Source organism: Bacillus sp. FSL H8-0545, assembly GCF_038006105.1.
GTDB classification, from domain to species: Bacteria; Bacillota; Bacilli; order Bacillales; family Bacillaceae_G; genus Bacillus_A; species Bacillus_A cereus_U.
Genome location: NZ_JBBOUO010000001.1, coordinates 1,394,558 through 1,452,228 on the forward strand (window position 1 = coordinate 1,394,558; position 57,671 = coordinate 1,452,228).

The window sequence follows — 57,671 nt, forward strand, 5'->3', positions numbered from 1 at the left end:
ATGCCAGAAGGAGACCGTGATTTTACTGGTGTACTTCGGCGAATTGAACAAATTGTTTTAAACAGTAAAGTTCCTGTCATTGTAAAAGAAGTGGGATTTGGAATGAGTAAGGAAACAGTACAACAGTTAGCGAGTATAGGTATAACAGCAATTGATATTGGCGGACAAGGTGGTACGAATTTTGCTGCTGTTGAAAATGAAAGAAGACAGCGAATGCTTTCTTATTTTAATAACTGGGGCATACAAACAGCTACCTCGATTATTGAAGCAACCTCTATAAATAATAACCTCTCTTTTATTGCATCTGGGGGTATACAAACAGCAATTGACGTGGCGAAGGCAATCGCATTAGGGGCGAATACAACTGCGTTTGCTGGATACTTTTTACGTATTTTAATGCAAGATGGTGTTGAGAAGTTAGTGGATGAAATCGATCTTTTACATACAGATTTAAAATTTATTATGACAGCTCTTGGCGTGAAGACGATAGAAGAGTTGCAATCTGTACCTCTTGTTGTAAAAGGCGAAACATATCATTGGTTAGCGCAGCGAGGGATTGACACTGCACATTATAGTAGGCGATAAAAAATCAACCGTCCGGTTGATTTTTTTCAGAGTGTTGAGAAACCCTTTAGGGTTTCCAACACTCTGATATCTTTTGAATTTTATTAAATGAAAACAATAATAAATGATAGAAACTAAGAAAATAGCCCTTCACCTGACCCAAAAGGGTCAGGTGAAGGGCTATTTTTTTCATGTTGACACAGAACGGAAAAAGAGGTTAAGACACAGTCTATAAAAAATCAATGGTCCGGGCGGGAAGTTAGCAATCTATATAATTCTATAAATGGAAAAAAGAGAGAATTTATATTATAATAAAGGTATATAGGAATATTGTACGAAAAAGCTATGATTGAAAAAGGGGTTATAAAAATGAAGAAATGTAGAAAATGTGCTGCTGAATTATTGGAGGATTCTTACTTTTGCCATGTTTGTGGAGAGAAATATGGCAAAAGTAAGAAAGTATTCCTCTCTATATAGCTGGTTAGCGATAAAACAAGATAAGAGATTGTTATTTAAGAATCAAAATAAACAAGAAAAAATTTACGATAATTTAGGGGATGAGGATGTTAATAAAAAAGGAGATAATGTATCTTCAAATAGTAAAAATACGATAGGACGCATTACATATAATAGTGAAGATGTTAATATCCATGCACGAAATATAAGAGAAGATACAGAGATTTCTGCATATAATAAAAAGATTGAAATTTCATTAACTTCAAATGTAAGAGAAGGGGGTCTAGTTCGACAACAGTACAATCAACAATTAAAACGGCGAATATTGCAATCGCAGTCGGGAATAAATTGTATAGGAATCCAATGGTGAATGCAGGAAGTGGAATAGAAGCACTAATTTTGCCAAGGGAATTAGGAGAAGACAAAAATCCATCGGAAGATTCGTATGTGAATTACTATTTTAATATACCAAATGAAGTGGGTTTAAGTAATGCTGAAGTAGTATTACTTTCTGATCAAGGAAATACCATTGTGAGTAGGGAAATTAAAGAGGAAAAAGAAGATATTGTAGGCGTGAAAAAAGAGGTTGAGCGAAAGTTAAATGAAATAGGAGAGACGGATTATGTACGTGTTGAGGTAAAGAGTAAAAATCCTTCTCTTCATACGTATTATGTTATTACATATTCTAAAAAACCAACAGGTATAGTTACGATTGATGCCTCATCAAGTGATAGGGCTTATAATGCGAAAACAAAAGAATTATATGACGAGTAGAAATAAAATAATTGTGTAAAAAGACGGTTTCGTACATTATCGAAACCGTCTTTTTGTATTGCCCGTAAAAGCCCGATTGCTGTGGGCTAATAATCAGTGTGGATGGATACCCCCGCTGAAGTTTCACTTTATTTAATGCTGATTCTGTTTTCGAGCTTGCTCCGGTGTATCAAGACTTGTTGCACCGGGATATTGAAGTGATTGGTCGCGATCAGATTCAACGCGGCGTGATTCTCTTAGTTTTCGTTCTTGGCGATCTTTACCCATTGTGAGTTACACCTCCTTATTAAAAGTTTTGCTGTTATGAGAAAAACTATGCACAAAGAAAAGGGGGATTAACTTTCATAAAAAGTTCCCATAATGGAAAACATAGGAGGTGAAGTGATGGATGGGAGTACTTTTTATTTTGTTGCTTGGATAGGGTGGATTGTCGTGACCTTTTTTATGAAAAAAGAATCTATTCGTTGGAAGATAAGTGCTTGTATATTAATTTTTATTATTTGTTCTCCGTTAAATGTGACGATTGCGTCTTTCACGATATCGGTAAATGCCCTTTTGCTTTGTATTATTTCTTTTGTAGGCATCACGTTATATTCTATTTGGAAAAAATTATATACCTTACTTTCGGCACTTATTATTGCAATGTTATATACAAGCTTTCATTTGTTAGAAGTATATGATCCAATTTGGATTGTGGTTGATAGGTTGTTGCTGTTAAGTGGTGCACTTGTGTATGCATCGGTTTTATTGCACGGGGATCGCATATTACGATTATGCTCCTTATATATAGGGATGTTACAAGGTGAATTGTTGGTGACGCTTATTTTTCGTAAATTACATTTTCCTTATGAATATGGCAGTTTAGCTTTTTTAGATGTTGCTGCTGTTTCCACTTTATTTATGGCGATTTTACTTTGGATTACGAAAGCATCAGTATATATGGAACAATTTAAGAGGAAAACACGTAAAAGAAAGGCGAGGGTAATGCATGACTGAATATACACCAGCTATTTTATGTGGCGTAATTGCAGGTACAATAACTAGGGTGTTAATGCTTCGTACCGATACGAGGCAATATCCGACGAGGCTCCACGGAAAAATTATTCATATCGCGATGGGATTAATTGCGGCTGCCCTAGGAGCAATTGCGATTCCGTCTGTTTTGAAAAAAGATTTCTCTGCAATTACATTTCTTACGTTAGCAGCGACGCAATTTCGTGATGTGCGCAATATGGAAAGAAATACGCTTCAACAATTAGATGGATATGAGCTCGTACCACGTGGTAATACATACATTGAAGGAATTGCATTAGTATTTGAAAGTCGTAACTACTTGGCGATGTTAACGTCGTTTGTAACAACGTTTGCGTATATAGGATTCCATTCATGGATTGCCGGGGTAATTACTGGTACAGTAAGTTTTTTCATTGCGAAAAAATTAATGTCAGGTAAAAGACTTCATGACCTTGTAGAAATAGAACACGTTCCACTTCGTTTTGAAGGAGCGGGACTTTATATTGATAATATTTACATTATGAATATTGGATTGCCAGCAAGGCAAGAAGAAATTATGAAGTATGGAATGGGATTTATTTTAAAACCGAAATCGATAGATGCGATGGTTACAATCTCAAACTTAGGACAACGTCAAGCTATTTTACATGATGTTTCGGTTGCTTTAGGAATATATAGAGATTCTGGAACGCCGGCACTTGTACCGTTAGCGAAGCGTGATTTAGAGGATGGGAGAGTTGGGATTTTTGTTCTGCCGCAAGATCAAGATGCAGAAAAAGCGATAGGGGTAATCGGAAATGTACCAACATTAGAGAGTGCTGTTCATATGTCATCAGAAGCTCCGAAAGGAAGGGGAGATAAGAGATGATGTTAGAAAGTGTTATTCTCGCAGTCATTACAACAACGCCAGAGAAATTTGCAGGTGGTGCCCCTTTATTTATTTGCGAGTCGACAGAGGAACTGGAATTTGTTGCAAATAATTTAGAGGCTATTTTAGATGGGATTGCACATCGCTTACAAGATAATGTATATATTATTGTGAAACATTAGTAACGTGTGGTATAATGTGAGGTGTTTTGATACGTTGAGAAATATTCTGGAATGCAAATCCCTTCTTGCACAAAGAAGGGTTTTTTACATAATAAACAGAAGCAAGTTGAAAGGATGAAAGTATATGCCGAAACCAGTAATAGCAATAGTAGGCCGCCCGAACGTAGGAAAATCTACTATTTTCAATAGAATTGTTGGAGAAAGAGTTTCAATCGTAGAAGATATACCAGGTATAACGCGAGACCGTATTTATAGTGCGGGAGAATGGTTAAATCATGAGTTTAACATTATTGATACAGGTGGAATTGATATTGGAGACGAGCCGTTCTTGACACAAATTCGTCAACAGGCGGAAGTAGCGATTGATGAAGCAGATGTTATCATTTTTATGACGAATGGTCGCGATGGTGTAACTGCAGCAGATGAAGAAGTTGCTAAAATTTTATACCGTTCTAAAAAACCAATTGTACTTGCGGTAAATAAGGTTGATAATCCAGACATGCGTAGTGATATTTATGATTTTTATGCATTAGGATTTGGCGAGCCATTCCCGATTTCAGGTACACACGGTTTAGGACTTGGTGATTTGTTAGATGAAGCTGCAAATCATTTTCCAAAGATTGAAGAAGAAGCGTATGACGATGAAACAATCCGTTTCTCTTTAATTGGACGTCCAAACGTAGGGAAATCATCACTTGTAAATGCACTTCTTGGTCAAGAACGTGTAATTGTAAGTAATATAGCGGGAACGACACGTGATGCTGTCGATACACCATATAGTAAAGATGATCAAGACTATGTAATCATCGATACAGCTGGTATGCGTAAAAAAGGGAAAGTATACGAAAGTACAGAAAAGTATAGTGTACTTCGTGCACTTAGAGCGATTGAACGTTCTGACGTTGTTTTAGTCGTTTTAGACGGAGAAGAAGGAATTATTGAGCAAGATAAAAAAATCGCTGGATATGCTCATGATTCAGGACGAGCTGTTATTATCGTTGTAAACAAATGGGATGCAGTGAAAAAAGATGAAAAAACAATGAAAGCATTTGAAGAAAACATCCGTGCTCATTTCCAATTTTTAGAGTATGCACCGATTGTATTCTTATCTGCGAAAACGAAAAAGCGTACACAAACGTTATTACCGGTTATCAATGAGGTAAATGAAAGCCATAGCATCCGTGTACAAACGAATGTATTAAATGATGTAATTATGGATGCGGTAGCGATGAATCCAACGCCGACACATAATGGTAGCCGTCTGAAAATCTTCTATGCGACACAGGTTGCGGTAAAACCACCAACATTTGTTATATTTGTAAACGATACAGAATTAATGCACTTTTCATATGAGCGCTTCTTAAAGAATCGTTTACGTGAAGCGTTCGGTTTTGTAGGAACGCCGATTCACATTATCGCTAGAGCAAGAGACTAATGGAGAGGATGTGATTTTATGACAAAAATCACAGTAATAGGAGCAGGTAGCTGGGGAACAGCGTTAGCGATGGTATTAGCTGACAATGGGCATGATGTACGTATTTGGGGAAACCGTCCTGAACTCATGAATGAAATTAATACGAAGCGTGAGAACAGTAGATATCTTCCAGGGATTACATTGCCAAGCACAATCGTAGCCTACTCTTCTTTAGAAGAAGCATTAGTAGATGTAAATACAGTACTGCTAGTAGTACCGACGAAAGCGTACCGAGACGTATTGCAAGAGATGAAAGAAATTGTTACAGAGCCAATTACTTGGATTCATGCAAGTAAAGGAATAGAACCAGGTACGTCAAAACGTATTTCGGAAGTGATTGAGGAAGAAATTCCAGAGAGCTTGATTAAGGATGTTGTTGTACTATCTGGGCCGAGTCATGCTGAAGAAGTAGGTTTGCGCCAAGCGACGACTGTTACGTCTGCAGCAAAACGTATGGAAGCGGCTGAGGAAGTACAGGATCTGTTTATGAATAGCTATTTCCGTGTATATACAAACCCAGATATCGTTGGAGTTGAACTAGGTGGTGCTTTAAAAAATATTATTGCACTAGCTGCGGGAATAACTGACGGACTTGGATTAGGTGATAATGCGAAAGCCGCATTAATGACACGTGGTTTAACGGAAATTGCTCGTTTAGGAAGAAAGATGGGCGGAAATCCACTGACATTTGCTGGTCTAACTGGTATGGGGGACTTAATTGTAACTTGTACAAGTGTGCATAGTCGAAATTGGCGTGCGGGAAATATGCTTGGAAAAGGACATTCTTTAGAAGAAGTATTAGAAAGTATGGGTATGGTTGTTGAAGGTGTACGAACAACGAAAGCTGCTCATGAATTGGCAGAGAAAATGGAAGTTGAGATGCCGATTACAGCCGCTTTATATGACGTGTTGTTCAATGGGAAAAATGTAAAAGATACAGTAGGCTCATTGATGGGGCGTGTTCGAAAACATGAAGTTGAAGCGATACCTGATTTATTATAAAAAAAGCGGTAGAAGTACATTTTGTGCTTCTACCGTTTTTTTGTTTTCTGGGTCTTTTCACCAATTTTTCATTTGTGCATAGGATGAAGAGTAACTTGAGGAGAGGGTGAAAAGAATGGATAACAACATTTTTAGTAACATTGAAAAGGAAGCGAAAGTGAATAAAGAAGATATTTTTAAATTAGCATCATCTGTTCAAAATGCGAACTTACGTGATGAGAAAGTGCTTCGCCAATTGATTCATCAAGTTGCTTTAATGGCAGGACGTGAAGTGCCGAAAGAGCAAGAGGATCAAATTGTAAAAGCGATTATTAACAATAATATGCCGGCGGATTTTGGTTCGTTAAGTAAAATGTTTAAAAAATAAATTATGAGAAACAAAGAGTTTAGAGAATGCATATGATAGTTATGAAAGAATGGGAATAGAGCTGTTAAGGGCATATTTGGTCAACCGAAGCGCATCATTTCGTGCTTCGGTTTTATTATTTTAAATAAAAATCATCAATTCACGAAAAAATGATGATTTTTATTTGTTTAAAGATTTTAATTTGTTAAAATAGTATAAAAATAGATTGAAAGTAAAGGGGTGTATATATGTCGGAAGGGCTTATGAAAATGTGGTTTGCTTTAGGGGCAATTGGATTTATGTTTCTTGCAGTAAGTTTTATTTTATTAAGTAGGCATAAAATGAAGAATAAATTTTTGAAAGGGATTACAGCTTTAGTAGCGTACACCCTCATGATTGTATCGGGAATTGTTATTTTCCTTGTTGTATTTAGTGGCCCTATTGAGCAATAAAGGATGTGTAGTCGGTAAATGTTACAAAAGGAACAGTCCATACTAGCATGAAAAGGTGATTGTCAGTGAAAAAAATCCATATTATTTTAATATTTTGTTGCATGAGCATTTTAACAGGGTGTATGTATCCAAGAGAAAATATGAAACAAAGTGCTATTCCTTATGAAGACCAGTTGCAAGTTGTACAAAAAGCCATTAATACATATAAGGAGCAAACGGATGGTTTATTACCAATTAAGACGCGTGATATGAGTACGCCGATTTATCAGAAGTATCCAATTGATTTTCAAAAAATTGCTCCAAGGTACATACAAGAGGCGCCAGGGAATGCGTATGAAAGTGGTGGAGTATATCAATATGTATTAATAGATGTTGAAAAAAATCCGACAGTAAAGTTAATTGATGTGAGAATGGCGGAACAAATTCAAGAAGTGGCATTGAAGCTAAGGATGTATCGGGATGAACATCAATATCCACCTTTTAAAAAAGTGATTACAGATGGTGTTTATGAATTAGACTTCAAAAAACTAGGATATAAAGATGTACCACAAGTGACAAGTCCGTACTCAGGAAAAGGTCTCCCTCTTGTAATCAATGAAAAAGGAGAATTGTTTGTTGATTATAGAATCGACTTATATGAAGTGTTGAAAAAAAATGAAGGGCAATTTAAAGAAGGCGAAGATATCCGGAGTATACTATCGAAGGATTCCCCGTTTGTTCCTGCATATTCTTTGCCGTACACAGTAAAAAATGGAGAACCAATTTTTTTAAAATCATAAGTCATGAACCTTTCTTTTAGTGAATAAGTTCTAGAAGAAAGGTTTTTTATGTTATACAACTTGCGATGCAAACAAAAGGTATTTTTAAATAGTCATATGAAATTGGACAAAATTATATGATATATTGTCCGAACTTCTAGAATACCATTATATTATATCAGATATTATAGGCAACGTTAGAGAAGGTATTAGTTGACTATAAACGTGGAATTATTCCCAAAAATATTGAGGGAGGGAATCACTTGGAAAAGGTAGATATTTTTAAAGATATTGCGGAACGCACAGGCGGTGATATTTATTTTGGAGTTGTAGGAGCTGTTCGAACAGGGAAATCAACATTTATTAAAAAATTTATGGAACTTGTTGTTATTCCCAATATTGAAAATGAGTCAGACCGTCAAAGAGCGCAGGATGAACTGCCTCAAAGTGCTGCTGGTCGTACAATAATGACGACGGAACCGAAGTTTGTTCCAAACCAAGCGGTTTCTATCGAAGTAGATGAAGGTCTTGAAGTGAATATTCGATTAGTAGATTGTGTTGGATATACGGTTCCAGGAGCAAAAGGCTATGAAGATGAGAATGGTCCGCGCATGATTAATACTCCTTGGTATGAAGAGCCTATTCCATTCCATGAAGCTGCAGAAATCGGAACACGTAAAGTAATTCAAGAGCATTCAACAATAGGTGTCGTTATTACAACAGATGGAACAATTGGTGAAATTCCAAGAAGAGATTATATAGAGGCAGAAGAACGCGTTGTAAATGAGTTAAAAGAAGTAGGAAAGCCTTTCATTATGATTATCAATACTGTACAGCCATATCATCCAGATACGGAGCAGTTACGTCAAAGTTTATCAGAAGAATATGATATCCCAGTAATTGCGATGAGTGTAGAGAGTTTAAGAGAAACAGATGTGTATAACGTACTTCGAGAAGCGTTATTCGAGTTCCCGGTTTTAGAAGTGAATGTAAACCTTCCGAGCTGGGTAATGGTGCTAAATGAAGGACATTGGTTACGCCAAAGTTATCAGGAAGCGGTTCAAGAGACTGTAAAGGATATAAAACGTCTTCGTGATGTGGACCGTGTCGTTTGGCAGTTTAGTCAATATGAATTTATTGATCGAGCAAGTCTAGCTGGCATTGATATGGGGCAAGGTGTGGCAGAGATTGATTTATATGCGCCAGATGAATTGTATGATCAAATTTTAAAAGAAGTAGTAGGAGTAGAGATTCGAGGGAAAGATCATTTATTGAAGCTTATGCTCGATTTATCTCATGCGAAAACAGAGTATGACCAAGTGGCGGATGCCCTGCGGATGGTAAAACAAACCGGATATGGAGTAGCAGCGCCTGCATTAGCTGATATGAGCTTAGATGAACCGGAAATTATTCGTCACGGTTCAAGGTTCGGTGTTAAATTAAAAGCGGTTGCGCCGTCTATTCATATGATTAAAGTGGATGTAGAATCAACATTTGAACCGATTATCGGTACTGAAAAACAAAGTGAAGAACTAGTTCGTTACTTGATGCAAGATTTTGAAGATGACCCGCTATCAATTTGGAATTCTGATATATTTGGGCGCTCTCTTAGCTCTATTGTTAGAGAAGGAATTCAAGCGAAGTTATCACTAATGCCAGAAAACGCTCGTTATAAGTTAAAAGAAACGCTAGAAAGAATTATTAATGAAGGATCTGGCGGATTAATTGCGATTATATTATAAGAAAAAAATCCCTCTAATTGCAGAGGGATTTTTTTCTTTTTGAGTTCGTAATAGAAAAATAAACAGCCATTATCTAATATTTTGTTGTAAATTGTCAAGTTTCATCAGAAATTCACATTTTAAGAGTAACAATTTCCTTAAAAATATTGAATTATAAAGGAGAATCGTATAATATAGGCGTTGATAATGATTTATCTACATCTTTGTAGTATAGAATTTGCAAAAATTGCCTACAAATGAAAGTAAGACTCATTTTATGATCATTATACAGTCTTATCTTTGGGAGGAGGTGAATGGCATGAACAAGACAGATTTAATCAATGCTGTTGCAGAAGCAAGTTCCCTTTCTAAAAAGGACGCAACAAAAGCAGTGGACGCTGTTTTTGATTCTATCTTAGAAGCTTTAAAACAAGGTGATAAAGTACAACTAATCGGATTCGGTAACTTCGAAGTTCGTGAGCGTGCGGCTCGTAAAGGTCGTAACCCACAAACAGGTGAGGAGATTGAAATCGCTGCAAGTAAAGTACCTGCATTCAAACCTGGTAAAGCGTTAAAAGATGCGGTTAAATAATCCTTACATATTAACAGGGAAGAAGAGTTTCCTTTTTGGAAACTCTTCTTTTTGCTTTTAAAAACATAAATATGCTAGAATGTGTTCGTATCACTTTTAGGTTTTTCGGGAGGGCTAGCGGATGGCAAAAGTTAATTTAGAACAAATTGAACATGCAGTACGTCTTATTTTAGAGGCAATCGGAGATGACCCAAATCGCGAGGGAGTACTTGATACACCGAAACGTGTTGCGAAAATGTACGCAGAAGTATTCTCAGGGATGCATGAGGATCCGAAAGAGCATTTACACAAAGTATTCGGAGAAGACCACGAAGAGCTTGTATTAGTAAAAGATATACCATTCTATTCGATGTGTGAGCATCATCTTGTTCCGTTTTATGGAGTTGCTCACGTTGCATATATTCCGCAAGGTGGAAAAGTAACAGGGCTAAGTAAATTAGCCCGTACTGTAGACACAATTGCGCGTCGTCCGCAACTACAGGAACGAATTACATCAACAGTAGCTAACTCTATTATGGAAGTACTAGAGCCGCATGGTGTAATGGTAGTAGTAGAAGCAGAGCATATGTGTATGACGATGCGTGGTGTGAAAAAGCCTGGTGCGAAAACAATAACGACTGCGGTGCGCGGCGTGTTAGAAAATGATGCAGCAGCACGTAGTGAAATTTTATCGTTTATTAAGACGAAGTAAAGAAAAGCGGGAAACTGCTTTTCTTTTTTTTATATACAAAAAAATGATATAGTTTTAGTGTTAAAGAGCAAGAATATAAAGGGTGAAAATTACTTCTGCCTTTTGTGGAAATGAATGTTTGTAGTTGTTAGAGACGAAGATAACTCGTATGAATGAAAGGTGAGGCTTTATTCGGGGGCAGTTTGGCAGAAGTAGCCAAGTTTTGATTATAGAAAATAGAATGTATGTGTTATAATAAATTTTATGAATTAGAAAACAAGGGTGATTTTTTGTGTGTGACATCTACGGAGGGTATGCGGGTATTAAAGAGAAATTGATGGAGAAATTACGCCATCCTTATTTTATAAACTATATTGAAGAACCATTTATTGATGAAGAAAAAATAGCGCTGTTATACGGTGCATTAAAAAGTGCAAATATACATAAAGAACAAATTGATCATTATGTAGTAACGATTATGCTTGTACAAATTGCTCTTGATACACATGAAAAAGTATCAAATAAAGCAAACGAAGAGACGAGTGGATTCCATAAGCGTCGTCAATTGACAGTTCTTGCAGGGGATTATTATAGTGGTCTATACTATTACTTATTGTCAATGAATTGTGATATTATCTTAATTCGTGCACTTGCTGAAGGAATTAAGGAGATTAATGAACATAAAATTATGCTATATCAAAAAGCACATGTGGCGATTCAAGACATAATGGAAAGTGTAGTAATAATTGAATCTGCGCTTTTGCAAAAAACATGTGATCATTTTCATTTATCTAATTGGAAACCATATATAACTTATGTGTTAGGAAAAAATCGTCTTCAAAAAGAGTGTCAATTGTATGCGGATAAACAAAATTCACCTGTTTTTCAAGCGGTCCAAAAAATCTCATTGGATGACGATAAAAATCTAGAAACAGTTATTAATGAATGGCTTATGGAAATGAGAAAGCAGGAAGAAAATTTTTTAGAGAATCATACAGAAGTTAATGAGATAATTTCTATGTTAAGAGATAAATCAAGGACATAAGCAACTTTACATTGGAAGAAGGTACGAGCATGCAACAATCAAAAGAAGAAAGAGTACATGACGTATTTGAGAAAATTTCTGATAAATACGATGTGATGAATTCTGTAATTAGTTTTCAAAGGCATAAGGCATGGCGTAAAGAAACGATGCGAATTATGGATGTGAAACCTGGGAGTAAGGCACTTGATGTATGCTGCGGGACGGCAGATTGGACAATTGCACTAGCGGGAGCTGTAGGGGAAGATGGGAAGGTTTACGGTTTAGACTTTAGCGAAAATATGCTAGCTGTCGGTAAACAAAAGGTAGAAGCTTTAGAATTAAAGCAAGTAGAACTTATGCATGGAAATGCAATGGAACTTCCTTATGAAGATAATACATTTGATTATGTAACGATTGGTTTTGGGTTACGTAACGTTCCGGATTACATGCAAGTATTAAAAGAAATGACGCGTGTAGTAAAGCCTGGTGGAAAAGTAATTTGCCTGGAAACATCCCAACCAACGATGATAGGTTTTCGTCAAGGATATGTCTTATACTTTAAATATATCATGCCGTTATTTGGAAAGATGTTTGCGAAAAGTTATAAAGAATATTCATGGCTTCAGGAATCTGCTAGTACATTCCCAGGGATGAAAGAGTTAGCAAATATGTTTGAAGAAGCTGGGCTTAAGAATGTGCAAGTGAAACCATTTACTTTTGGTGTAGCAGCTATGCATTTAGGTATTAAACCAGAATCAAAATAGAAAAAAGAAAAAAGACGTTTTAGGTTAAGGTGAACAATATGAAGTTACAACTTATGTACTCTTTTTTACGATCGGATATTAATGTTATAGAAAAAGAATTGAAGAAGACAGTTGCTTCTGAGCAGCCGTTAGTAGAAGAAGCGGCATTACAGCTTATTGAAGCAGGTGGGAAGCGGATTCGCCCTGTTTTTGTTTTGCTTGCAGGGAAATTTGGGGATTATAAGTTAGATGCAATTAAGCATGTTGCGGTTGCATTAGAACTTATTCATATGGCTTCGCTTGTTCACGATGATGTCATTGATGCTGCGTTTTTACGACGCGGTAGCGCAACAGTGAATGCGAAATGGGGAGATCGTATTGCAATGTATACAGGAGACTACTTGTTTGCGAAGTCTCTTGAATGTATAACAAATATAGAAATTCCAGATGCACATCAAGCGTTGTCTCATACAATTTTAGAAGTTTGTAAAGGTGAAATCGAACAAATTAAAGATAAGTATAACTATGATCAAAATTTAAGAACGTATTTAAGAAGGATAAAACGAAAAACAGCATTGTTAATCGCCGCGAGTTGTCAGTTGGGAGCGATTGCTGCTGGTGCTAATCGTGATACTGTAAATCGTCTATTTTGGTATGGATATTTTGTTGGTATGTCTTATCAAATTATTGATGATATTTTAGATTTCGTATCGACAGAAGAGAAGCTTGGAAAGCCTGCTGGTGGTGATTTATTACAAGGTAACATTACATTACCTGTTTTGTATGCCATGGAAGATCCAGTTCTTCGTCAGAAAATTACATCTGTGCATGAAAATACAACAGCAAGTGAAATGAAAGAAATTATTGATGATATTAAAGCGAGCGAAGCTATTGATAAAGCATTTTCGTTTAGTGAACGTTATTTACATAAAGCATTAGAAATAATAAAACCACTCCCTCGTGGACAGGCGAAGTACGCGTTGCAAAATGTTGCAAAGTATATTGGAAAACGAAAATTTTAGTGATTTTTCTAAAAAATAAAATAATCTCTCTATTTCAAAACTATTGCACAATTGTGATAAGGGTGTTACTATGTGTGTGGGGATATACAATTACATACATAATTCAGAAGTGGAGAGATTTTTTATGGAAAAAACATTTCTAATGGTAAAACCAGACGGTGTACAACGTGCATTCATTGGGGAAATCGTAGCTCGTTTTGAGAAAAAGGGCTTTCAATTAGTTGGTGCAAAATTAATGCAAGTTACTCCGGAAATTGCTGAACAACACTACGGTGAGCATAAAGAAAGACCTTTCTTTGGTGAATTAGTAGACTTTATTACATCTGGCCCTGTATTCGCAATGGTATGGCAAGGTGAAAATGTAGTAGATACAGCACGCAATATGATGGGTAAAACACGCCCACATGAAGCTGATATGGGAACAATTCGCGGAGATTTCGGTGTAACTGTTGCGAAAAACATTATCCACGGTTCGGATTCTTTAGAAAGTGCAGAGCGCGAGATTGCTATTTTCTTTAAGGAAGAAGAATTAGTAGACTACTCAAAATTAATGAATCAATGGATTTACTAATTATTTTGAAATAATTTGTAAACGCTTTAATAACTGTGATAATAGTAAAAAGTGCAAGAAGAATAGGGGTATTCTTCTTGCACTTTTTTTTATTTCGATCAGTTACGAAGTTAGGACTGTTATGATATATTGGTATGTAAAGTAAAAGGTCTATTATTATGAAAATAATAGAATAATTACAAGTAGGGAAAGCAAATACTCGATTTACTATATAATTTCTTTGTATTTTAAAGAGTGATGGAAGATAATATAGTTACTTTATGTAGCGGGATAAATACATATGCGAAAAGAGGAATAACGTATGCGATATATTACAGCTGGTGAATCCCACGGTCCGCAACTTACGACAATTTTAGAAGGTGTTCCGGCAGGATTATCTTTAGTAGCGAATGATATAAATGAAGAATTAGCTAGAAGACAAAAAGGATATGGACGCGGTAGACGCATGCAAATTGAGAAAGACCAAGTGCAAATTGTAAGTGGTGTTAGGCATGGGAAGACGATGGGGTCCCCGATTGCACTTGTTGTTGAAAATCGTGATTTTACACATTGGACAAAGGTTATGGGTGCAAAGCCGTTAACTGAGCAGGAAGAGAAAGAAATGAAAAGGCAAGTTACGAAACCTAGACCTGGACACGCAGATTTAAATGGTGCGATTAAATATGGTCATAGAGATATGAGGAATGTATTAGAGCGTTCTTCCGCACGTGAAACGACAGTTCGTGTTGCAGCTGGTGCAGTTGCAAAAAAAATATTAGCGGAATTAGGTGTACAAGTAGCGGGACATGTTGTCGAGATTGGTGGTGTACAGGCAGAAAATATCACATATAACTCTATTGAGGAATTACAAAGTACTACAGAAGTATCTCCTGTACGTTGTTTAGATGAAAAGGCCGGTAAAAAGATGATGCAAGCAATTGATGATGCGAAGGCAAATGGTGATTCTATCGGTGGTATTGTTGAAGTAGTTGTAGAAGGAATGCCAATCGGAGTAGGTAGCTATGTACATTATGATAGAAAATTAGATGCAAAATTAGCAGCGGCAATTATGAGTATTAACGCTTTTAAAGGTGTTGAAATTGGAATTGGTTTTGAAGCAGCACATAGACCCGGAAGTGAAGTACATGATGAAATCCTTTGGGATGAAGTGCAAGGATACAGAAGAAAAACGAACAATGCAGGTGGATTAGAAGGTGGCATGACAACTGGTATGCCGGTTGTTGTGCGCGGTGTTATGAAACCGATACCGACATTGTATAAACCGCTTCAAAGTATTGATATTGATACGAAAGAACCTTTTACAGCGAGTATTGAACGTTCAGATAGTTGTGCAGTACCGGCAGCTAGCGTTGTGGCTGAAGCTGTTGTCGCTTGGGAGCTCGCGACAGCTTTAATTGAACAATTTGGATTGGATCGTATCGATCTTATACGTGAAAATATTGAGAAACATAATGAATATGCGAGGGGATTTTAATGGAGAACATACATATTCAAACGAAATCAAAAGAATATGATGTACATGTTGGAAGGGAGGCGTTGTTACATTTAACAACGCTTATTCAAAAAATGAATCCTGCTGTATCTAACATAATGATTATTTCTGATGAAGCTGTTGCATCACTGCATTTACAGACAGTTGTTGATGCATTGCAAGTAGAGCAAAAAGTATTTTCGTTTGTTGTACCGAGTGGCGAAAAAGAGAAGTCTTTTGAAAATTTCTATGAGGCTCACACTTCGGCTCTTGAAAATAAATTAGATAGAAATTCTTTAATCATCGCACTTGGAGGCGGAATGATTGGAGATTTGGCTGGATTTGTTGCCGCGTCGTTTATGCGTGGTATTCGCTTTGTTCAAGTTCCAACGACTTTATTAGCTCATGATAGCGCAGTAGGCGGGAAAGTAGCAATTAACCATCCACTAGGAAAAAATATGATTGGAGCGTTTCATCAGCCAGAAGCTGTTGTATATCATACGCCATTTTTACATTCACTTCCTGAAAAAGAGTGGCGATCAGGTTATGCAGAAGTGATAAAGCATGCTCTTATTGGTGATGTAGAGCTATATCATTGGTTAAAAGAAGAAGTGCAAACGTTAACGGATCTTCGTGATGAAAAGTTAATTCATATATTAACGAAGGCGATTCCTGTGAAAGCGAATATTGTGTCGCAAGACGAAACAGAAAAAGGTGTACGTGCCCATTTAAATTTTGGGCATACGTTAGGACATGCTCTTGAAAAAGAGTTAGGATATGGAAATATTACTCACGGTGATGGAGTAGCGGTTGGTATGCTATTTGCCATGTTTTTAAGTGAGCAAGTGTACAAAATTGATCTTTCTTATGAAGAAATGAAGCAGTGGTTCTTGAAATACGGTTATCCAAAAATGCCAAGTGACTTGAATGTAGAACGTCTCGTTCAGTTGATGAAACAAGATAAAAAAGCAAATGCTGGAACAATTCATATGGTGCTTATGCAGGAATATGGGGGAGTGAATGTCGTATCTATTTCAGATGAGACTGTTCATATTGCGTTAGAAGCATTTCAAAAGGATATGGTCTAAAAAAGTTGGTAGAACAGGTATGAAATGCATATTTAAAGGTATTCTCGTAATGGTGACGGTTATGATGAAAGATGACAGTAAGGAATTATAAATCATATCAATGACTGGGGGAATAAAAGTGAGAGTAAAAGAGCAATTGTTAACTTTGAGAGCATATGTACCTGGGAAAAATATTGAAGAAGTAAAAAGAGAATATGGATTGTCAAAAATTGTGAAGTTAGCATCGAATGAAAATCCGTTTGGCTGCTCTGCGCGTGTGACAGAAGCATTAACTTCGTTAGCCAATCAATATGCACTCTACCCGGACGGGGCGGCTTTTGAGCTTCGTGAGAAAGTAGCAGAGCATTTAAGTGTAAAAGCGGAACAACTTTTATTTGGTAGCGGGTTAGATGAAGTCATTCAAATGATTAGTCGCGCTTTGCTACATAACGGAACAAATGTTGTAATGGCGAATCCTACGTTCTCACAATATTATCATCATGCTGTTATTGAAGGAGCGGAAGTTCGGGAAGTACCACTTGAAAATGGTATTCACAATCTAGATGCAATGTTACAGCAAGTAGATGAGAAAACGAAGATTGTATGGATTTGTAATCCGAATAATCCGACAGGTACATATGTAGAAAAACAAAAATTACTTTCATTTTTAGAATCAGTTCCAAAGTCAGCGCTCGTTATTATGGACGAAGCATATTATGAATATGCTGGGGCAGAAGATTATCCGCAAACATTACCCCTTCTTGAAAAGTACGAAAATCTTATGGTGCTACGCACATTCTCAAAAGCATATGGATTAGCTGCTTTTCGTATTGGATATGCGATTGGGGATGCAAAGCTTATTGGGCAGCTAGAGGTAGCAAGACTACCATTTAACACATCAACTATCGCCCAAGCGGTAGCAGTAGCGGCAATAGAGGATCAACAGTTTTTACAAGAGTGTGTGAAGAAAAATACCGAAGGATTAAATCAATATTATGCATTTTGTAAGGAATATAACGTATTCTACTATCCATCTCAAACGAATTTCATTTTCTTGAAACTCGGTATACCTGGTAATGAAGCTTTCGAACGATTAATGAAAAAAGGATATATCGTTCGTTCTGGTGCAGCATTTGGTATGCATGATGGTATTCGTATTACTGTTGGATTAAAAGAAGAAAATGATGAGATTATTGAATTACTTACGGAACTTGTAAAAGAACAAGTGAAGAAAGAAGAAACGTATTCTTAAGAAATGGTGAAGGCTCCTGTAACAGGAGCCTTTTTCATTTGAACTGCAATAAGGGGAGTTGTTTGCACGTTCAAGAAAGAAAACGTTACAATAGAAGTAGACGTATAAGAAGAACTATTGTACATATAAACTATTTAAAATGTGAGGAGGATACAGTTTGAAACTAGTAGGACGAAAAAATAGTTTGAATGGGAAAATTGTTGTTCCAGGAGATAAATCTATTTCACATCGCTCTGTTATGTTTGGAGCGATAGCGGAAGGGACGACGAAAGTATCAAATTTTTTATTAGGCGAAGATTGTTTAAGTACAATTGCATGTTTTCAAAAACTAGGTGTCCAGATTGAACAGAGTGGGAACGATGTCACGATTTATGGTAAAGGATTAGCAAATTTGCAAGAACCGAAAGAAGTATTAGATGTGGGAAATTCAGGGACGACTATTCGTCTGATGCTTGGAATTTTAGCAAATACGCCGTTCCATAGTACGATAATTGGGGATGCATCAATTGGAAAACGTCCTATGAAACGTGTTACAGACCCGCTTAGTAAGATGAATGCTCAAATTGATGGTAGAGAAAACGGACAATATACACCTTTATCTATTCGCGGTGGTAAGGTAAAAGGTATGCATTATCATTCACCAGTAGCGAGTGCACAAGTGAAGTCAGCAGTTTTACTTGCGGGTTTGCAAGGGGAAGGCGTAACTACAGTAACAGAGCCTATGCAATCTCGTGATCATACGGAAAGAATGTTACGTGCATTTGGTTGTACCGTAGATGTTAATGGACGGAGCGTTTCATTACAAGGCGGACAACAACTTAAAGGTGCAGACATAGAAGTTCCAGGAGATGTTTCTTCGGCGGCATTTTTCTTAGTAGCTGGTGCAATTGTCCAAAATAGTAAGCTTGTATTGGAAAACGTTGGTTTAAATCCGACGAGAACAGGGATTTTAGATGTATTAACAAAGATGGGTGCACTTATTTCTATCAATCATATTAGAAATGAAGAGTTTGAGCCGTGCGGAGATATTACGATTGAAACATCTAAACTAAAAGGAATAGAAATTGGTGGAACTCTTATTCCAAGATTAATTGATGAAATTCCTGTAATTGCTTTATTGGCAACGCAGGCAGAAGGAATTACTGTTATTAAAAACGCTGAGGAGTTAAAAGTAAAAGAAACAAACCGTATCGATACGGTTGTAGATGAATTAGGCAAATTAGGCGCGAAGATTGAACCTACACCAGATGGTATGATTATATATGGTAAACAAAGTTTAAAAGGAAATACTGTTAATAGTCACGGCGATCATCGTATTGGGATGATGCTTGCAATCGCATCGTGTATTATAGATGGAGAAGTGAAAATAGAGAATAGTGATGCGGTCGCTGTATCGTATCCGAAATTTTTCGAACAATTAGCTGCGCTATAAGAGCAAATATAGGAAGAGGTAGTTCACTCAAAAGGTTGCGTTCTTACACCTAGTTGCTTATGATAAATGAACAGAAGAGAATATTTTTTGAATTAAAGGAGACGTTTATGCAAAAGTTTGAACAAGCTGTTTCTTATATTGAAAACGGTGAAGCAGAAAAAGGATTACAATTATTAAAAGAACAACTACGAGTTGCTAATGATGAAGAGAAGTATGATATCGCTCGTTACTATCATACACTTGGGTTTATGGATGAGGCGTTAGCAATTATTGATGATTTACGCTTGTTATATCCAGAAGAAAGTGAATTTACATTATTTTTAGCAGAATTATATATTGATTTAGATAAAGAAGATGAAGCGATTGAAGTGCTTCATGATATTCCAGAAAATGATGATCTATATGTTCAATCGCTATTACTTGTTGCAGATTTATTCCAAATGCAAGGTTTTGATGATGTAGCAGAACAAAAACTATTAAAGGCGAAAGAAATGATGCCAGACGAACCTGTTATTACGTTTGGATTAGCAGAATTATATAGTAGTAAAGGTGAAGAGAAAAAGGCGATCACTTATTATGAATCGTTACTAGCAGAACATAAAGTTATGGGCGGTGTTGTCATTGCGCTTCGTCTAGCAGAAACTTTAAGTGCTATTGGAAACTGGGAAGAGGCAATCTCTTACTATGAGGCGGGGTTAGAAGAGCAAAAAGATATTCACTCACTATTTGGATATGCCTTCACATTATACCAAGGGGAAGAATATCAAAGAGCAATTGGTGCTTGGCAAGAATTAAAAGAATTAGATCCTGAGTACGCATCGTTATACATGTATTTAGCGAAAAGCTATGAAAAAGAAGGCATGCTTCAAGAAAGCTATGAAACACTTCAAGAAGGAATTAAAGTAGATGAGCTTTCTGTTCCTTTCTATGTAGAATTAGCGAATATTGCGGCGAAATTAGGTAAAATAGCGGAGGCAGAAGAAGTGCTTCAAAAAGCGCTGGAGCTAGATCCGGGACATTTAGGTGCGACATTAAAATATGCGTATATCTTAAAAGAACAAGAGAAATACGAAGAGCTAATTGCAGTTGTAGAGCGTACAATTGACAGTGGAGAACCAGATACACAACTACTTTGGGATCTTGCATTTGCAAAAAAACAATTAGAAATGTATTCGGATGCATTAAAACACTATGAAAGTGCATATACTTCTTTTAAGAATCATCCAGATTTCTTGGAAGAGTACGGTTATTTCTTATTAGAAGAAGGAATGCGAAAAGAGGCGAAAGAAGTATTTACGCAGTTAATACAACTAGACCCGACACAAATTCATATTGAAGAATTGTTATATAATTTAGAGGATTTTTCGTAAGTTGGAAGGAAACTGAATGCCGCTTCTTGAATCTAAAAAGAAAAGAGCAAGACAGAGGAGGGACTTAATCGCTATGAATACCCCTGTTTCTGTAAACGAGAAGAAGGATTTTGTAAAATGGTTTTTGAATAATTACCAACTGAAACAGCGTGAATGTGTATGGATTTTGAATTATTTAATGAGTCACGATCAATTAATGCATAAAGTCCACTTCGTAGAACATGCAAAATATTGTCCGCGTGGCTTAGTAATGTCAGCGAATTGTGTGAAAGACACACCGTTTCACTTTTTTAAACAAAATGTAATGACAACAGATGCAGAAAAGTCGTTTCATGATATTCGTTTGAATCGAGATGAGGATATTTATATTCAGCTTAATTTTAAATCATCGTTCCAAAATGCAAACTATGTAGCTGTATTAGAAGAAAATCCATATTTGCCAAAGCATATTGAAGTGAATGAAAAAGATCGATTGCTTGCAGAACGATTTTTAGAAGAAAGTGTATTCTCATTTAGAAGAGAGCGTCTTTTGAAACAAATTGATGAAGCTTTGGATAAGCAAGATAAGGAAGCATTTCATAGGTTAACAGCAGAGTTAAAAATTTTATAGAATTCATTTTGATTATGTAATCTTTACGAATTTCAGACTTTTTAAGAAAAACTACTTAAATAATAGGTAGTTTTTCTTTTTTTACCTCTTTTAGTATGGTTTAATATATATAAAGTGAAAGTTCTGTCATTTATGGTGAAGGAGGGGAGAAAAGGTGAAATGGATTGTAAAAGATGTGGAACAGTTTGAGCAAGCGAGGGAGTATGTAGATACAGGGATTATCCCCCTTTTGTCTATTTCGGCAGCAAAAGAAATGAAAATGGTTGTAGAGCAAGGTGAATTTATTGAGGCTTTGAGTATGGAGTTGGAAAGGGAGTATAAAGGAAGAGTGCTTTTACTGCCCGCATTTACGTATTTGGTAGAGAGCCAAAAGAATGAAAAAGACCGTTTGCAAGAATGGACAGATCATTTGCAAAGGCAAGGTTTTAAGCATATTGCCTATGTGACAAGTGATTTTTCATGGAAAGAAGATATGCAAGAGTTGCAGGGTGATTTATTTTGGTTTCCATCGTTATCATTAGAGCAATTTAGTGATCAAGCGAAAAGGGAAGTTATTCGTGCTCACATAAAAAATATTATGGTAATGTTGGAAGAAAGATGGATAAGGTAACAATAAACAGAAAGTTCTTATTATTATGAGTAGTATGATATTGACCTATACAAGAGGGTATTATATCATGATAGTGTCCTAGTATTTATTTTTTATATAATTTTTTCACGAGGGGACAATTTCTGATAGAGGGGGGAAATTTTCGTGAGCGAGAAAGAACATCGTGTGTCAAGAAGACAGTTTTTAAATTACACACTTACAGGGGTAGGAGGCTTTATGGCGGCGGGTATTTTAATGCCGATGACGCGGTTTGCGCTTGATCCGGTGTTAAGAAAAGAAGCGGGAACAGATATGGTTGCTGTTGGACAAGTAAAGGATATTACAACAGAGCCGAAGCGCTTCGATTTTAAGGTGAAGCAGGTTGACGGATGGTACAAGTCTGAAGAGCCAAAATCTGCTTGGGTGCATAAAGATGAAAGCGGAGACATTGTTGCGTTTTCTCCAGTGTGTAAACATTTAGGTTGTACAGTGAACTGGAATTCGGACAAAGCACATCCTAATCAATTCTTTTGCCCGTGTCACGGGGGACGTTACACAAAAGATGGGATGAACATTAAAGGCACACCGCCTCTTGCTCCACTTGACGTATACGAATCCAAAGTAAAAGATGGAACACTTTATTTAGGAAAAGCGAAGCCAAAAGGGGGTGCAAAGTAGATGCTAAATAAAATTTATGATTGGGTGGACGAACGTTTAGATATTACACCGATATGGCGTGATATCGCTGATCATGAAGTACCTGAGCATGTTAACCCGGCGCATCACTTTTCTGCATTCGTCTACTGCTTCGGAGGACTTACCTTTTTCGTTACTGTAATTCAAATTTTGTCTGGAATGTTTTTAACGATGTATTATGTGCCTGATATTAAAAATGCTTGGGAGTCGGTTTACTATTTACAAAATGAAGTGGCGTATGGACAAATTGTTCGTGGTATGCACCACTGGGGTGCCAGTCTCGTAATTGTAATGATGTTTTTACATACACTCAGAGTTTTCTTCCAGGGTGCGTATAAAAAGCCTCGTGAGTTAAACTGGATTGTTGGTGTTCTTATTTTCTTTGTTATGTTAGGTCTTGGTTTTACCGGATATTTATTACCGTGGGATATGAAAGCTTTATTTGCTACGAAAGTAGGGATTCAAATCGCAGAGCAAACGCCGCTCATTGGTCCTTATATTAAAACATTACTCGCTGGTCATTCTGAAATTGTTGGCGCTCAAACATTAACTCGCTTCTTTGCTATTCACGTCTTCTTCTTACCAGCAGCACTTCTAGGTTTAATGGCCTTCCACTTCATCATGATTCGCAAACAAGGTATTTCCGGTCCGCTATAAGAGATTGCTAAATTAAAGGGGAAAGAACAAAAGGAGGGAGATTATGCATCGCGGCAAAGGGATGAAGTTTGTAGGAGATTCTCGGGTACCGGTAGCTCGGAACCCAAATATTCCAAAAGATTATTCTGAATATCCAGGGAAAACAGAAGCGTTTTGGCCGAATTTCTTGTTAAAAGAATGGATGGTTGGTGCAGTTTTTTTAATCGGTTATTTATGTTTAACAGTGGCGCATCCGTCACCGCTTGAGAGAATGGCGGATCCTACAGATGCAGGATATATACCACTTCCAGATTGGTATTTCTTATTCTTGTATCAGTTATTAAAGTATTCGTACGCTTCAGGCTCATTTACTGTAATTGGTGCGTTTATTATGCCGGGGATTGCGTTTGGAGCGTTACTATTAGCTCCGTTTCTAGATCGAGGCCCAGAAAGAGCGCCATTGAAGCGTCCTGTAGCAACAGGGTTTATGCTTTTAGCAATTGCATCGATTATCTTTTTAACTTGGGAATCTGTAGCACACCACGACTGGGAAGCTGCAAAAAAACAAGGAGCAATTGTAAAAACAGCACCAGTTGATAAAAATGATGACGGCTACAAGTTAATGCAAAAAAATACTTGTTTAACGTGTCATGGTGACAATTTACAGGGCGGGGCGGCAGCACCGGCTTTGCAAAACTTAACTTTAAAACCAGAAGAAATCGCTAAAATTGCGAAAGATGGAAAAGGTTCAATGCCTAAAGGGGTATTTAAAGGTACAGATGAGGAACTGAAAAAGCTTTCGGAATTCGTTGCAAAGTATAATAAAAAATAATAGAAAAGCTGACTACAAAATCTGTAGTCAGCTTTTTATTTTGATGACGGAAAGTTTGCTATATAATAGAGTAGAGTTCGATGAAAGAATTACTTTGTTTGAAAGGTGTTGGACATACAGCTTGGTTTACTTGTATGCAATGTTAAGGCAACGTTCGGTACTATTATTTTTATTGGTTGTTAACATATTAGGTACAATTTACGGATTCATATGGTATGGAAATCAATTAAAAGAAACCTCACCTATATTTTGGCCGTTTGTACCAGATAGCCCTATGGCAAGTCTCTTTTTTGTCTTTGTTTTAATTGCTTTTTTGATGAAGAAGAACTGGGGGTTAATAGAAGCGTTAGCGATAGTTACTTTAATAAAATATGGTATTTGGGCTGTTGTTGTAAATGCAATTATGATTTATGTAAAAGGTCCTATTGGCCTTATGGGATATATGTTAATGTTATCTCATTTTGCGATGGCAGTGCAGGGGATGTTATATGCTCCGTTTTATCGGATAAAAAAATGGCACTTCACTGTAGCTGGCATATGGATATTACATAATGATGCAATTGATTATTTATTTTGGCAAATGCCGAGATACGGGATTATGCATTTGTTTGTAGAGAAAATTGGTTATTTTACGTTTTGGTTAAGTATTGTTGTACTGTGTATTACATATTATTATTGCTTATGTGAGAACCGAAAACAGTTTTCTTTATGATGATGAGGACATTTAGGGGGAGAAAATGAAGAAAAATAAGAGTGGTATAAACATATTGGATCGATTGATCACTTTAGTAGTTTCCTATAGCATAGCATTTTCTGTTTTCGCTCTCGCGGCAACGATAGTTGTATATGGAAAATGGTTGTATTATTTAGAAATCGATTTTTTAAATATTCCAGATTTAGCGGATATGACGAAAGATGAAATTAAGAGAAACTATGACGTGCTTATTACATATTTATCGCCGTTTTATGAAGGTGCATTACAATTGCCGACATTAGATATGTCCACAAATGGCCGCATTCATTTTGTGGATGTTAAAAATATTTTAGTAAAGATTCAATATATAATGTATGGAACGATTGTAATTGCTGTATTAGGAGGAGCGTATTTATTAAAAAAGAAAAAAGAAAAGTTTTTACTTCACGGAGCGATTCTTACAATTATTTTTCCAATAGCTCTTACGTTACCAATTGCTATTAATTTTGAAAAGAGTTTCGTATTATTTCACAAGCTTTTATTTAGCAATGATTATTGGATGTTTGATATTGAAACAGATCCGGTTATTTTAATGTTACCGGAAGAATTCTTTATGCATGCTGCATGTGTTATTTTATTATTGATTTTAGGCGGTAGCATACTTTGTTACGGTGTGTATAAATATTTAGTGAAAAAGAAAAGGGTTTCAAAGAAAAAATTCTCTGTTTAAAGAGAATTTTTTTGTTTTCATAGAGATAATATATTTTTTGATTTTGTTCTGTTCTATTCTTGTCCAATTCCACATATTTTGTACTAGTAGTTATAGGGGGGACCGGGATGAAGAGAACATTAATTGGACTGATAGCATTTCTAATTATAATGTTTCCAGTACGTATATATGCTGAAGAGTGGAGTGAACTAACTGGATTGCTAGATGATTCTTTGCAGTTAGTGAAGAAAAAAGAAGATGATAAGGCAATACAAGTACTGCACCATTTCTCAGAGCAGTTTCTATCAAAGGAAAATGAAAATAATTCAAAAGTAACTCCGGGACAAATTAGAGTCGTTTCTTTAGCATACGATAAGGCGAAACAATCTCTCGCGGAAGATTTAGATAGGCAAGTTAAAGTTGATAATATGTTAGCGTTACAACTTGCTGTTGATGCACAAGTATCTAAATATCAGCCACTTTGGATGGAAAGAGAAAGAAAGATAATGAATGCTTTTTCTCAAGTAGAAAAAGCGATGGAAAAAGACGATGATGGACAGTTCCAACAGACGCTAAATACACTTTTAAATGAATTTAATATTATTTATCCTAGTTTAATGATTGCCCTGCCAGAAAACGAAGCACAGCGTGTAAATGCACATTTATCTTATTTGGATGAATTTCGTAACGTTATGTTAAAAACGAAAGGTGGACAAATGCAACTAGGGATTATTAAAGGTGATTTGCAAAAAATATTTCATACAGTAAAAAAAGATGAGGTTGCTCCCTCTCTCATTTGGTTTATGACAATTACTGGAGGACTTATTTTGTTCACTTTAACGTATGTTGGATGGAGAAAGTATAAAGGGGAGAGAGAGAAGCGGAGAAGTAACTTGCATTCTAAAGATAGATAATGCGTATAAATAAAGATACGGATTGTAAGGTTTATTTATTGACAACGGTGGAAGAAAAAAATAGAATGAGAAGTACTATAATTAAAACTTCAATGGAGGTTTATGATGTTTTATTTAATTTACTTCGCGATCATTTTGATCATACCGTTGTATGCACAGTCCAAAGTACGTAGTGCCTATAGCAAGTATTCACAAGTTTATTCAACATCAGGTATGACAGGAGCGGAAGTGGCTCGGAAAATTTTAGATGAAAATGGATTGTACAATGTAGCTGTAGAAGAAACGCCAGGTCATTTGTCAGATCATTATGACCCGCGTGTAAAGACGGTTAGATTATCGACAGATAACTACTATGGTCATTCAGTTGCTGGTACAGCTGTAGCAGCACATGAAGTAGGACACGCAATTCAAGATGCGAAAGATTATAACTTCATGCGTGTACGCCATTCGTTAGTGCCAGTTGCTAATTTTGGTTCAAACATGTCATGGGTTTTTGTCCTAATTGGTGTATTTGCACAAATGTCTGGTTTGTTGTTACTAGGAATTATTTTAATGGCAGCAGGTGTTATTTTCCAACTTGTTACATTACCAGTTGAGTTTGATGCATCAAAACGTGCAATGCAACAAATTGAAGCGCTTGGTATCGTATCGACAGATGAGTACGGTCAAGCTCGTAAAGTATTAAATGCGGCAGCATTAACATATGTAGCAGCAGCTGCTGTAGCAGTATTTGAATTATTACGTCTCGTATTAATTTATACTGGTATGCAGCGTAGCGACGATTAAAGACTATCAATTATGATAGTCTTTTTTTGTTTTGTGGATTGAATCTTATAATATGTTACAAATGGAAATAATAGAGAGAATATGGGGTATAGAACTAATTAAAATAAAGATAAGTATGGAATGATGAAAGAAGGTGACAGACATAGAATATCCAGATCATTTAGTTAAACAAGTGAGGGAGCGAAGTGCTACATACCAATTAGAAGGTTTTTTAAGTGGACAGGGCCCTAGAAATCCGAAATTAATGCTTGTTGGAGAAGCACCTGGTGAAACAGAAATTCATAATGGGATTCCGTTTAGCGGGAGAGCAGGAAAGCATTTAATGGAGTTTTTAGAACGTATTCACGTTACAAGGGAAGAAGTATATATTACGAGTGCGGTGCGGAGTAGACCTTATAAATGGAGAGAGAAAAGGGAACGAAATGGCGAAATAATACAGAAAAGGTATAATAGAACGCCAAATCAAGGAGAAATACTTGCCCATGCACCTTTGTTAGATTATGAGTTGGAACTTATACAGCCGCCTGTTATTGTTACACTTGGTAATATTGCATTACAGCGTTTAGTTGGTAAAAATAATAAAATTACGGATGTTCATGGCGAATTGTTAAAGCAACCCGTGCAGCAATTGAAAGATAGTAGCGGTACAGAATTCATATGGACTGAAAAAGAATATAATATATTTCCTACTTTTCATCCAGCTTCAATTTTTTATAATCGTAGTTTATTGGAGCTCATTTATGAGGATTTGGAGAAACTGAAAAGATATGTAATAAAAAACTAGAAAAGCTAAAGAGCTTTTCTAGTTGAATTTAATTATGTAACGGATTTTTATTTTCATCTAATGTAAATCCTTCGCCAACAACATCGTGTACATCACTTACAGCGACAAAGGCGTGAGGGTCTACAGAAGTAATGATATTTTTTAATTTCACGATTTCGTTTTTTGCAACAACACAATATAGTACATTTCGTTCAACTTTTGTATAGGATCCAACTGCTTTTAAAAAGGTTGCTCCGCGCTCCATTTCTGATAAAATTTTTGAAGCAATTTCATCATTTTTATCAGAAATAATAGTTGCTCCTTTTGCTGCATAAGCTCCTTCTTGCATAAAATCAATAACCTTAGCCCCGATAAATACAGCAACTAACGTATACATGCCTTCACGATATGATAAATATGTAAGAATAGAGACAATGATAACGATGGCATCAAACATAAACATCGTTTTTCCCATACTCCAGCCAACATATTTGTGAGCTAGTCTTGCGATAATATCAACACCGCCAGTAGTCCCGCCGTATTTAAATATAATTCCAAGTCCTATACCGATAAATGCCCCAGCGAATAAAGCAGCCAGTGTCATATCATTTTGCAAGTTTAAATGTAAGTTGAGTACTTCGTAGCGTTGGAAAATCCATAGGAATAAAGAGACGCTAAATGTACCGATTAATGTATATAAAAATGTTGTTCGGCCGAGTAACTTCCAGCCAATAAAAAATATAGGGATATTTAAAATTAAGTTTGTATAGGAAGGGTCAAGCGAAAATAGAAAATATAATAATAGCGTAATACCGGTAAACCCACCCTCTGCAAGATGGTTTTCAATATTGATATTTACAATGCCGAAAGAAAAAATAGCGGAACCGATTAAAATGAAAATGATATTTCGAATCTTCAAGTTTGCTTTCATATAGAAATCCCCCTAGTTATGTAATGATTGGAATTGCTCCACTTAAACGGTAAGACATAATAATAAGTTATTTCTAGTTGTTAGTAAAAATAGAGAATAGTATAAGGGCCTAATTAGTTCAGGCTGACCTTTTGCAAAAATCACGCAAAAGAAGTTTCACTTTACCCCGCTCAAACGGCTGGTAGGAGATAAAGCAGAGAAGACAGAGCAAACTAGCCGTAAGAGCCCGATTGGTTCAGGCTAATCTTTTGCAGAAAAACATTGCAAAAGAAGTTTCACTTTACCCCGTCCCAACGGCTGGTAGAGGGAAAAGCAAAGAAGAAAAGGGCGAACCAGCCGTAGGGACCCGATTGGTTCAACTAATCTTTTGCAGAAAAACATTGCAAAAGAAGTTTCACTTTATTATAGTCTATCCAAAAAAGAGTCGTAAATAGGGATATGAGAGAATAATATTTGTCAAATCGCGATGAATTGGCTAACATGAAAGAGGAAGGAATAGAGGTGACAAGTATGGAAGCAAAAACGATGAAAGATATGCAGAAAGAAGTAGATGCATATATCGGTCAATTTAAAGAAGGTTATTTTAGTCCGCTTGCAATGATGGCCCGTTTAACTGAAGAAATGGGAGAGCTTGCAAGAGAGGTTAACCATTATTATGGTGAGAAGCCGAAGAAAACGACTGAGATAGAACGAAGTATTGAGGAAGAGCTTGGAGATGTGTTATTTGTTATGATTTGTATGGCAAATAGTTTAAATATTGATTTAGAAACAGCGCATAACATTGTAATGAATAAATTTAATACACGTGATAAAGATCGCTGGACACGTATTGATGAGGGAGAGAAAGAAGCATGAAAGAAATTAAAGTAATCATCGCTGGACCAAGAGGACGTATGGGACAGGAAGCAGTCCTTTTAATGGAAAGAACAGAACATTTCAATTTAGTAGCAGCAATTGATTATAAGCATGGCGGAGAGAAAATCGCTGATTTACCTGGAATGCCAGCGCTAGATGCACCTATTTATGCGGATTTACATACTTGTTTAGATGAAGTAGAAGCAGATGTATTGTTAGATTTAACAACACCAGAAGTTGGAAAGAAACATGTGACACTTGCAGTTGAACGTGGACTTCGATCTGTTATTGGTACAACTGGATTTACTGAAGAAGAACTAAAGCAATTAACAGAAAATGCAAAAGAAAAAGAAGTAGGAACAATTATCGCTCCAAACTTTGCAATTGGTGCAGTTCTTATGATGAAATTTTCACAAATGGCAGCAAAGTACTTCCAAGATGTTGAAGTAATTGAATTACACCATGATCAAAAATTAGACGCACCATCTGGTACAGCTGTAAAAACAGTAGAATTAATCCGTCAAAATCGTGTACCAAAAGAGCAAGGACACCCTAATGAAACGGAACAATTAGAAGGAGCACGTGGTGCAAATGTGGATGGTATTCACATTCATAGCGTACGTCTACCAGGGCTTATTGCACACCAAGAAGTAATGTTCGGCGGAGATGGACAAATGTTAACAGTTCGTCATGATTCATTCAACCGTGCATCATTTATGTCAGGTGTAAAACTATCAATTGAAACAGTAATGAACCTTGATCATCTTGTGTATGGTTTAGAAAACATTATCGACTAAAGGGGAGACAACGGATGAAAATTGCCTTAATCGCACATGACAAAAAGAAAGATGATATGGTTTCGTTCGCGTACGCATATAAACCAATCTTTGAAAAACATGAACTTTTTGCAACAGGAACGACAGGACTTCGTATTATGGAGGCAACTGGTTTAGTTGTAACAAGATATCAATCTGGTCCTCTTGGTGGCGATCAAGAAATTGGTGCAATGATTGCAAAAAATGAGATGGATATGGTGATTTTTTTCCGGGACCCACTAACAGCGCAGCCGCATGAACCTGATGTCAATGCGTTACTTCGTTTATGTGATGTATACGCCATCCCACTAGCAACGAATATGGCAAGTGCTGAAATGCTAATGCATGCATTAGAGCGGGGAGATTTAGATTACCGAAAGTTAAGAAAATGAGGGGAACAATTATGAGTGGATTACATATATTAGCGTTTGGTGCTCATGCCGATGATGTGGAAATTGGCATGGCAGGTACCATTGCAAAGTATACGAAACAAGGATATGAAGTAGGCATTTGCGATTTAACAGAAGCTGATCTTTCTTCAAATGGAACGGTAGAACTAAGAAAAGAAGAAGCAAAGGCTGCAGCTCGTATTATGGGAGTAAAAACGAGAATTAATTTAGCGATGCCAGACCGTGGTTTGTATATGAAAGAAGAGTATATACGTGAAATTGTAAAGATTATTCGTACATATAAACCAACACTAATTTTCGCACCATATTACGAAGATCGTCATCCAGACCATGCTAATTGCGCGAAACTTGTGGAAGAAGCTATCTTTTCAGCGGGAATTCGTAAATATATGCCTGAACTTCCGCCGCACCGTGTAGAGTCTTTTTATAATTATATAATTAATGGTTTTCATAAACCGAATTTTTGTATAGATATTAGTGAATACCTTTCTAAAAAGGTGGAAGCATTAGAAGCGTATGAAAGTCAGTTTTCAACAGGGAGTGATGGTGTTAAGACGCCATTAACCGAAGGATACGTTGAAACTGTAATCGCTCGGGAGAAGATGTTTGGGAAAGAAGTTGGAGTGCTGTATGCCGAAGGATTTATGAGTAAGAAGCCGGTTTTATTACATGCTGATTTAATAGGGGGATGTAAATGAAATTGAAAATAGGTATTACATGTTATCCTTCTGTAGGTGGTTCTGGGGTTGTTGGGACAGAGTTAGGAAAGCAATTGGCGGAACGCGGACATGAAATTCATTTTATTACATCGGGTGTACCATTTCGGTTGAATAAAGTGTACCCGAACATTTATTTTCACGAAGTAACAGTAAATCAATATTCTGTTTTTCAATATCCACCTTACGATTTAGCATTAGCGAGTAAAATGGCAGAGGTTGCTCAAAGAGAAAACCTTGATATTTTACATGTGCATTATGCAATCCCTCATGCTATTTGTGCATATTTAGCAAAACAAATGATTGGGGAGCGTATTAAAATTGTTACAACCTTACATGGAACGGATATTACTGTGTTAGGTTCCGACCCTTCGTTAAATAATTTAATTCGCTTTGGTATTGAACAATCTGATGTTGTTACAGCTGTGTCACATTCGTTAATTGAAGAAACGAATGAACTTGTAAAACCAGATAAAGAAATTGAGACGGTATACAATTTTGTAGACGAACGTGTTTATTTCAAGCGTGATATGTCTCAATTAAAAAAAGAATATGGTATACGAGAAAATGAAAAAGTGTTGATTCATATTTCAAATTTCCGAAAGGTTAAGCGTGTACAAGATGTTGTGCAGTCATTTGCCAAAATTGTAAAGGAAGTAGATGCGAAATTGCTTCTTGTTGGTGATGGACCAGAGTTCTGTACTATTTTACAATTGGTGAAAAGTTTACATATTGAGGAACGTGTCTTATTCCTAGGAAAGCAAGATAATGTTGCAGAGCTTCTTGCGATGAGTGATTTAATGCTACTTTTATCAGAAAAGGAAAGTTTTGGTCTCGTTATATTAGAAGCGATGGCGTGTGGTGTGCCTAGTATCGGAACGAGGGTTGGGGGCATTCCAGAGGTCATTCAACATGGTGAGACAGGATATATATGTGAAGTTGGAGATACAGATGGAATAGCTAAGCAAGCAATTCAACTACTAGAAAATGAAGAACTTCACCGTAATATGGGAGAGCGAGCGATGAAATCTGTATATGAGCAGTTTCGTTCGGAAAAAATCGTTTCACAGTATGAGGCGATTTATTATGACATACTAAGGGATGACAAGAATGGAAAGATTTAAAAAAGCTAGTTCAATTATTGAGATATTAAAACAGCACGGACATGAGGCTTACTTCGTTGGTGGAAGTGTACGCGATCTTATTATCGATAGACCGATTGGAGATATCGATATCGCAACATCTGCTTTACCAGAAGAAGTAATGGCTATTTTCCCAAGACATGTTCCGGTTGGTCTTGAGCATGGGACTGTAATTGTTGTAGAAAATGGTGAACCGTATGAGGTAACTACTTTTCGAACAGAAAGCGAATATGAAGATTTTCGGAGACCTAGTAGTGTTCAATTTGTCCGTTCATTAGAAGAGGATTTAAAACGACGTGATTTCACGATGAATGCAATTGCGATGACAGAGGAAGGCGAAATGGTTGATTTATTTGCTGGAAAAGAAGCGATTCGTCTGAAGGAAATTACAACGGTTGGAGATGCTGCAGACCGTTTTCAAGAAGATGCACTGCGAATGATGCGTGGTATTCGGTTCGTAAGTACGTTAGGTTTCTCTTTGGAAATAAAGACGAAACAAGCAATTGAAACGTATGGGCATTTGCTCGAACATATAGCGATTGAAAGAATTACAGTTGAATTTGAAAAATTGTTGACCGGTACATATTGTGTGAATGGTCTTCAAGAGTTAGTAGAAACGAAGCTATTTTCTCATCTGCCATATTTGCAAATGTCAGAAGAAAGACTCTTGAAAGCTACGCAGTATAAATGGGATTCTTTCGAAACAGACGTTGAGGCGTGGGCATTTTTCTTATATTGTATCGGAGAAGAGCATCCATCTGTCTTTTTACGTCAATGGAAGTTCTCGAATAAAAAGATTAAAGATATCGTAGCGGTTTTATTAGCAATTCGTTCTAGAAAGGAGAAGGAGTGGGATACAATCCTTCTTTATAAAACTGGAATTCGCATCGCTGAGATGGCGGAAAGAGTATATGAAGCGATAATAGAAAGTTATAATAGTGCGTCTGTTAAGCAAGTACAATCATTATTTCATGCATTGCCGATAAAAAATCGTCAAGAAATGAATGTGACTGGTAATGATTTATTAAGCTGGGCAGATAAAAAGCCAGGTCCGTGGGTTGCCGAAATGCTTCAAAATATTGAAGAAGCAATCGTACAAGGAGATTTAGTTAATAAGAAAGAGAATATAAGGGAGTGGCTACAAAGATGCAATCTACTATAAGAAAGCAGTTATTACAAGTTTTTTCTGAAGCAGATGGTGCATTTGTATCTGGTCAAACACTTAGTGACAAACTTGGCTGTTCGAGAACCGCTGTATGGAAGCATATGGAGGACCTTCGTAATGAAGGGTATGAACTAGAAGCTGTACGCCGCTTAGGGTATCGAATTGCTAGTAAACCAGATAAAGTAACTGCTAATGAGATTCAATTAGGATTACAAACAGAGCGTATCGGTAGAACGGTTTATTTTGAAGAATCGGTTGAATCTACTCAGCATATTGCAGCGAGACTTGCTTATGAAGGCGCAGAAGAGGGAACAATTGTCGTTGCTGAAGAACAAACAGCAGGTAGAGGACGTTTAAGTAGAAAATGGTATTCTCCAAAAGGAACAGGAATTTGGATGAGTATTATTTTGCGTCCATCTATTCCAGTTCATCATGCACCACAGCTTACTTTATTAGCAGCTGTTAGCGTAGCGCAAGCAATTGAAAAATGTACCGGTGTAAACGTAGGGATTAAATGGCCAAATGATATTTTAATTCAAGGTAAAAAAGCTGTCGGTATATTAACAGAGATGCAAGCTGATCCAGATAAAATTAATGCTGTTATTATGGGGATTGGCATTAATGCAAATCAGAAACAAGAACATTTTGATGAGGAAATTCAGCAAATTGCAACTTCATTAGCAATTGAATCGGATAAGCCGATTGTTCGTGCGGAACTTATGCAACAAATTTTCTTGCAACTAGAGAAATTGTATGAAGAGTATTTAAAAAATGGCTTCTCTGTTATTAAAATTCTTTGGGAAAGTTACGCAGTAAGTATCGGAAAAGAAATTACAGCTCGAACGATGAAGGAAACTATTAATGGGCTAGCAAAAGGGATTACGGAGGATGGTGTATTGTTACTTGAGGATCATCAAGGACAAGTGCACCACATTCATTCTGCTGATATAGAAATTAAGTAAAAGAAGTTCCTATTTTGGAGCTTCTTTTTGTTATTTAGATACTAATAAATTTCACATACCGTAATAGGGATAGAAAATTATTTTTTCGAAAAAATGTAGCAATTCCTTTTCAGAGTTTGCTATAATTAGTTCGAATATGGGCAGTATCAAAGCGAACTGCACCATTATTTCACGCAGTATGAAAAAATAATAATTTGGATTCTGCCTTGATCCAATAACGGACTGGGACAGAGGGATGAATAATGCCGACTAACACACAACCCTTCTGCCCTTTTATGGCCAGAGGGGTTTTTTATATGATTTCGGCCATCTCCTCTCTCCTGCATAAAGGAGGAGTAGTTTTTGAAAACAAAAACAGATTTTTTGAAAATGAAAGAGCAAGGTGAGCCGATTACAATGCTAACGGCGTATGATTATCCATCTGCTAAATTAGCAGAAGAAGCTAAAGTCGATATGATTTTAGTGGGTGATTCTCTAGGAATGGTTGTACTTGGGTATGATTCAACAGTTCCAGTAACTGTAGAGGATATGATTCATCATACAAAAGCTGTACGCCGCGGAGCGAAAGAGACGTTTATTGTAACTGATATGCCATTTATGTCTTATCATGTCTCATTGCAAGATACGATGGTTAATGCACGTCGCATTGTTCAAGAGAGCGGGGCACATGCATTAAAGGTAGAAGGTGCTGGAGAAGTTATATCAACTATTCACTACTTAACGAATGCGGGAATTCCCGTTGTGGCGCATTTAGGTTTAACTCCTCAATCTGTAGGAGTGCTAGGTGGGTATAAAGTACAAGGGAAAGATGCTGAAAGTGCAAAAAAATTAATAGAAGATGCAAAGAAATGTGAGGAAGCTGGTGCGATAGCACTTGTGTTAGAGTGTGTGCCAATGCAATTAGCAGAACTTATTTCAGAGCAGTTAACAATTCCGATAATCGGAATTGGAGCAGGACAAAAAGTAGATGGGCAAGTTCTTGTATATCATGATCTTATCTCGTACGGCGTAAATCGTGTTCCGAAATTTGTGAAGCAATATACGTCTGTTCAAGAGGAGATTGTGCGAGGGATTTCGCAATACGTTACTGAAGTAAAGACAGGGCAATTTCCTGAAGAAAAACATTCATTCACAATGAAAGAGGAAGAGTGCTTAGCGTTATACGGAGGAAAACAATAATGAAAATCATAACTACAGTGCAAGAGATGCAGCAAATTACAAACGACCTTCGTACAAGTGGAAAAAGTATCGGTTTTGTTCCAACGATGGGGTATTTACACGAAGGCCATGCTACGTTACTACGTAAGGCAAGGGAAGAAAATGAAATTGTAGTGTTAAGTGTATTTGTAAATCCACTACAATTTGGACCAAATGAAGATTTAGATCGATACCCACGTGATATTGATAGAGATGAAAATGTAGCAAAAGAAAATGGTATTGATTATTTATTTTATCCGAGTGTAGAAGAGATGTATCCAGCAGAACAAACGACAACAGTAGAAGTTGTGAAGCGTACCGACGTATTATGTGGTAAACAAAGACCTGGTCATTTCGCTGGTGTTGCGACTGTACTAATGAAACTATTTAATATTACATTGCCAACGCGTGCTTATTTCGGTATGAAAGATGCACAGCAAGTAGCTGTAATTGAAGGATTCGTAACTGATTTTAATATTCCCGTTACGATCGTACCAGTTGATATTGTAAGGGAAGAAGATGGATTAGCGAAAAGTTCTCGTAATGTGTATTTATCACTAGAAGAACGCGAAGAGGCTCCTCATTTATACCGCAGCCTATGTATAGCGAAAGAACGAATTGAGGCAGGCGAACGTAATCCAGAAATCATTATGAATCTTGTGAAAGAGCATATTGAGAAGTATACGAAAGGCACTGTAGATTATGCTGATTTATATGCATATCCTTCATTAAAAGCAATAGATAAAATTGAAGGAAGAATCATTTTAGCGATTGCAGTTAAGTTTGAACATGTACGATTAATTGACAATATAACATTAATGGGGAAATAAGGGGGAGCATCTATGTTTCGCACAATGATGAGAGCGAAGTTACATCGCGCAACTGTAACAGAAGCAAATTTAAATTATGTAGGTAGTATTACAATTGATGAAGATTTAATGGATGCGGTAAATATTGTAGAAAATGAAAAAGTACAAATTGTAAATAACAACAATGGAGCTCGCTTAGAGACATATGTTATTAAAGGAGAGCGCGGTAGCGGTGTTGTGTGTTTAAATGGTGCAGCTGCAAGACTTGTACAACCGGGTGATAAAATTATTATTATTTGCTATGGTTTAGTGGCAGAAGAAAATATTCATAAACAAGAGCCGAAAATTGCAGTATTAGACGATGATAATCAAATTATTGAAATGTTAGGTGCTGAAAAAGCTGGCACGATATTATAAGTAGGAAGGCTATCTCTAATTAAGGAGATAGCTTTTTTGTGCATCTTTTCATTAAGATGAGGTAAAACGTGGTATAGTAACATTATATAATTTTTGTGTTTGATAGGTAAGAAATTGAGGTGTTACATATATGAGTAAGCGTTATGTCGTTGTTGATTTAGAGACGACAGGGAACTCCTGGAAGGATGGGAAGGATAAAATCACCCAAATTGCAGCTGTTGTAGTGGAAGATGGAGAGATATTAGAGATTTTTTCATCTTTTATTAATCCGAAGAGAGAGATTCCCCTATTTATTACAGAATTAACTGGGATTGATGAAGATCTTGTAAAGCAAGCCCCGTTATTTCGAGATGTAGCCCCGATGATTGTTGAGCTATTACAAGGTGCGGCTTTTGTTGCACATAACGTTCACTTTGATTGGAATTTTTTAAATGAAGAATTAAGGCAGGCTGGATATACAGAAGTACATTGTCCTAAAATTGATACAGTTGAATTGGCGCAAATTCTTTTGCCGACAGCTGATAGTTATAAATTACGTGATTTAGCTAAGCAGCATGAGCTAGAGCACGATCAACCACATCGTGCGGATAGTGATGCTCTTGCAACAGCGGAGTTGTTTTTACAATTTTTAAGTGAAATTGAAAAGTTACCACTTGTCACATTACAATCGCTTTATGAATTAAGTGATGTTTTCCAAAGTGATATAGCGGATGTACTTTCTGAAAATATTTTAAAGAAAATGATGCATGGTAAAGAAAGGGCAGAGGAGTATGAAGTGTATCGAAATATTGCGATTCGAAAGCGGAATTATTCTTTAGGCCTCAGTGAAACATGCGCATCTAAATTTGATGCTTTCTTACATAAGGCAATGGATAAACTTGAATTGAATATGCCAAAGTTTGAAAAAAGAGAAAGCCAACAAATTATGATGAAGGAAATATATACAGCGCTAAGAGATTCTAGGGTTTCACTGATTGAAGCAGGAACAGGTACGGGGAAGACGCTTGCGTATTTACTTCCAAGTATTTATTTCGCAAAGAAAAAAGAAGAACCTGTCATTATAAGTACACAAACTGTACAATTGCAACAACAAATACTAGAAAAAGAAATTCCGTTATTACAGAAAATAATGCCATTTTCATTTGAAGTAGCTCTTCTGAAAGGAAGAAAGCATTATCTTTGTCTACATAAATTTGAATATGCTTTGCAAGAGGAAGAAAAAAATTATGATATGGCGCTCACAAAGGCAAAAATTTTAGTATGGTTATTGCAAACGGAAACCGGCGATCGTGATGAATTAAATATTCCTGAGGGCGGAAAGTTACTTTGGAACCGTATTTGTAGTGATGCATATAGTCCGGGCGGGATGCAAAGTAACTGGTTTAGTCGTTGTTTTTATCAACGAGCGAAGAATAAAGCATTGTTTGCAGATATTGTTATTACAAATCATGCGTTATTATTTCAAGATTTTTCAAGTGAAGAACCACTGTTTGCTTCATGTGAACATATTATTTTTGATGAAGCTCATCATATCGAGGAAGCGGCGAGTAGAACATTCGGTGAACAGTTCTCATGTATGTATTTTCAATTAGCTTTATCTCGTCTTGGTACGCTAGAAACAGATGATGTGCTTTCCAAAGTATATAAAATGATGAAAAAATCAGAGCAAGCTTCTCGTTCGACTTTCCGTATGGTGAGTCATAGTTTGAAGGAACTTAAATTTGATGCAGATGAACTATTCCAAATGTTACGTGCTTTCATATTTAAACAAACAAAGCAGGAACAAGGGATGAGCAATATGCCGCTCATTTATCGATATAACACGGAAGTAGAGACAGGTAAGTTATGGGATAGCATTACCGAGTTAACAAATCGTTTTGTATATGATGTAAGAAAATTAGTGACTACACTTGAGAAGCAAGTTGATATATTGCAAAGTAAATTAGAATGGGAGATGCATGTTGTTACAGGTGAATTTATGCACTTAATTGAGTTGTTGAGAAAGATGGTACAATCTTTACAATTACTCATTTTAGAAAAAAATTCATACGTGACATGGATGGAGACTGAAACGAAGGGAACGATTCATTCAACAGTTTTATATGCGCAGCCTGTTCATATTAGTGAAAGATTTGCTGATGAATTTTTAACAGAAAAAAAGAGTGTTATTTTCACATCAGCAACGTTAACAGTTAGTGATTCATTCGACTATATAAAAGAGGAGCTAGGTTTGCATGATTTTGCGCCCAATACATTAAAGGTTCCATCACCATTTCGTTTTGAAGAACAAATGAAATTAATGGTTTCAACTGATGTGCCTTTTATTAAGCAAGCAAGTAATGAGGAATATATTGAATCTGTATCGGCACATATTGCGAAAATAGCGAAAGCTACAAAAGGTAGAATGCTTGTTTTATTTACTTCGTATGAAATGTTGAAAGAAGCGTATACGAATTTGAAAAGTGATGATTCATTAGAAGGATATTTATTATTAACACAAAGTGTGAATAATAAGAGCCGAAGTCGCCTCATTCGTAAATTTCAAGAGTTCGACAAATCGATTTTGTTAGGAACAAGTAGTTTTTGGGAAGGGATAGATATACCTGGAGATGCTCTGAGTTGCCTTGTCATTGTCCGTCTGCCCTTTACGCCTCCTAATCAGCCGATGATGGAAGCAAAAGGAGAGTGGCTAAAAAATCAAGGAGAAGACGTATTCGTTAAGTTAGCGCTCCCGCAAGCGATATTACGTTTCAAACAAGGATTTGGTCGTCTTATTAGAACAAATACAGATACGGGAACGGTATTTGTACTAGATCGCCGTTTGACAAGTTCTTCCTATGGAAAACGTTTTTTACAATCAATCCCAACCGTCCCGCTCTATGAAGGACCTTTAGAAGAATTGTTAGAGCAATTAAAGGAACGACCAAATAAATAAAATTGGAAGAAAAATACGCCTGAAGTACACTTAAACTTCAGGCGTAAAAAATGTGGGTAGGAGGAATTTTATTTTTCTTACTTCTTGTATACAAAATATATTGCTTTTCGATTTGAAACCTTTTTTTGCTGTACATGTCCTGCTATAATAGATGGGTGATGAAGCAGGGGTTGTAAAGAATGTACTCTTATTGTAACCGCATTGCGTTCTTCTATAATTAGAAATTTTTGTGTAACGGAGGAGTTTTTTCATGGATAAGAAAATCGAAGTCCTATCAACGACGCGTATTAAATATTCGTCTGACTTGTATAAAATTGTTGATAGCTTGAATCGTACGTTAAAAGAGCAGGACCTCATGTTCGGATTAGCATTAGACGAAAAAGATAAAGAAATAGCTGTATTTACGATTTACAGAACGTAGTGATACAATGAAAAAGTGGATCTTTGCAATCATTATCGTTATCGTTGCTAGCGGAATATATGGGGCGTATGTTTATAATAAAGCGATGGAAAAGAAAATTCCAAAAGAGTCAAAGTCTGTAGAAATTGCGAAAGAAAAGGCAAAGCTTACAAAGGTAAATGCTGTTGATTATTATAACGGAAAATCTTCATATACAGTCGTGCAAGGTGCAGATGAAAAAGGAGAACAAATTATTGTTTGGGTGCCTGATAAAAAAGGAAATGTCCTTGTGAAGAAAAAGAGTGAAGGTATTTCTGAAAAAGAAGCTTTGCAAAAATTGGCTGAACAGGCGACTGGAGAAGGTGCTGAACCTAAGCCGAAGCCAAAACAAATTGTAAAAGTAAAATTAGGTGCTGAAAACGATATTCCGTTGTGGGAAATTACATATATTGATCAGGAAGATCGTTATACGTATTATTATCTAGAAGTTCAAAATGGTGCATATGCTGGACACTACAGCATTGAAAAATAGATGTAGGGGGAACTACAAATGAAATTAGCAAAGCGAGTAGCTGCTTTAACACCGTCTTCAACTTTAGAAATTACAGCAAAGGCACAAGCATTAAAAGCAGAAGGTCATGATGTAATTGCGTTAGGGGCAGGGGAACCTGACTTTAATACACCAGAACATATTATGGATGCCGCGCATAAAGCGATGTTAGAAGGACATACGAAGTATACACCAACAGGTGGATTACAAGCGTTAAAACAAGAAATTGTGAAGAAATTTACTCGTGATCAAGGAATTGCGTATGATCCATCTGAAATTATTGTATGTAATGGTGCCAAGCATGCATTATATACATTATTCCAAGTGTTACTTGATGAAGGAGATGAAGTTATCATCCCAACTCCTTACTGGGTAAGTTATCCTGAACAAGTAAAACTCGCTGATGGTAACCCAGTTTATGTAGAAGGTCTAGAAGGTAATGAGTACAAAATTACAGCAAAGCAGCTGCGTGGGGCAATTACAGAGAAAACGAAAGCAGTTATTATTAATTCACCGAGCAATCCAACAGGAATGATTTACAGCAAAGAAGAATTACAACAGCTTGGAGAAGTGTGTTTAGAACATAATATCTTAATCGTTTCAGATGAAATTTATGAAAAATTAATTTATGGTGCTGCAGAATATACTTCAATTGCCCAGCTTTCTAATGCATTAAAAGAACAAACACTTATTATTAATGGTGTATCTAAATCACATTCTATGACAGGATGGCGCATTGGATATGCAGCAGGAAATAAGCAGCTTATTAAAGCGATGACGAACTTAGCGAGTCATAGTACGTCAAACCCTACTTCAATTGCTCAATACGGTGCAATTGCTGCGTATGCAGGCTCACAAGAACCTGTAGAAACAATGCGTCAAGCGTTTGAAGAAAGATTGAACATTATTTATGATAAATTAATTCAAATCCCTGGTTTCACTTGTATCAAACCACAAGGTGCTTTTTACTTATTCCCAAATGTAAAAGAAGCCGTAGCGTTAGCTGGGTATGATACAGTTGATGAGTGGGCAAAAGCATTATTAGAAGAGGAAAAAGTAGCTCTTGTTCCTGGTACAGGATTTGGTGCACCAAATAACGTTCGATTATCGTATGCGACATCTCTTGAGCAAGTAGAGAAAGCATTAGAACGAATTCATACGTTCATGAAAAGCAAAGTACAGGCGTAATCTTCTGTCTTTTGTAGTAAATGGCAAGTAACCTCCCTATATATAGGGAGGTTTTTTTGACGAATTGTGGCAAAAAGAAATGGCTGAAGGTGTGTTATACTAGAGAACGAGGTGTTTGGTGATGAAAAAGAAAATGATGTTACAATGGTTTGAACAGGGAAGCATAGCAATTCCTAAATTGCTTATGATGCATTATAAAAAGCTAGGCTTAAATGAAACGGAATTTATGGTGGTACTTCATGTACACACATTTTTAGAATCAGGTAATTCGTTCCCGACTCCTTCAGAGATTTCAGAGCGGATGACGATAACAGAAATGAAATGTATGGAAGTGATTCAGACATTAATCCAAAAAGGTTTTTTAGCGCTAGAAGGTGGACAAAGATCAGAAGCGATGATGTGTGAAAGTTATTCTTTACAACCACTTTGGGAAAAAATATTGCATTTTTTAATGGATGAATCAATAGAGGAAGAACAGCAAGAAAAAAAGAAACTTCAAGTAAATTTATATACAGTATTTGAAAAAGAATTTGGAAGACCGCTCTCACCGTTTGAATGTGAAACATTAGGAATGTGGGAAGATCAAGATCAACATCATCCGAATTTAATTCAAGCTGCTCTCAGAGAAGCTGTTATGAGTGGTAAACTTAATTTCCGGTATATTGATCGTATTTTATTTGAGTGGAAAAAGAACGGAATTAAAACGGTAGAGCAAGCGCAAAATCAAGGCCAAAAATTTAGAGCGAATCAGCAACGTACACAACAAACAACAAAACAAGAAACAAAATTTACTGGGAAAGTGCCTTTTTACAATTGGTTGGAGCAGTAATGTAGGAGGAAAGACATGTTGAATAAAACGCAAATTCGCTATTGTTTAGATACAATGACGGATATGTATCCAGAAGCGCATTGTGAATTAATTCATGATAATCCATTTGAACTTGTAATCGCAGTGGCATTATCTGCGCAATGTACAGATGCACTTGTGAATAAAGTGACGAAAAACTTATTCCAAAAATATAAAACACCAGAAGATTATTTAAGTGTGTCTTTAGAAGAATTACAACAAGATATACGTTCCATTGGATTGTTTAGAAATAAGGCGAAAAACATTCAAAAATTGTGCCAGATGTTGCTAGATGATTATAACGGGAAAGTTCCAGAAGACCGTGACGAGCTGACGAAGTTACCAGGAGTAGGGAGAAAGACAGCGAATGTAGTTGTTTCGGTAGCGTTTGGGATTCCAGCGATTGCTGTTGATACGCATGTAGAGAGAGTGAGTAAACGGTTAGCAATTTGTAGATGGAAAGATTCTGTGTTAGAAGTGGAAAAGACATTGATGAAGAAAATTCCAATGGATGAGTGGGGAGTTACACACCACCGTATGATTTTCTTCGGACGTTATTACTGTAAGGCGCAGCGACCACAATGTGAAGAGTGCCGATTACTAGAAATATGTCGCGAAGGAAAGAAACGAATGAAGGGGAAATAAAGGGTGGAGCGAGTTATAGAAATACCGAAAGAGTTTCGGTGCGTACCATTTTTTAAAGAGAGTGCAAATTCGATTACGTATCGCACAGACCAATCTTTTGAAGAAATAATACAAAATACTTACTTTATATTTGATATTGAAAGACAATATGAGCCATGGAATGAAATTGAAACAAGTATTCCAGCGGTGTTAAATATATGGAAAAGCAAGCATGAAGAAATTGCTACACTATTTCGGAACAGAAAAAAACAAGAAGCTGAGGGTCCGATGATTCTTTTTGCAGCTCACTTTCTATCGGTTATATATTGGTTAAATGAGCAGCCTGTTCATAGTTTGAATGAGATGCAAGTAAATACGAATAAATTGGAAGTACAACCTGTTAATTTTATGGAGCGATATTCATTTATTATAAAGAAACCGAGTAATTACCATTCATATATTCAATTAGCACAGTTGTATATCGAAATAGAAAAGCTATATGTAAAGAAAATGATAACAAAAAAGAAGTCGGTTTCTCGTTAAGAGAAACCGACTTCTTTTTTTGTTTATTAAGACTCTGTTGTAACAACATTTCCGTCTGCGTGAGGTGTATCTCCTCCGGTATTCTGTTGTTGCTGTTCTTCTTCAGCTTTTTTTCTAGCCTCTTCTTCAGCTTTTTTCTTAGCTTCTTCTTGTTTTAGCCTATCTTCATTGGCCTTTTTCTGGGCTTCTTCGTCAGCCTTCTTCTTAGCCTCTTCGTCAGCAGCTTTCTTTTGAGCTTCTTCTTGCTGTTTACGTTGTTGTTCTTGTTGTTGTTGTTGTTGTTGTTGTTGCTGTTCTTGTTGTTGTTGTTGCTGTTCTTGTTGTTTGCGCTGATCTTCGTCAGCTTTTTTCTTAGCTTCTTCTTGTTTTAGTTTATCTTCATTGACCTTTTTCTGGGCTTCTTCGTCAGCCTTCTTCTTAGCCTCTTCGTCAGTTTTTTTCGCATTTGGAGTTCCGCCAGGCGCAGTGAAGGATGCACCAACTGCAGGACTTGTTCCAGTACCCTTTTTCGCTACTACAGAGAAGCTGTAAGTAACACCTGGTTTAATACCACCAAGAGTAGCTGTCGTACCGCTTACTGATAAGCTACCACTAGAACCGTCAGTAGCTTTATAGCTTGCTGCGTATGCATCAACATTTGATGATGGTCCAGACCAGTTCAGTGTCACTGTGCTAGCGCCATCGAAAGCGACATTAAGGCCACTAGGTGGATCTACTTTAATTTGTTTAACTGCATCTTTTTTCGCACCTTTTACGTACAATTCTTCATTTAATTCTTGTACAGAAGAAGGGCGTTCGAAACGAGATTTATCTGTAGCGAATTTGCTCATCATTACTTGGAACATTTGCTGAGCAATTCTAGTAGAACGATCTCCAATGTAATTTTCTGCACTATCTTTTTCATAACCAGTCCATACAGCCATTGTATATTGAGGCGTATATCCTGCGAACCAACTATCTCTGTTTGCATCTGCTGGAATACCATATTTTTTAATAACAGATTCATCAAAGTTTTGTGTTCCTGTTTTACCTGCCACGTCTATTCCTGGAACGTATGCTGTTGGACCTGTACCACCAGAACCAGGTTTTACTACGTCACGAAGGACATCAGTAATCATATAGGCCGTATAGTCATGCATTGCACGCTTTTCTTTCGGTTTAAAGTTTTTCTTTTTCCCATCCGGGAAGATAACTTCTTTTACGAAATGAGGTTTATTATAAACACCGTCATTACCAAATGTTGCATAGGCACCTGCTAATTCTAATGGAGAACTATCGTTACTACCGATTGCAGTAGATTCATATACCTTTCCATCTTTAAATGTCATTCCTAAACCTTCAGCAAATTCTTTGGACTTATCGAGACCAACTGCTTGGGCTGTTTTTAAAGCTGGAATATTTAACGATTTCTTCAATGCTTCACGAAGTGAAACGTCACCTTTATAACTATTTGTTGCATTTCGTATTTTTTTACCATTAGAGTACGTATACTCTGAATCGTTCAGTTGATGATACGTAGACCATTGTAGGTTTTCTATTGCTGGACCATAGTCGAAAATTGGCTTCATAGTTGAACCTACTTGGCGTTTTAAATCGATTGCCATATTATGACCTTTGAAAGTAGATTTACTTTCTTTACGACCAGCGCCGATTGCTCGAACTTCTCCAGACTGAGTATCCATAAATACGAATGATCCTTGGAATTGATCGTTTGGATACTTGATGAGATTCCCATCCATTATTTTATCAGCATAGTCTTGAGCATCCAGATCAAGAGTCGTTTGGATCGTTAAACCGTCCGAACCGATATTTATATCAGGAATTTCTTTTTCAACTTCTTTTACAACTGCATCTAAAAATGCTTGGTATTTCATTTCAGTTACTTCTGAAGATGGAAGAAGTCCTTGTGTTACAGGGATTTGCATTGCATCATTCATTTCTTGTTTCGTTATATACCCGTGTCGGTTCATTAATGTTAATACGATATTACGACGTTTCGTTGCTCTATCAACGTTATCTGGTTTTGTTGGATCATAAATGTTAGGACCTTGGGGTAAACCAGCGAGCATTGCAGCTTCGTGTAGTTGTATGTCTTTTAAATCTTTGCCGTAATATTTTTTGGCAGCTGTTGAAATACCATAAGAGCGATTACCTAAGTTAATCTTATTTAAGTACATTTCTAAAATTTCATGTTTTGAGTACTGTTGCTCTAACTTATAAGATAAGTACCATTCCTGCACTTTTCTCTTTGCAGTTTTGTCCATCGTTAGAAAATAGTTTTTAACTACTTGCTGTGTAATCGTACTACCACCTTGTGAGCCAAAGCCACCAGTGACATTTTCCATAATTGCCATTCCAGTACGTCTAAAATCAATTCCATCATGCTCATAGAAGCGAGCATCCTCAGTCGCAAGGAATGCACTTTCAATTACTTTGGGAATTTGATCGTAAGTAACGTGGGTTCGTTTTTCAGCACCGTATTCATAGAAGAAATTCCCGTTTTTATCAAGGAATTTTGTTGATAAAGGATTGACAAGTTTTGATTTGTCTAATTTCGGAGCGTCCTTTACCATAACAAAGAAAGCCGAAACGCCAGCTACGAGGCCGACGATACCAAGAAGTAGACAACCTATAAGGAATTTCTTGAAAAAGGAACCTTTTTTCTTTGGCTTTTCTTCTTTATGAGTTTCTTTCGTTTGATTTTTCACATGATTTCGTTCTGTACGAGAACGATAATTATCTGACATTATACTTTCTCCTACCTTTCATTCTCTCCCCCAAAAGTCGAAAAAAGAGCCTTAGTGATGACTCTATCACGAAAAATAAACCGTGTCTAGTACGCGGATATAATCAATTCGAGGGTGATAACCGCATGATAATAAAGACCCATGCTCTTCTATTTCTTGTTTTGTAATCGATTTGCGTCCACCAGTATTTTGACGATTCCAAAATGCAATAATATGTTTTGCATCTAATAAATAAAATTCATCAAAAAGTGTAAATTTAATAATAACAAATGCAATTCCATTATGAGCGACTACTTGCTTCATATGTTCAATTTGATGAAGGTGGAAGTTTTGAAGTGGAAAACTGGTTTTATTTTTAGTTTCTTTCGCTTCAAAATCGATATATTTCCCTTTGTATACACCGTTGTAATCTGTTGTAGAAGGTTGTTTGAAATACGCTTCTTTTACCACTGCAGCACTTCGAGCGGGGTAATCTACTTTTACAATTTGAAGAGGTGTAGGTTTTTTATGTACGCATGCAATATTATGGGTTAAGTAATATTGATTGGTTTCATTCAATTCCTCTTCAAGGGACATACCTCTATTACTGTAAGTATGTTTTTTTATTGGTGTTTTATGGGGTTGTGAAGCCTGATCGTACCTTTTTCCATTTGGGTAACGAATGGTCATATTTTGTCCACTCCCAACTTGATAAGATTTACTTACAAAGGTGATTATATCAAAAAATGAAAAAAGATGTGACCTTTTTCAAGAAAGGTATGGTGACTTACTCATGTTTCGATGGAATGATTACGAAAAAATTAAACAGAGCCGTAATGATATTTTTTGTACAGAAGAGGAAAAAGCTATAGTTCTTAATATTAAGGAGAGAACGGATGTAGCTAACGTAGATAATATTTCACGTACACAATCTTACCAAGAATATTATTTGAGAAATAGAGAAATTAGATGGTCTTTTTTAGCAAGCATGGTTTCAAGGAATGGGGGATGGAACATGACAGACTTAGAAGGAGAATATTATTCTAATCTTTTATCTCAAACAGTTAAGAGACGATTATTTCATTTGTATGAGAAGGCCAATTGGCTCATTTTCTTAGATGCATTTCCTCAACTATTACTGTATGAGGAAAGTAAAAAGAGATGTGCGCCGCTCTTTCATTTGTTACAATTTTTCAACATATCAATTTTTATGGAAAAAGAATGGATCGCGTTTTGGGGGGAAAAAGATATAAATAGGCTTATGACGGCACTTATTATTAATGAACAAAATAAAATTCAAAAACCAGTAATTGAGAATGCATATTTTCAAAAACATGTATTTGATACTGCACTATTCAAATTTCAAGAAATATTTCACGTTAGTGCAGTTATTTTTCCAATGGTGGAAGGGGGAATGTATGGATTTTCAGTTTATCAATTTGAAACGTTGCAAAAACGTATAGAACTGGGGAAGCAATTAGCTTGGTTATTATTTCATTCAAAGTATAAGGCTTCTTTTTATAAATTTGCAGTGCAAACTAGGCATACAGGATCAAGGATGGATTATGAATGTAATATAAGGGGGATTAGAAAATCAGGTACGCCCGCTCTTAGGGATGTGTATTCTATTGTCATTCATGAAAAATTAATAGAAAAAGATTGGTTTAGTGAAGGATTGGAAATAGATTCTTTATTTTTACTTGAAAAACCTAAGGGGGAAATTAATATAACAGAATGGTATAGAAAGAAGAGGGAGCAAATACATACTCTTTCTATATTAAGTAGTTTTGTTAAAAGAATAGATGAGTTCATGATATAATAAAGAAGTCCCGCCTTCCTAAATGAAGGCGGGGCTTCTTTATTAAAAGTAATATGCTCTACAACAAATTACTTTCTAATCCGCTATTTGCTTGCAGTACGACTTTAGCTTCAACACTTATCGAAAGCGAAGAGGTAAAGTTAGACTAGAAAATAGCTGTTTGTAAAAGCCACTTTGATTAAAGTGGCATTTTATCCCGCTATTTGCGGGCAGTAAAACTCCCACCTCAAAATTCAGCTGGAGAAGTTAGGTGGGAGTCGGGCTGCCCGTAAACGCCCGATTGGTGCGGGCTGATTAAAGTTTCATTTTATGTAGCGGGGAAATTTGGACCATCAAGCTTTGGATTACCAGTCTCAGGTTTGTTTTGTTGTTTGTTTTGCTGTTTCTTTTTTTCGTTTTTATTTTTTGCCATCGTAATACACCTCCTTTTTGTATTGTTACCATTTCTAAAAATGGCATACTAAATGATTTCTTTGACGAATATCAACTAGTTTTGTCATGTGAGAAGGAGTAATCAATCAATCGGCGAAATTACATGACAAAGGAAAGGCAAAGAAGGGGGCGTTTTAAATATGGCGATGGTTCAGAAGGAAGATGTTATGAAAAAAATGGATCAAATGTTAAGTTCTCTCGATTTGCTGGAAATGAATATTGGGATTAGAATGAATCATGCATTAAAGGGTAAAGGTGAAAAAATATGCAATAAGATAGAAATAACAGAAATGCATATAGAACATATGGAAAATAAATTAGTGCATCACGAAGAAAAAGGGAGCTGGGTAAAAACATTTCAAAACGTCGTAGTGAGTGCATAATAAGGTGGGAACAAAATGGGATATGAAGCATTAATCCAGTCCTCGGAGAAGTTAATGCAGTATAATGATGAAGCGAATGTGAAAAAAAGAGAAATGGCTGAATATGATTTTTATAAGGATATGAAGCCATTTGTTGATATTGTAGATGCGGAGTTAGAGATGTGGAAAGAATTAGCTTATAGGTGGATAAAGGAAGAACGACCTAAGTATATACATGTACAACAAATTGATCAAGTTTATGATAATTTACAAACTAATGTGCTACAATGTTTTGTTAATAAGGGAAAAGGTAAACGTTTCTTTGAAACTCATCAGGCTATTGCGTATACTTTGCAAAATATCGTAGATCAATGTAAGTAACAAGAGGGAAAACCCTCTTGTTTTTTTATGCCTCTGTCACTGTTGTAGGTTTTGTTGCACCGTTTATTTCTAACTCTCGTATTAATGTTCGGTAATCTGATATGCATACTTTTCCTTCAAGATAACAATGTCTCGCAAAGTCTAACAGTTCATTCGAATTTTCTGTGTAATACCCCTTTTTTTGAGAAAACGCTTGTTTTAAATCCCCTAATACCATGTTGATTCCTCCCCAATGAGAATCTTCTTCCTTATTATCATAGCATGGAAGGGTTTACTTTCTAATTTTTTTAAAAATTTAAACTTCCGACAAAAACAGACAGATACTCCGTCACACATTTTATTTTATAGGTACATATTCTATATGTAGAAACTTATGCGAAGGAGGAGAGAATGCATGTTTCAACAACCTAATGTATATCAGCAAGCAAATCCATATGCACAGCAAAATATGTACCAATATAATGAGGATACATATTTGCGATATAATATGTATCCTTTCGAGCCTCATTATGGAAACCAAAATTATTATCAACCATTTGAAGTGTCGTTTGGGAATCAACCGCAGCAAGCGCATATGAATCAACCGCAACAAGCGTATACGAATCAACCGCAGCAAGCGCATATGAGTCAGTCGCAGCAAATGTATACGAATCAACCGCAGCAAGCGCATATGAATCAACCGCAACAAGCGTATACGAATCAACCGCAGCAAGCGCATATGAGTCAGTCGCAGCAAATGTATACGAATCAACCACAGCAAGCGTATATGAATTCACAAAACTACATGTCCCCATCTCAATATGTAAATCAACAAGCTATGTTTTATCCACCGAAACAACCATATCCAACGATGAATAAACAAAAGCAACAGCAACAGCAACAGCAACCAAGTCAGTTTTCTAGTTTTGTTTCACAATTTAAATCATCAGATGGTAACTACGATGTAAATAAAATGATGAACACAGCTGGACAAATGATGAACGCGATGAATCAAGTAACAGGGATTGTTAAGCAAGTCGGGGGCTTTTTTGGTAAATAATAGTAGGGGGTTGTCTATAATAGGTATTACGTATGAAATTGGATACTAGACAAATTTCCATGAAATAAATGGGTATATATAACAAGCGGCTTTACCCCCTCGCTCATATTGTAAAGTGTAGTCAGATTTTTTTAATGAGAGAGGAGAGAAAAAACTATGCATCATTGTCATCCTTGCTTTGGAGGGCATAAGCCTGTAGGACCTATTTGTACAACTGCTCCTGTCATTCATCCGGCAAAACAGTGCGTAACACATTCTTTTTCAACAACGGTGGTGCCACACATTTTCCCAACGCATACAACACATGTACATCATCAACAAATTAAAAATCAAAACTTCTTCCCGCAAACAAACTCGAATGTAAATGTTGTAGACCCTGGTGATCCAGGATCTGTTGGTGGATTTGGCGGTGGATCTGTTGGTGGATTTGGCGGTGGATTTGGCGGAGGATTCGGCGGGGGATGTGGACCATGCGGTCATGGCCATCATCACCATGGGCATCAAATATCACCATTTGGTCCAGGACCGAATGTATCACCATTTGGACCAGGACCGAATGTATCACCATTTGGACCAAATATCGGACCAAACGTTGGTGGAATGTTTAAAAAGTAAATGATATGTTAGAACTAGCGAAATGCTAGTTCTTTTTTTGTAATTGGAGTGTTTATATGAAAGTCGTTGCTGTAACAGGATATAAGCCGTTTGAGCTTGGAATATTTAAAAATGATCATCCAGGAGTAGAATGTATAAAAAAGGCGCTGCGTCGTAAATTAACTGCTTTTGTAGAAGATGGTTTGGAATGGGTTATTATAAGCGGTCAGTTAGGAGTAGAGCTATGGGCCGCTGAAGTTGTTTTTGAAATTCAAGTAGAATATCCAGATTTAAAATTAGCGGTATTTACTCCTTTTTTAGAACAAGAAGAAAATTGGAAGGAAGATAACCGTGAATATTACGAATTTATTCTTTCGCAAGCAGATCACAATGATAGTATTACGAAACGGAAGTACGAAAGCCCAGAGCAATTTAAATTAAAGAATCAATTTTTTATTGAAAAAAGCGATGCACTTTTAGCTGTATATGATGAAGAAAAGTCTGGGAGCCCTAAATATATTGTAGAAGCAGCTAAGAAAAAAGGAGAAATAGAAAATTATCACAGTTATTTCATTCTTTTTTCTGATTTACAAGATATAATGGAAGAGGAACAGTGGAATAATGCAGAGTAATATGTAATATAGTACTCGTATATTTGATTGACAAAAGGCATTGTTTCTGAAAAAATTTAGTTAATGAAAGCTTTGGCAAAAATTTGAGGTGAAGAAAATGATTTCGGATAAAATTAAATTAACAGCGAAAGATATTTTAGAAAAAGAATTTAAAACAGGTATGAGAGGTTATCAACAAGAAGAAGTAGACAAGTTTCTTGATACGATTATTAAAGATTATGAAGCGTTTCATAAGGAATTTGATCAATTAAAACAACAAAATGCTCGTTTGAAACGTGAATTAGAAGAGCAGAAAGTAGCGGCAATACAAGTTCCGCAACAACCGGTACAAACACCAGTTGCACAACCAGTATATAACAATACGAATACGGATATTTTAAAACGTCTATCTAATTTAGAAAAAGCTGTATTTGGAAGTAAGTTATACGAATAAATTAAGGTAACAAAAAGGTTAAAGTATTTTACATAGAAAAAAACATTGCAAAATCTTTTTGTTTCCACTATACTAATGTTTGTCATAACGTTTGGGTAATCGCTGCAACGCCAACGTTGTAGAGGAAAGTCCATGCTCGCACAGCCTGAGATGGTTGTAGTGTTCGTGCCTAGCCAAGTCATAAGCTAGGGTATTCTGGCTGTGAGGCTGGTTTAACGGCAGGGAAAAAACCTAAGTCCTTTCGGATATGGTTTGACTACCTTTAAAGTGCCACAGTGACGAAGTCCTTGAAGAAATGATAGGAGTGGAACGAGGTAAACCCCACGAGCGAGAAACCCAAATAATGGTAGGGGAATCTTTTCCAAGGAAATGAACGACGGAAAAGGACAGGTTTTCGTAACCTGTAGATAGATGATTACCACCGGAGTACGAGGCGTGGGCCGTTTGCAGTACAAAGGAACAGAACATGGCTTACAGAACGTTATGAACCAACTATGAAATAACTCAGCTCTCCTTTGTTAGAGGAGGGCTTTTTATTTGTATGAAGTTATAAGTTGTGAGTTAAAATGGTAAGTGAGAATATTCTTCGTAATATGTGATAATTAATAGGACAACATGTTATTAATTATTGTTTGATTATACATAAGAGGTGAATGAAAATGGGAAAAGTTACTTTAATTGCAACAGCGGCAATGGGTATTGAAGCGTTAGTTGCCCGAGAAGTTCGCGATCTTGGTTATGAATGTGAAGTGGAAAACGGAAAGGTAACGTTTGAAGCGGATGAAAAAGCGATTTGTCGTACGAATTTATGGTTACGTACTGCAGACCGTGTGAAAATTAAAGTCGGCGAATTTAAAGCAACAACATTCGATGAGTTATTTGAAAAAACAAAAGCGTTAAACTGGGGAGATTATATTCCAGAGAACGGTGAATTCCCTGTTATTGGGAAATCTTTGAAATCAACATTATTTAGCGTTTCAGACTGCCAACGTATTGTTAAAAAGGCTGTTGTTGAGAAATTAAAAACAACGTATAGACGCACAACTTGGTTTGAAGAAGATGGTCCGTTATTCCGTATTGAAATTGCAATGTTGAAAGATATTGCAACGTTAACAATCGATGCGAGTGGTGTAGGTCTTCATAAACGTGGATACCGTCTTGAGCAAGGTGAAGCGCCTTTAAAAGAAACATTAGCTGCGTCTTTAATTAAGTTAACAAACTGGAAGCCGGATCGTCCTTTCGTTGATCCTTTCTGTGGATCTGGTACAATTCCAATTGAAGCTGCATTAATTGGACAAAATATCGCACCAGGATTTAACCGAGGCTTTGCATCGGATGAATGGGGCTGGGTTGGTAAACAAAATTGGCGTGAAGCTCGTCAAGAAGCTGAAGATTTAGCAAATTATAATCAACCATTGCAAATCATTGGATCAGATATCGATCACCGTATGATAAGAGTTGCCCAAGATAACGCAGATGAAGTTGGATTAGGGGATCTTATATCATTTAAACAAATGCAAGTAAAAGATTTCACGACAAAAGAGGAATATGGCTATGTTGTAACGAATCCTCCATACGGAGAACGTTTAAGTGAAAGAGCGCTTGTTGAAAAATTATATAAAGAAACGGGAGAGGTATTCCGCCCATTAGATACGTGGTCAATGTATTTATTAACAAGTTATGAAGCATTTGAGAAGTGTTACGGAAAAGATGCATCGAAAAAGCGTAAACTGTTTAACGGATTTATCCGTACAGATTACTATCAATACTTCGGAAAACGTCCACCGCGTAATTCATAGTATAAAACTCCTCCAGCGCGCATATACTGGCTATTATGTAATGCGTAAAGGAGGAAGTGATATGGATAGTTTCCAATTATCAATGATTCAAAAAGCTATTCACCGTACGTATGATGAGCTCGGAAAAGAAGTGGATAGTCAAGGTGCGATTGTAGATGAAATACAAAAAGCGCAGGAAGAATATTTGTCAGCTCTTTCACATGAAACAGCGATTGATAAACGGTATTTAAAGTCATTAATATAGAAAAAAATTTTCCTTTTTCGAAAGGAAAATTTTTTTTCGTGTATTTCTATGTATTGCAACAGGGGAAAGTGGCTGCACACATGTGAGTAGCAGTTGCTATATCTTTTTATAGAAAAACTGTTTGGTTGGAGGCTAAGGATGTTTACTGAGAATAGGTTACCATTTGAAGTAGGGAAACAAGATAATTTTTATGATAAGTTGAATGAGTGGATTGGAGATGTGTTTTACGACATTCTTCCGGAAAAAGGCTTTGAAGAGCGTGATGAACAGATTTTTATGGCGTTTCAGTTAGAACGCGCTTTCCAAGAGAAGAAAGTTATGTTTGCAGAAGCAGGTGTAGGAACAGGGAAAACAATTGTATATCTTCTATATGCAATTTGTTATGCACGTTATACAGGGAAGCCAGCTATTATCGCTTGTGCAGATGAAACGTTAATTGAGCAGCTTGTGAAAGAAGAAGGAGACATTGCTAAGTTATCTGAAGCATTAGGGCTATCTGTTGATGTTAGACTTGCGAAATCAATGGATAATTATTTATGTTTGCGTAAACTTGAAGATGTTATGAGTGGACGAGCTCCAGAAGTAATTGAAGATGTATATTACGAATTACCTCAGTTCGTATTCGATCATGGTACGATGCAGAACTTTACTCACTATGGTGATCGAAAAGAATTTCCACTGTTAAATGACGAGGAATGGTCAAAGGTAAACTGGGATTACTTCCAAGATTGCTTCACTTGTGATTCTCGTCATCGTTGTGGTCAAACACTTTCTCGTGAACATTATCGTAAAGCTGCAGATTTAATTATTTGTTCTCAAGACTTCTATATGGATCATATTTGGACATATGATGCACGTAAACGTGAAGGGCAAATTCCGTTATTACCAGAAAGTAGCTGCGTTGTATTCGATGAAGGACATCTTGTAGAGTATGCAGCTCAAAAAGCTTTAACGTACCGTTTAAAACAAACGATGATGGAGCAACTTTTAACGAGATTATTACAAAACGATATTCGTGAAGAGTTCGCACATTTAGTAGAAGAGACAATTTGGCAAACTGAACAATTCTTTGGGGTACTACAAGAGAATAAAAAGGAAATTGAAGGTTCTGATCGTTTAGAAATTACTGTGACAGAAAAGGTAACTGCAGAAGCGAAAAGACTTTATGTGAAAATCGGTGAAGTCGGTGATGCATTAGTATTTGAAAGTGAAATGCATACAGTAAACACATACGATTTAAATATTGTTGATGAGCATTTAGATGTGTTAGAGCATTCACTTCGTCTTTTCATGCACGAGAAAAATGTAATTACGTGGGGTGAAGAAAGTGATGGTGCTTTCACGTTAGTTATTATGCCACGTGCAGTTGAAGAAGTGTTACAAGAAAAAGTATTCTCGAAGAAAATTCCGTACATTTTCTCATCTGCAACATTATCGGATAACGATTCGTTCGCATTTACAGCAAATAGTCTAGGGGTAAAAGATTATTTATCATTCTCAGTTGCCTCACCGTTTGATTATGAAGAGCAAATGGCAGTAAACTTACTATCGCATACGAAAGAAAATGAATGGGAAAGAAAGTGTCAATATACACTTGAAAATATCCAGAAAACAAATGGACGTACGCTTGTATTATTCCGTACAATGCAAGAACTTGCAGCATTCAAAGAGTATGTAAGTAAAGAGCAAATGTCGGTTCCGTTCTTATATGAAGGGGATCAGGAAATTAGTCAGCTCGTTTCTCGTTTCCAAAATGAAGAAGAGACTGTACTTTGTGCTGTGCATTTATGGGAAGGTTTAGATATTCCTGGTTCATCATTATCACACGTTATTATTTGGTCATTACCATTCCCTCCAAACGATCCTGTGTTTGAAGCGAAGCGTAAACATGTGAATGATCCATTCTGGGACGTAGATGTGCCTTATATGATTTTACGTCTTCGCCAAGGAATTGGACGTTTAATTCGTACAAGTGAAGATAAAGGTGCTATATCATTATTCTTATCAGATAATGAAGATGAAAAAGTGATAGAAGCAGTGAAGAAAGTGCTTCCGGTAGAAGGAAAAGTACTTTAAGCGAAAAAATGTTGTAAGGAAAAGTTTGGCATTTGCCAAGCTTTTTTTTCTATTAGAAAAGGAATTTATGTTTTAATGTCGAAATAAGGTTGAGGTAGAAAAAGGAGGTTTTTTTATACTATGACAGTTGCTACATATGAAGTAGAAAAACAATTTTTAACATATGTGAAGAAGATAGAGAATTATGGAGAAGCATTAAGCTTAATGTTTTGGGATTTAAGAACAGGTGCACCAAAGCAAGGAGTAGACCAGCGTTCAGAAGTAATTGGAATGCTTTCATCCGAAGTGTTTGTGATGTCGACTTCAGATGAGATGGGGAACTATTTAACTGAACTAGAATCTTTAATTGTTGAAAATAAACTTTCTGAAACGACAAAGAAAATGGTTGAAGAGTGTCGGAAAGAATATGATAGAAATAAGAAAATTCCACAAGCGGAATATGAAGCGTATGTGAAATTAGAAGCGAAAGCGGAAAGTGTATGGGAAGAAGCTCGCGAAAAATCTGACTTCGAAATGTTCCGTCCGTATTTAGAAAAAATTGTTGAATTCAAAAAGAAGTTTATTACATATTGGG

At 36.4% G+C, this 57,671-nt stretch carries 67 protein-coding genes and 1 other RNA gene (2 of these 68 running past the window's edge); 62 read left to right on the top strand and 6 right to left on the bottom strand.

The annotated features are described in order from the left end of the window. The 3 genes from fni to MHI07_RS07385 all read left to right on the top strand — a co-directional run. A protein-coding gene (gene fni, locus MHI07_RS07375) for a type 2 isopentenyl-diphosphate Delta-isomerase (protein ID WP_088078177.1) crosses the window boundary here: on the top strand, positions 1–585 show its 3' portion. 465 nt of this gene lie to the left of the window's left edge; only the last 585 of its 1,050 coding nucleotides appear in the window; the start codon falls outside the window, past its left edge; its stop codon occupies positions 583–585. A 421-nt stretch (positions 586–1,006) separates the two neighbouring features. Next, entirely contained in the window at positions 1,007–1,390 is a 384-nt protein-coding gene (locus MHI07_RS07380; protein WP_340822834.1) for a hypothetical protein, read from the top strand. Further along, positions 1,384–1,794, top strand: a complete 411-nt coding sequence (locus tag MHI07_RS07385; protein ID WP_340822836.1) for a hypothetical protein — start codon at positions 1,384–1,386, stop codon at positions 1,792–1,794. Before MHI07_RS07380 ends, MHI07_RS07385 begins: the two co-directional genes overlap by 7 nt. Positions 1,795–1,926: 132 nt before the next feature. On the opposite strand, the gene MHI07_RS07390 is transcribed toward MHI07_RS07385, so the two are convergent. Then, complete coding sequence (locus tag MHI07_RS07390) at positions 1,927–2,061, bottom strand: YpzI family protein (RefSeq protein ID WP_000513901.1); 135 nt, start codon at positions 2,059–2,061, stop codon at positions 1,927–1,929. A 117-nt stretch (positions 2,062–2,178) separates the two neighbouring features. Between MHI07_RS07390 and MHI07_RS07395 the strand changes: the two genes are divergently transcribed. The 30 genes from MHI07_RS07395 (at position 2,179) to MHI07_RS07540 (ending at position 28,075) form a co-directional block, all read left to right on the top strand. Continuing rightward, the gene (locus MHI07_RS07395) at positions 2,179–2,790 is read left to right on the top strand and encodes a YphA family membrane protein (RefSeq protein ID WP_002158597.1); all 612 of its coding nucleotides are present in this window, start codon (positions 2,179–2,181) and stop codon (positions 2,788–2,790) included. Next, positions 2,783–3,676, top strand: a complete 894-nt coding sequence (locus MHI07_RS07400) for a YIEGIA family protein (protein ID WP_002158596.1) — start codon at positions 2,783–2,785, stop codon at positions 3,674–3,676. The genes MHI07_RS07395 and MHI07_RS07400 overlap by 8 nt, the downstream gene beginning before the upstream one ends. Next, positions 3,673–3,858 (top strand): capping complex subunit for YIEGIA, encoded by a 186-nt coding sequence (locus MHI07_RS07405; protein WP_002086624.1) that lies wholly within the window; start codon positions 3,673–3,675, stop codon positions 3,856–3,858. The genes MHI07_RS07400 and MHI07_RS07405 overlap by 4 nt, the downstream gene beginning before the upstream one ends. A 124-nt stretch (positions 3,859–3,982) precedes the next feature. Beyond that, positions 3,983–5,293, top strand: a complete 1,311-nt coding sequence (gene der, locus MHI07_RS07410; protein WP_002011811.1) for a ribosome biogenesis GTPase Der — start codon at positions 3,983–3,985, stop codon at positions 5,291–5,293. 18 nt (positions 5,294–5,311) lie between these two features. Continuing rightward, a complete protein-coding gene (locus tag MHI07_RS07415) occupies positions 5,312–6,334 on the top strand; it encodes an NAD(P)H-dependent glycerol-3-phosphate dehydrogenase (protein ID WP_340822839.1) in 1,023 nt (340 codons plus the stop codon). Between the two features lie 115 nt (positions 6,335–6,449). Beyond that, positions 6,450–6,701, top strand: coding sequence for a stage VI sporulation protein F (locus MHI07_RS07420; RefSeq protein ID WP_002158593.1), 252 nt, complete (start codon positions 6,450–6,452; stop codon positions 6,699–6,701). 227 nt (positions 6,702–6,928) lie between these two features. Next, positions 6,929–7,132 carry a DUF2768 domain-containing protein gene (locus MHI07_RS07425; RefSeq protein ID WP_002011815.1) on the top strand — a complete coding sequence of 68 codons (204 nt, stop codon included), beginning with the start codon at positions 6,929–6,931 and terminating at the stop codon, positions 7,130–7,132. A 65-nt stretch (positions 7,133–7,197) separates the two neighbouring features. Next, entirely contained in the window at positions 7,198–7,911 is a 714-nt protein-coding gene (locus MHI07_RS07430) for a hypothetical protein (protein WP_002158592.1), read from the top strand. 242 nt (positions 7,912–8,153) lie between these two features. Next, positions 8,154–9,632: a stage IV sporulation protein A gene (gene spoIVA / locus MHI07_RS07435; RefSeq protein ID WP_000416521.1), complete on the top strand. Its 1,479-nt coding sequence runs from the start codon at positions 8,154–8,156 to the stop codon at positions 9,630–9,632. A 298-nt stretch (positions 9,633–9,930) separates the two neighbouring features. Next, the gene (locus MHI07_RS07440) at positions 9,931–10,203 is read left to right on the top strand and encodes an HU family DNA-binding protein (RefSeq protein ID WP_001043860.1); all 273 of its coding nucleotides are present in this window, start codon (positions 9,931–9,933) and stop codon (positions 10,201–10,203) included. Positions 10,204–10,324: 121 nt separating this feature from the next. Then, positions 10,325–10,894 carry a GTP cyclohydrolase I FolE gene (gene folE, locus MHI07_RS07445; protein WP_001151479.1) on the top strand — a complete coding sequence of 190 codons (570 nt, stop codon included), beginning with the start codon at positions 10,325–10,327 and terminating at the stop codon, positions 10,892–10,894. A 271-nt stretch (positions 10,895–11,165) separates the two neighbouring features. Next, positions 11,166–11,918, top strand: coding sequence for a heptaprenyl diphosphate synthase component 1 (locus MHI07_RS07450; protein WP_002117667.1), 753 nt, complete (start codon positions 11,166–11,168; stop codon positions 11,916–11,918). Positions 11,919–11,947: 29 nt separating this feature from the next. Beyond that, positions 11,948–12,661 (top strand): 2-heptaprenyl-1,4-naphthoquinone methyltransferase, encoded by a 714-nt coding sequence (gene menG, locus MHI07_RS07455; protein ID WP_002158591.1) that lies wholly within the window; start codon positions 11,948–11,950, stop codon positions 12,659–12,661. 38 nt (positions 12,662–12,699) lie between these two features. Continuing rightward, positions 12,700–13,662, top strand: coding sequence for a heptaprenyl diphosphate synthase component II (gene hepT / locus MHI07_RS07460; protein ID WP_002011823.1), 963 nt, complete (start codon positions 12,700–12,702; stop codon positions 13,660–13,662). Between the two features lie 124 nt (positions 13,663–13,786). Next, positions 13,787–14,233, top strand: a complete 447-nt coding sequence (gene ndk, locus MHI07_RS07465; protein ID WP_002064527.1) for a nucleoside-diphosphate kinase — start codon at positions 13,787–13,789, stop codon at positions 14,231–14,233. A gap of 301 nt (positions 14,234–14,534) precedes the next feature. Then, complete coding sequence (gene aroC, locus MHI07_RS07470; RefSeq protein WP_340822844.1) at positions 14,535–15,707, top strand: chorismate synthase; 1,173 nt, start codon at positions 14,535–14,537, stop codon at positions 15,705–15,707. Next, positions 15,707–16,792, top strand: a complete 1,086-nt coding sequence (gene aroB / locus MHI07_RS07475; protein WP_002158589.1) for a 3-dehydroquinate synthase — start codon at positions 15,707–15,709, stop codon at positions 16,790–16,792. The genes aroC and aroB overlap by 1 nt, the downstream gene beginning before the upstream one ends. A 118-nt stretch (positions 16,793–16,910) precedes the next feature. Further along, complete coding sequence (gene hisC / locus MHI07_RS07480) at positions 16,911–18,023, top strand: histidinol-phosphate transaminase (protein WP_340822847.1); 1,113 nt, start codon at positions 16,911–16,913, stop codon at positions 18,021–18,023. Between the two features lie 157 nt (positions 18,024–18,180). Continuing rightward, a complete protein-coding gene (aroA, locus tag MHI07_RS07485; RefSeq protein WP_340822849.1) occupies positions 18,181–19,455 on the top strand; it encodes a 3-phosphoshikimate 1-carboxyvinyltransferase in 1,275 nt (424 codons plus the stop codon). A gap of 107 nt (positions 19,456–19,562) precedes the next feature. Beyond that, a complete protein-coding gene (locus MHI07_RS07490; protein WP_002202607.1) occupies positions 19,563–20,825 on the top strand; it encodes a tetratricopeptide repeat protein in 1,263 nt (420 codons plus the stop codon). 73 nt (positions 20,826–20,898) lie between these two features. Continuing rightward, on the top strand, positions 20,899–21,435 hold the full coding sequence (locus tag MHI07_RS07495) for a ReoY family proteolytic degradation factor (RefSeq protein WP_002086615.1): 537 nt from the start codon (positions 20,899–20,901) through the stop codon (positions 21,433–21,435). A gap of 154 nt (positions 21,436–21,589) precedes the next feature. After that, positions 21,590–22,045 carry a YpiF family protein gene (locus MHI07_RS07500; RefSeq protein ID WP_002158585.1) on the top strand — a complete coding sequence of 152 codons (456 nt, stop codon included), beginning with the start codon at positions 21,590–21,592 and terminating at the stop codon, positions 22,043–22,045. Between the two features lie 144 nt (positions 22,046–22,189). Beyond that, entirely contained in the window at positions 22,190–22,702 is a 513-nt protein-coding gene (qcrA, locus tag MHI07_RS07505; protein ID WP_002158584.1) for a menaquinol-cytochrome c reductase iron-sulfur subunit, read from the top strand. Beyond that, positions 22,703–23,377: a menaquinol-cytochrome c reductase cytochrome b subunit gene (qcrB, locus tag MHI07_RS07510; RefSeq protein ID WP_000932700.1), complete on the top strand. Its 675-nt coding sequence runs from the start codon at positions 22,703–22,705 to the stop codon at positions 23,375–23,377. It begins immediately after the preceding gene. Between the two features lie 43 nt (positions 23,378–23,420). Further along, positions 23,421–24,188, top strand: a complete 768-nt coding sequence (qcrC, locus tag MHI07_RS07515; RefSeq protein ID WP_002158583.1) for a menaquinol-cytochrome c reductase cytochrome b/c subunit — start codon at positions 23,421–23,423, stop codon at positions 24,186–24,188. Between the two features lie 121 nt (positions 24,189–24,309). After that, positions 24,310–24,900, top strand: coding sequence for a DUF1405 domain-containing protein (locus MHI07_RS07520; protein WP_340822853.1), 591 nt, complete (start codon positions 24,310–24,312; stop codon positions 24,898–24,900). 25 nt (positions 24,901–24,925) lie between these two features. Then, positions 24,926–25,612, top strand: a complete 687-nt coding sequence (lit, locus tag MHI07_RS07525; protein ID WP_016104335.1) for a lipoprotein intramolecular transacylase Lit — start codon at positions 24,926–24,928, stop codon at positions 25,610–25,612. A gap of 107 nt (positions 25,613–25,719) precedes the next feature. Further along, positions 25,720–26,505, top strand: coding sequence for a sporulation protein YpjB (ypjB, locus tag MHI07_RS07530; RefSeq protein WP_340822855.1), 786 nt, complete (start codon positions 25,720–25,722; stop codon positions 26,503–26,505). A 105-nt stretch (positions 26,506–26,610) separates the two neighbouring features. Next, positions 26,611–27,291: a zinc metallopeptidase gene (locus MHI07_RS07535; RefSeq protein ID WP_002086606.1), complete on the top strand. Its 681-nt coding sequence runs from the start codon at positions 26,611–26,613 to the stop codon at positions 27,289–27,291. Between the two features lie 133 nt (positions 27,292–27,424). Continuing rightward, positions 27,425–28,075, top strand: a complete 651-nt coding sequence (locus tag MHI07_RS07540; RefSeq protein WP_002201128.1) for a uracil-DNA glycosylase — start codon at positions 27,425–27,427, stop codon at positions 28,073–28,075. A gap of 28 nt (positions 28,076–28,103) precedes the next feature. Here MHI07_RS07540 and MHI07_RS07545 read toward each other — a convergent pair whose 3' ends face one another. Further along, the gene (locus tag MHI07_RS07545; RefSeq protein WP_002158577.1) at positions 28,104–28,985 is read right to left on the bottom strand and encodes a YitT family protein; all 882 of its coding nucleotides are present in this window, start codon (positions 28,983–28,985) and stop codon (positions 28,104–28,106) included. 510 nt (positions 28,986–29,495) lie between these two features. Here MHI07_RS07545 and MHI07_RS07550 point away from each other — a divergent pair. From MHI07_RS07550 to MHI07_RS07630, 17 genes are all read left to right on the top strand, one after another. Next, complete coding sequence (locus tag MHI07_RS07550) at positions 29,496–29,840, top strand: nucleotide pyrophosphohydrolase (protein WP_002158575.1); 345 nt, start codon at positions 29,496–29,498, stop codon at positions 29,838–29,840. Further along, positions 29,837–30,637, top strand: a complete 801-nt coding sequence (dapB, locus tag MHI07_RS07555; protein ID WP_002158574.1) for a dihydrodipicolinate reductase — start codon at positions 29,837–29,839, stop codon at positions 30,635–30,637. Before MHI07_RS07550 ends, dapB begins: the two co-directional genes overlap by 4 nt. Positions 30,638–30,651: 14 nt before the next feature. After that, entirely contained in the window at positions 30,652–31,047 is a 396-nt protein-coding gene (gene mgsA, locus MHI07_RS07560; protein ID WP_000684753.1) for a methylglyoxal synthase, read from the top strand. An 11-nt stretch (positions 31,048–31,058) separates the two neighbouring features. Continuing rightward, positions 31,059–31,763, top strand: coding sequence for a bacillithiol biosynthesis deacetylase BshB1 (gene bshB1, locus MHI07_RS07565; protein WP_002202604.1), 705 nt, complete (start codon positions 31,059–31,061; stop codon positions 31,761–31,763). Continuing rightward, the gene (bshA, locus tag MHI07_RS07570; protein WP_002086596.1) at positions 31,760–32,905 is read left to right on the top strand and encodes an N-acetyl-alpha-D-glucosaminyl L-malate synthase BshA; all 1,146 of its coding nucleotides are present in this window, start codon (positions 31,760–31,762) and stop codon (positions 32,903–32,905) included. The genes bshB1 and bshA overlap by 4 nt, the downstream gene beginning before the upstream one ends. Next, entirely contained in the window at positions 32,892–34,085 is a 1,194-nt protein-coding gene (locus MHI07_RS07575) for a CCA tRNA nucleotidyltransferase (protein ID WP_002202602.1), read from the top strand. The genes bshA and MHI07_RS07575 overlap by 14 nt, the downstream gene beginning before the upstream one ends. Further along, positions 34,070–35,050, top strand: a complete 981-nt coding sequence (locus tag MHI07_RS07580; RefSeq protein ID WP_002201125.1) for a biotin--[acetyl-CoA-carboxylase] ligase — start codon at positions 34,070–34,072, stop codon at positions 35,048–35,050. The genes MHI07_RS07575 and MHI07_RS07580 overlap by 16 nt, the downstream gene beginning before the upstream one ends. Positions 35,051–35,392: 342 nt before the next feature. Continuing rightward, positions 35,393–36,229, top strand: coding sequence for a 3-methyl-2-oxobutanoate hydroxymethyltransferase (panB, locus tag MHI07_RS07585; RefSeq protein ID WP_002201124.1), 837 nt, complete (start codon positions 35,393–35,395; stop codon positions 36,227–36,229). Continuing rightward, positions 36,229–37,077: a pantoate--beta-alanine ligase gene (panC, locus tag MHI07_RS07590; protein WP_002201123.1), complete on the top strand. Its 849-nt coding sequence runs from the start codon at positions 36,229–36,231 to the stop codon at positions 37,075–37,077. The genes panB and panC overlap by 1 nt, the downstream gene beginning before the upstream one ends. Positions 37,078–37,089: 12 nt before the next feature. Beyond that, the gene (gene panD, locus MHI07_RS07595; RefSeq protein ID WP_002201122.1) at positions 37,090–37,473 is read left to right on the top strand and encodes an aspartate 1-decarboxylase; all 384 of its coding nucleotides are present in this window, start codon (positions 37,090–37,092) and stop codon (positions 37,471–37,473) included. 130 nt (positions 37,474–37,603) lie between these two features. Further along, a complete protein-coding gene (gene dinG, locus MHI07_RS07600) occupies positions 37,604–40,408 on the top strand; it encodes an ATP-dependent DNA helicase DinG (RefSeq protein WP_340822863.1) in 2,805 nt (934 codons plus the stop codon). A 250-nt stretch (positions 40,409–40,658) separates the two neighbouring features. Next, on the top strand, positions 40,659–40,829 hold the full coding sequence (locus tag MHI07_RS07605; protein ID WP_000358351.1) for a YpmA family protein: 171 nt from the start codon (positions 40,659–40,661) through the stop codon (positions 40,827–40,829). 7 nt (positions 40,830–40,836) lie between these two features. Then, on the top strand, positions 40,837–41,340 hold the full coding sequence (locus MHI07_RS07610) for a cell wall elongation regulator TseB-like domain-containing protein (protein WP_002158566.1): 504 nt from the start codon (positions 40,837–40,839) through the stop codon (positions 41,338–41,340). A gap of 18 nt (positions 41,341–41,358) precedes the next feature. Next, positions 41,359–42,546, top strand: coding sequence for an aspartate transaminase AspB (aspB, locus tag MHI07_RS07615; RefSeq protein ID WP_340822867.1), 1,188 nt, complete (start codon positions 41,359–41,361; stop codon positions 42,544–42,546). 121 nt (positions 42,547–42,667) lie between these two features. Continuing rightward, a complete protein-coding gene (dnaD, locus tag MHI07_RS07620) occupies positions 42,668–43,375 on the top strand; it encodes a DNA replication protein DnaD (RefSeq protein ID WP_002158564.1) in 708 nt (235 codons plus the stop codon). Positions 43,376–43,390: 15 nt separating this feature from the next. Continuing rightward, positions 43,391–44,038, top strand: coding sequence for an endonuclease III (gene nth, locus MHI07_RS07625; RefSeq protein ID WP_340822869.1), 648 nt, complete (start codon positions 43,391–43,393; stop codon positions 44,036–44,038). A gap of 3 nt (positions 44,039–44,041) precedes the next feature. Next, positions 44,042–44,560 (top strand): YpoC family protein, encoded by a 519-nt coding sequence (locus tag MHI07_RS07630; RefSeq protein ID WP_340822871.1) that lies wholly within the window; start codon positions 44,042–44,044, stop codon positions 44,558–44,560. A 26-nt stretch (positions 44,561–44,586) separates the two neighbouring features. On the opposite strand, the gene MHI07_RS07635 is transcribed toward MHI07_RS07630, so the two are convergent. Both MHI07_RS07635 and recU read right to left on the bottom strand, forming a co-directional pair. Further along, entirely contained in the window at positions 44,587–47,307 is a 2,721-nt protein-coding gene (locus MHI07_RS07635; protein WP_340822873.1) for a PBP1A family penicillin-binding protein, read from the bottom strand. 66 nt (positions 47,308–47,373) lie between these two features. Next, on the bottom strand, positions 47,374–47,976 hold the full coding sequence (recU, locus tag MHI07_RS07640; protein ID WP_000155584.1) for a Holliday junction resolvase RecU: 603 nt from the start codon (positions 47,974–47,976) through the stop codon (positions 47,374–47,376). Positions 47,977–48,079: 103 nt separating this feature from the next. On the opposite strand from recU, the gene MHI07_RS07645 reads away from it, so the two are divergent. After that, positions 48,080–49,105 carry a DUF2515 domain-containing protein gene (locus MHI07_RS07645; protein ID WP_215570069.1) on the top strand — a complete coding sequence of 342 codons (1,026 nt, stop codon included), beginning with the start codon at positions 48,080–48,082 and terminating at the stop codon, positions 49,103–49,105. A gap of 307 nt (positions 49,106–49,412) precedes the next feature. Here MHI07_RS07645 and MHI07_RS07650 read toward each other — a convergent pair whose 3' ends face one another. Continuing rightward, positions 49,413–49,559 carry a phage portal protein gene (locus tag MHI07_RS07650; protein ID WP_306292139.1) on the bottom strand — a complete coding sequence of 49 codons (147 nt, stop codon included), beginning with the start codon at positions 49,557–49,559 and terminating at the stop codon, positions 49,413–49,415. A gap of 118 nt (positions 49,560–49,677) precedes the next feature. Between MHI07_RS07650 and MHI07_RS07655 the strand changes: the two genes are divergently transcribed. Both MHI07_RS07655 and MHI07_RS07660 read left to right on the top strand, forming a co-directional pair. After that, a complete protein-coding gene (locus MHI07_RS07655) occupies positions 49,678–49,920 on the top strand; it encodes a hypothetical protein (RefSeq protein WP_002158558.1) in 243 nt (80 codons plus the stop codon). Positions 49,921–49,935: 15 nt separating this feature from the next. After that, a complete protein-coding gene (locus MHI07_RS07660; protein ID WP_016104342.1) occupies positions 49,936–50,280 on the top strand; it encodes a YppE family protein in 345 nt (114 codons plus the stop codon). Positions 50,281–50,305: 25 nt separating this feature from the next. On the opposite strand, the gene MHI07_RS07665 is transcribed toward MHI07_RS07660, so the two are convergent. Beyond that, on the bottom strand, positions 50,306–50,497 hold the full coding sequence (locus MHI07_RS07665) for a YppF family protein (RefSeq protein WP_002030817.1): 192 nt from the start codon (positions 50,495–50,497) through the stop codon (positions 50,306–50,308). A 177-nt stretch (positions 50,498–50,674) separates the two neighbouring features. Here MHI07_RS07665 and MHI07_RS07670 point away from each other — a divergent pair, with 177 nt between their 5' ends. From MHI07_RS07670 to ypwA, 9 genes are all read left to right on the top strand, one after another. Further along, positions 50,675–51,319: a YppG family protein gene (locus MHI07_RS07670; protein ID WP_340822877.1), complete on the top strand. Its 645-nt coding sequence runs from the start codon at positions 50,675–50,677 to the stop codon at positions 51,317–51,319. Positions 51,320–51,475: 156 nt separating this feature from the next. After that, positions 51,476–51,934 carry a CotD family spore coat protein gene (locus MHI07_RS07675; RefSeq protein ID WP_340822878.1) on the top strand — a complete coding sequence of 153 codons (459 nt, stop codon included), beginning with the start codon at positions 51,476–51,478 and terminating at the stop codon, positions 51,932–51,934. A gap of 56 nt (positions 51,935–51,990) precedes the next feature. Continuing rightward, entirely contained in the window at positions 51,991–52,545 is a 555-nt protein-coding gene (locus tag MHI07_RS07680) for a DUF1273 domain-containing protein (protein ID WP_340822880.1), read from the top strand. Positions 52,546–52,642: 97 nt separating this feature from the next. Beyond that, positions 52,643–52,978, top strand: a complete 336-nt coding sequence (gene gpsB / locus MHI07_RS07685) for a cell division regulator GpsB (RefSeq protein WP_340826883.1) — start codon at positions 52,643–52,645, stop codon at positions 52,976–52,978. A gap of 87 nt (positions 52,979–53,065) precedes the next feature. Continuing rightward, positions 53,066–53,457, top strand: an RNA gene (gene rnpB / locus MHI07_RS07690) — RNase P RNA component class B. Between the two features lie 180 nt (positions 53,458–53,637). After that, positions 53,638–54,777 carry a THUMP domain-containing class I SAM-dependent RNA methyltransferase gene (locus tag MHI07_RS07695; protein ID WP_002149278.1) on the top strand — a complete coding sequence of 380 codons (1,140 nt, stop codon included), beginning with the start codon at positions 53,638–53,640 and terminating at the stop codon, positions 54,775–54,777. Positions 54,778–54,838: 61 nt separating this feature from the next. Next, complete coding sequence (locus tag MHI07_RS07700; RefSeq protein ID WP_000376895.1) at positions 54,839–55,021, top strand: DUF3921 domain-containing protein; 183 nt, start codon at positions 54,839–54,841, stop codon at positions 55,019–55,021. A gap of 138 nt (positions 55,022–55,159) precedes the next feature. Continuing rightward, positions 55,160–57,097, top strand: coding sequence for an ATP-dependent DNA helicase (locus MHI07_RS07705; protein ID WP_340822883.1), 1,938 nt, complete (start codon positions 55,160–55,162; stop codon positions 57,095–57,097). A gap of 120 nt (positions 57,098–57,217) precedes the next feature. Further along, positions 57,218–57,671, top strand: the 5' portion of a protein-coding gene (gene ypwA, locus MHI07_RS07710; protein ID WP_016104345.1) for a carboxypeptidase. Its footprint extends 1,064 nt past the window's final position; the window shows 454 of its 1,518 coding nt (coding positions 1–454); its start codon is at positions 57,218–57,220; its stop codon lies beyond the right edge, outside the window.

Coding starts and splice junctions, on each gene's coding strand:
- MHI07_RS07380 (WP_340822834.1), top strand. CDS start 1,007: ATGGCAAAAGTAAGAAAGTATTCCTCTCTATATAGCTGGTTAGCGATA.
- MHI07_RS07385 (WP_340822836.1), top strand. CDS start 1,384: ATGGTGAATGCAGGAAGTGGAATAGAAGCACTAATTTTGCCAAGGGAA.
- MHI07_RS07390 (WP_000513901.1), bottom strand. CDS start 2,061: ATGGGTAAAGATCGCCAAGAACGAAAACTAAGAGAATCACGCCGCGTT.
- MHI07_RS07395 (WP_002158597.1), top strand. CDS start 2,179: ATGGATGGGAGTACTTTTTATTTTGTTGCTTGGATAGGGTGGATTGTC.
- MHI07_RS07400 (WP_002158596.1), top strand. CDS start 2,783: ATGACTGAATATACACCAGCTATTTTATGTGGCGTAATTGCAGGTACA.
- MHI07_RS07405 (WP_002086624.1), top strand. CDS start 3,673: ATGATGTTAGAAAGTGTTATTCTCGCAGTCATTACAACAACGCCAGAG.
- der (WP_002011811.1), top strand. CDS start 3,983: ATGCCGAAACCAGTAATAGCAATAGTAGGCCGCCCGAACGTAGGAAAA.
- MHI07_RS07415 (WP_340822839.1), top strand. CDS start 5,312: ATGACAAAAATCACAGTAATAGGAGCAGGTAGCTGGGGAACAGCGTTA.
- MHI07_RS07420 (WP_002158593.1), top strand. CDS start 6,450: ATGGATAACAACATTTTTAGTAACATTGAAAAGGAAGCGAAAGTGAAT.
- MHI07_RS07425 (WP_002011815.1), top strand. CDS start 6,929: ATGTCGGAAGGGCTTATGAAAATGTGGTTTGCTTTAGGGGCAATTGGA.
- MHI07_RS07440 (WP_001043860.1), top strand. CDS start 9,931: ATGAACAAGACAGATTTAATCAATGCTGTTGCAGAAGCAAGTTCCCTT.
- folE (WP_001151479.1), top strand. CDS start 10,325: ATGGCAAAAGTTAATTTAGAACAAATTGAACATGCAGTACGTCTTATT.
- menG (WP_002158591.1), top strand. CDS start 11,948: ATGCAACAATCAAAAGAAGAAAGAGTACATGACGTATTTGAGAAAATT.
- hepT (WP_002011823.1), top strand. CDS start 12,700: ATGAAGTTACAACTTATGTACTCTTTTTTACGATCGGATATTAATGTT.
- ndk (WP_002064527.1), top strand. CDS start 13,787: ATGGAAAAAACATTTCTAATGGTAAAACCAGACGGTGTACAACGTGCA.
- aroC (WP_340822844.1), top strand. CDS start 14,535: ATGCGATATATTACAGCTGGTGAATCCCACGGTCCGCAACTTACGACA.
- aroB (WP_002158589.1), top strand. CDS start 15,707: ATGGAGAACATACATATTCAAACGAAATCAAAAGAATATGATGTACAT.
- MHI07_RS07490 (WP_002202607.1), top strand. CDS start 19,563: ATGCAAAAGTTTGAACAAGCTGTTTCTTATATTGAAAACGGTGAAGCA.
- MHI07_RS07495 (WP_002086615.1), top strand. CDS start 20,899: ATGAATACCCCTGTTTCTGTAAACGAGAAGAAGGATTTTGTAAAATGG.
- qcrB (WP_000932700.1), top strand. CDS start 22,703: ATGCTAAATAAAATTTATGATTGGGTGGACGAACGTTTAGATATTACA.
- qcrC (WP_002158583.1), top strand. CDS start 23,421: ATGCATCGCGGCAAAGGGATGAAGTTTGTAGGAGATTCTCGGGTACCG.
- lit (WP_016104335.1), top strand. CDS start 24,926: ATGAAGAAAAATAAGAGTGGTATAAACATATTGGATCGATTGATCACT.
- ypjB (WP_340822855.1), top strand. CDS start 25,720: ATGAAGAGAACATTAATTGGACTGATAGCATTTCTAATTATAATGTTT.
- MHI07_RS07535 (WP_002086606.1), top strand. CDS start 26,611: ATGTTTTATTTAATTTACTTCGCGATCATTTTGATCATACCGTTGTAT.
- MHI07_RS07545 (WP_002158577.1), bottom strand. CDS start 28,985: ATGAAAGCAAACTTGAAGATTCGAAATATCATTTTCATTTTAATCGGT.
- MHI07_RS07550 (WP_002158575.1), top strand. CDS start 29,496: ATGGAAGCAAAAACGATGAAAGATATGCAGAAAGAAGTAGATGCATAT.
- dapB (WP_002158574.1), top strand. CDS start 29,837: ATGAAAGAAATTAAAGTAATCATCGCTGGACCAAGAGGACGTATGGGA.
- mgsA (WP_000684753.1), top strand. CDS start 30,652: ATGAAAATTGCCTTAATCGCACATGACAAAAAGAAAGATGATATGGTT.
- bshB1 (WP_002202604.1), top strand. CDS start 31,059: ATGAGTGGATTACATATATTAGCGTTTGGTGCTCATGCCGATGATGTG.
- bshA (WP_002086596.1), top strand. CDS start 31,760: ATGAAATTGAAAATAGGTATTACATGTTATCCTTCTGTAGGTGGTTCT.
- MHI07_RS07575 (WP_002202602.1), top strand. CDS start 32,892: ATGGAAAGATTTAAAAAAGCTAGTTCAATTATTGAGATATTAAAACAG.
- MHI07_RS07580 (WP_002201125.1), top strand. CDS start 34,070: ATGCAATCTACTATAAGAAAGCAGTTATTACAAGTTTTTTCTGAAGCA.
- panC (WP_002201123.1), top strand. CDS start 36,229: ATGAAAATCATAACTACAGTGCAAGAGATGCAGCAAATTACAAACGAC.
- panD (WP_002201122.1), top strand. CDS start 37,090: ATGTTTCGCACAATGATGAGAGCGAAGTTACATCGCGCAACTGTAACA.
- dinG (WP_340822863.1), top strand. CDS start 37,604: ATGAGTAAGCGTTATGTCGTTGTTGATTTAGAGACGACAGGGAACTCC.
- MHI07_RS07605 (WP_000358351.1), top strand. CDS start 40,659: ATGGATAAGAAAATCGAAGTCCTATCAACGACGCGTATTAAATATTCG.
- MHI07_RS07610 (WP_002158566.1), top strand. CDS start 40,837: ATGAAAAAGTGGATCTTTGCAATCATTATCGTTATCGTTGCTAGCGGA.
- aspB (WP_340822867.1), top strand. CDS start 41,359: ATGAAATTAGCAAAGCGAGTAGCTGCTTTAACACCGTCTTCAACTTTA.
- dnaD (WP_002158564.1), top strand. CDS start 42,668: ATGAAAAAGAAAATGATGTTACAATGGTTTGAACAGGGAAGCATAGCA.
- nth (WP_340822869.1), top strand. CDS start 43,391: ATGTTGAATAAAACGCAAATTCGCTATTGTTTAGATACAATGACGGAT.
- MHI07_RS07635 (WP_340822873.1), bottom strand. CDS start 47,307: ATGTCAGATAATTATCGTTCTCGTACAGAACGAAATCATGTGAAAAAT.
- recU (WP_000155584.1), bottom strand. CDS start 47,976: ATGACCATTCGTTACCCAAATGGAAAAAGGTACGATCAGGCTTCACAA.
- MHI07_RS07645 (WP_215570069.1), top strand. CDS start 48,080: ATGTTTCGATGGAATGATTACGAAAAAATTAAACAGAGCCGTAATGAT.
- MHI07_RS07655 (WP_002158558.1), top strand. CDS start 49,678: ATGGCGATGGTTCAGAAGGAAGATGTTATGAAAAAAATGGATCAAATG.
- MHI07_RS07660 (WP_016104342.1), top strand. CDS start 49,936: ATGGGATATGAAGCATTAATCCAGTCCTCGGAGAAGTTAATGCAGTAT.
- MHI07_RS07665 (WP_002030817.1), bottom strand. CDS start 50,497: ATGGTATTAGGGGATTTAAAACAAGCGTTTTCTCAAAAAAAGGGGTAT.
- MHI07_RS07670 (WP_340822877.1), top strand. CDS start 50,675: ATGTTTCAACAACCTAATGTATATCAGCAAGCAAATCCATATGCACAG.
- MHI07_RS07675 (WP_340822878.1), top strand. CDS start 51,476: ATGCATCATTGTCATCCTTGCTTTGGAGGGCATAAGCCTGTAGGACCT.
- MHI07_RS07680 (WP_340822880.1), top strand. CDS start 51,991: ATGAAAGTCGTTGCTGTAACAGGATATAAGCCGTTTGAGCTTGGAATA.
- gpsB (WP_340826883.1), top strand. CDS start 52,643: ATGATTTCGGATAAAATTAAATTAACAGCGAAAGATATTTTAGAAAAA.
- MHI07_RS07695 (WP_002149278.1), top strand. CDS start 53,638: ATGGGAAAAGTTACTTTAATTGCAACAGCGGCAATGGGTATTGAAGCG.
- MHI07_RS07700 (WP_000376895.1), top strand. CDS start 54,839: ATGGATAGTTTCCAATTATCAATGATTCAAAAAGCTATTCACCGTACG.
- MHI07_RS07705 (WP_340822883.1), top strand. CDS start 55,160: ATGTTTACTGAGAATAGGTTACCATTTGAAGTAGGGAAACAAGATAAT.